Origin of the sequence: Prevotella sp. P4-51 (genome assembly GCF_002251455.1) — a bacterium.
Classification (GTDB): domain Bacteria; phylum Bacteroidota; class Bacteroidia; order Bacteroidales; family Bacteroidaceae; genus Prevotella.
This window is the reverse complement of sequence record NZ_NPJM01000044.1, coordinates 1-57,671: the sequence shown is the minus strand read 5'-3', so window position 1 is coordinate 57,671 and position 57,671 is coordinate 1. Positions and strand designations below refer to the sequence as shown.

Annotated in this window: 47 protein-coding genes and 1 rRNA gene (1 of these 48 running past the window's edge); 17 read left to right on the top strand and 31 right to left on the bottom strand. The window is 56.0% G+C overall.

What is annotated here, in order from left to right; translation table 11 throughout:
* The 7 genes from mreC to CIK94_RS06065 all read right to left on the bottom strand — a co-directional run.
* Positions 1-731, bottom strand: the 5' portion of a protein-coding gene (gene mreC / locus CIK94_RS06095) for a rod shape-determining protein MreC (RefSeq protein WP_022310402.1). 136 nt of this gene lie to the left of the window's left edge; 731 of the gene's 867 nt are visible here — the first part of the coding sequence; its start codon is at positions 729-731; the stop codon falls past the left edge of the window.
* 5 nt (positions 732-736) lie between these two features.
* Positions 737-1,759 carry a rod shape-determining protein gene (locus CIK94_RS06090; RefSeq protein ID WP_022310401.1) on the bottom strand — a complete coding sequence of 341 codons (1,023 nt, stop codon included), beginning with the start codon at positions 1,757-1,759 and terminating at the stop codon, positions 737-739.
* 38 nt (positions 1,760-1,797) lie between these two features.
* Positions 1,798-2,391 carry an IMP cyclohydrolase gene (locus CIK94_RS06085; RefSeq protein WP_094385592.1) on the bottom strand — a complete coding sequence of 198 codons (594 nt, stop codon included), beginning with the start codon at positions 2,389-2,391 and terminating at the stop codon, positions 1,798-1,800.
* 120 nt (positions 2,392-2,511) lie between these two features.
* Positions 2,512-5,025 carry a glycoside hydrolase family 31 protein gene (locus tag CIK94_RS06080; protein WP_094421927.1) on the bottom strand — a complete coding sequence of 838 codons (2,514 nt, stop codon included), beginning with the start codon at positions 5,023-5,025 and terminating at the stop codon, positions 2,512-2,514.
* A 99-nt stretch (positions 5,026-5,124) separates the two neighbouring features.
* Positions 5,125-6,324, bottom strand: coding sequence for a MalY/PatB family protein (locus tag CIK94_RS06075; protein ID WP_094421925.1), 1,200 nt, complete (start codon positions 6,322-6,324; stop codon positions 5,125-5,127).
* A gap of 7 nt (positions 6,325-6,331) precedes the next feature.
* On the bottom strand, positions 6,332-7,180 hold the full coding sequence (locus tag CIK94_RS06070; RefSeq protein ID WP_094385599.1) for a DUF3737 family protein: 849 nt from the start codon (positions 7,178-7,180) through the stop codon (positions 6,332-6,334).
* Between the two features lie 644 nt (positions 7,181-7,824).
* Entirely contained in the window at positions 7,825-8,835 is a 1,011-nt protein-coding gene (locus CIK94_RS06065; RefSeq protein WP_094421923.1) for a malate dehydrogenase, read from the bottom strand.
* Between the two features lie 246 nt (positions 8,836-9,081).
* Between CIK94_RS06065 and CIK94_RS06060 the strand changes: the two genes are divergently transcribed.
* Positions 9,082-10,875 (top strand): aminopeptidase P family protein, encoded by a 1,794-nt coding sequence (locus CIK94_RS06060; RefSeq protein WP_094385603.1) that lies wholly within the window; start codon positions 9,082-9,084, stop codon positions 10,873-10,875.
* Positions 10,876-11,019: 144 nt separating this feature from the next.
* Here the strand turns inward: CIK94_RS06060 and CIK94_RS06055 are convergent, their stop codons facing one another.
* From CIK94_RS06055 to gltX, 15 genes are all read right to left on the bottom strand, one after another.
* The gene (locus tag CIK94_RS06055) at positions 11,020-11,634 is read right to left on the bottom strand and encodes a porin family protein (RefSeq protein ID WP_022310393.1); all 615 of its coding nucleotides are present in this window, start codon (positions 11,632-11,634) and stop codon (positions 11,020-11,022) included.
* 139 nt (positions 11,635-11,773) lie between these two features.
* On the bottom strand, positions 11,774-12,715 hold the full coding sequence (locus CIK94_RS06050; protein WP_094385680.1) for an ORF6N domain-containing protein: 942 nt from the start codon (positions 12,713-12,715) through the stop codon (positions 11,774-11,776).
* 429 nt (positions 12,716-13,144) lie between these two features.
* Positions 13,145-14,179: a gliding motility protein GldN gene (gldN, locus tag CIK94_RS06045; protein WP_094385605.1), complete on the bottom strand. Its 1,035-nt coding sequence runs from the start codon at positions 14,177-14,179 to the stop codon at positions 13,145-13,147.
* A 15-nt stretch (positions 14,180-14,194) separates the two neighbouring features.
* The gene (gene gldM / locus CIK94_RS06040; RefSeq protein ID WP_094421921.1) at positions 14,195-15,739 is read right to left on the bottom strand and encodes a gliding motility protein GldM; all 1,545 of its coding nucleotides are present in this window, start codon (positions 15,737-15,739) and stop codon (positions 14,195-14,197) included.
* Between the two features lie 18 nt (positions 15,740-15,757).
* A complete protein-coding gene (gene gldL, locus CIK94_RS06035; protein WP_094421918.1) occupies positions 15,758-16,606 on the bottom strand; it encodes a gliding motility protein GldL in 849 nt (282 codons plus the stop codon).
* Positions 16,607-16,618: 12 nt separating this feature from the next.
* Positions 16,619-18,070, bottom strand: a complete 1,452-nt coding sequence (locus CIK94_RS06030) for an SUMF1/EgtB/PvdO family nonheme iron enzyme (RefSeq protein WP_094385612.1) — start codon at positions 18,068-18,070, stop codon at positions 16,619-16,621.
* A gap of 7 nt (positions 18,071-18,077) precedes the next feature.
* A complete protein-coding gene (locus tag CIK94_RS06025; protein ID WP_094388081.1) occupies positions 18,078-19,016 on the bottom strand; it encodes a type IX secretion system membrane protein PorP/SprF in 939 nt (312 codons plus the stop codon).
* Positions 19,017-19,053: 37 nt separating this feature from the next.
* A complete protein-coding gene (locus CIK94_RS06020) occupies positions 19,054-20,346 on the bottom strand; it encodes a S9 family peptidase (RefSeq protein WP_254046149.1) in 1,293 nt (430 codons plus the stop codon).
* A gap of 400 nt (positions 20,347-20,746) precedes the next feature.
* A complete protein-coding gene (locus CIK94_RS06015; RefSeq protein WP_158216524.1) occupies positions 20,747-24,034 on the bottom strand; it encodes a glycoside hydrolase family 2 TIM barrel-domain containing protein in 3,288 nt (1,095 codons plus the stop codon).
* 93 nt (positions 24,035-24,127) lie between these two features.
* Positions 24,128-25,444 (bottom strand): ATP-binding protein, encoded by a 1,317-nt coding sequence (locus tag CIK94_RS06010; RefSeq protein ID WP_094421912.1) that lies wholly within the window; start codon positions 25,442-25,444, stop codon positions 24,128-24,130.
* 219 nt (positions 25,445-25,663) lie between these two features.
* Entirely contained in the window at positions 25,664-25,885 is a 222-nt protein-coding gene (locus tag CIK94_RS06005; RefSeq protein WP_022310382.1) for a DUF2795 domain-containing protein, read from the bottom strand.
* A gap of 137 nt (positions 25,886-26,022) precedes the next feature.
* Positions 26,023-26,622 carry a hypothetical protein gene (locus CIK94_RS06000; protein ID WP_144008315.1) on the bottom strand — a complete coding sequence of 200 codons (600 nt, stop codon included), beginning with the start codon at positions 26,620-26,622 and terminating at the stop codon, positions 26,023-26,025.
* Between the two features lie 385 nt (positions 26,623-27,007).
* Positions 27,008-27,202, bottom strand: a complete 195-nt coding sequence (locus CIK94_RS05990; protein ID WP_094421906.1) for a hypothetical protein — start codon at positions 27,200-27,202, stop codon at positions 27,008-27,010.
* A 75-nt stretch (positions 27,203-27,277) separates the two neighbouring features.
* The gene (locus tag CIK94_RS05985; RefSeq protein ID WP_094421904.1) at positions 27,278-28,510 is read right to left on the bottom strand and encodes a 3-deoxy-D-manno-octulosonic acid transferase; all 1,233 of its coding nucleotides are present in this window, start codon (positions 28,508-28,510) and stop codon (positions 27,278-27,280) included.
* A gap of 57 nt (positions 28,511-28,567) precedes the next feature.
* Positions 28,568-30,085, bottom strand: coding sequence for a glutamate--tRNA ligase (gene gltX / locus CIK94_RS05980; protein WP_094421902.1), 1,518 nt, complete (start codon positions 30,083-30,085; stop codon positions 28,568-28,570).
* Between the two features lie 108 nt (positions 30,086-30,193).
* On the opposite strand from gltX, the gene CIK94_RS05975 reads away from it, so the two are divergent.
* Together CIK94_RS05975 and CIK94_RS05970 are read left to right on the top strand one after the other, a co-directional pair.
* Positions 30,194-32,239, top strand: a complete 2,046-nt coding sequence (locus CIK94_RS05975; protein WP_094421900.1) for an HD family phosphohydrolase — start codon at positions 30,194-30,196, stop codon at positions 32,237-32,239.
* 203 nt (positions 32,240-32,442) lie between these two features.
* On the top strand, positions 32,443-33,951 hold the full coding sequence (locus CIK94_RS05970) for an OmpP1/FadL family transporter (protein WP_094421898.1): 1,509 nt from the start codon (positions 32,443-32,445) through the stop codon (positions 33,949-33,951).
* Positions 33,952-34,009: 58 nt separating this feature from the next.
* On the opposite strand, the gene priA is transcribed toward CIK94_RS05970, so the two are convergent.
* Positions 34,010-36,277 (bottom strand): primosomal protein N', encoded by a 2,268-nt coding sequence (priA, locus tag CIK94_RS05965; protein ID WP_094421896.1) that lies wholly within the window; start codon positions 36,275-36,277, stop codon positions 34,010-34,012.
* Positions 36,278-36,693: 416 nt separating this feature from the next.
* Between priA and CIK94_RS05955 the strand changes: the two genes are divergently transcribed.
* The 10 genes from CIK94_RS05955 to CIK94_RS05910 all read left to right on the top strand — a co-directional run bounded on the left by CIK94_RS05955 (position 36,694) and on the right by CIK94_RS05910 (position 45,651).
* Positions 36,694-38,052, top strand: coding sequence for an ATP-binding protein (locus CIK94_RS05955; RefSeq protein ID WP_094421894.1), 1,359 nt, complete (start codon positions 36,694-36,696; stop codon positions 38,050-38,052).
* An 18-nt stretch (positions 38,053-38,070) separates the two neighbouring features.
* Positions 38,071-38,505: a hypothetical protein gene (locus CIK94_RS05950; RefSeq protein WP_094421891.1), complete on the top strand. Its 435-nt coding sequence runs from the start codon at positions 38,071-38,073 to the stop codon at positions 38,503-38,505.
* Between the two features lie 94 nt (positions 38,506-38,599).
* Positions 38,600-38,968: a LytTR family DNA-binding domain-containing protein gene (locus CIK94_RS05945; protein WP_022310374.1), complete on the top strand. Its 369-nt coding sequence runs from the start codon at positions 38,600-38,602 to the stop codon at positions 38,966-38,968.
* Positions 38,959-39,570, top strand: coding sequence for an FHA domain-containing protein (locus CIK94_RS05940; RefSeq protein ID WP_022310373.1), 612 nt, complete (start codon positions 38,959-38,961; stop codon positions 39,568-39,570). Before CIK94_RS05945 ends, CIK94_RS05940 begins: the two co-directional genes overlap by 10 nt.
* The gene (locus CIK94_RS05935; protein WP_158214690.1) at positions 39,551-40,453 is read left to right on the top strand and encodes an SUMF1/EgtB/PvdO family nonheme iron enzyme; all 903 of its coding nucleotides are present in this window, start codon (positions 39,551-39,553) and stop codon (positions 40,451-40,453) included. Before CIK94_RS05940 ends, CIK94_RS05935 begins: the two co-directional genes overlap by 20 nt.
* Positions 40,454-40,488: 35 nt before the next feature.
* Positions 40,489-41,241 carry a caspase family protein gene (locus CIK94_RS05930; RefSeq protein WP_158216521.1) on the top strand — a complete coding sequence of 251 codons (753 nt, stop codon included), beginning with the start codon at positions 40,489-40,491 and terminating at the stop codon, positions 41,239-41,241.
* Between the two features lie 238 nt (positions 41,242-41,479).
* Positions 41,480-42,421: a hypothetical protein gene (locus tag CIK94_RS05925; RefSeq protein WP_094421887.1), complete on the top strand. Its 942-nt coding sequence runs from the start codon at positions 41,480-41,482 to the stop codon at positions 42,419-42,421.
* A gap of 12 nt (positions 42,422-42,433) precedes the next feature.
* Positions 42,434-42,874, top strand: coding sequence for an FHA domain-containing protein (locus tag CIK94_RS05920; protein ID WP_094385654.1), 441 nt, complete (start codon positions 42,434-42,436; stop codon positions 42,872-42,874).
* Positions 42,867-43,892: a PP2C family serine/threonine-protein phosphatase gene (locus tag CIK94_RS05915; protein WP_144008314.1), complete on the top strand. Its 1,026-nt coding sequence runs from the start codon at positions 42,867-42,869 to the stop codon at positions 43,890-43,892. Before CIK94_RS05920 ends, CIK94_RS05915 begins: the two co-directional genes overlap by 8 nt.
* A gap of 97 nt (positions 43,893-43,989) precedes the next feature.
* Positions 43,990-45,651 carry a protein kinase gene (locus CIK94_RS05910; RefSeq protein ID WP_094421883.1) on the top strand — a complete coding sequence of 554 codons (1,662 nt, stop codon included), beginning with the start codon at positions 43,990-43,992 and terminating at the stop codon, positions 45,649-45,651.
* Positions 45,652-45,743: 92 nt separating this feature from the next.
* Here CIK94_RS05910 and CIK94_RS05905 read toward each other — a convergent pair whose 3' ends face one another.
* The gene (locus tag CIK94_RS05905; RefSeq protein WP_094387744.1) at positions 45,744-46,037 is read right to left on the bottom strand and encodes a RyR domain-containing protein; all 294 of its coding nucleotides are present in this window, start codon (positions 46,035-46,037) and stop codon (positions 45,744-45,746) included.
* Positions 46,018-48,549 carry a hypothetical protein gene (locus CIK94_RS05900; RefSeq protein WP_144008313.1) on the bottom strand — a complete coding sequence of 844 codons (2,532 nt, stop codon included), beginning with the start codon at positions 48,547-48,549 and terminating at the stop codon, positions 46,018-46,020. The genes CIK94_RS05905 and CIK94_RS05900 overlap by 20 nt, the downstream gene beginning before the upstream one ends.
* Positions 48,550-48,554: 5 nt before the next feature.
* On the opposite strand from CIK94_RS05900, the gene CIK94_RS14365 reads away from it, so the two are divergent.
* A complete protein-coding gene (locus tag CIK94_RS14365; protein WP_158216520.1) occupies positions 48,555-48,704 on the top strand; it encodes a hypothetical protein in 150 nt (49 codons plus the stop codon).
* A 42-nt stretch (positions 48,705-48,746) separates the two neighbouring features.
* Here CIK94_RS14365 and CIK94_RS05895 read toward each other — a convergent pair whose 3' ends face one another.
* From CIK94_RS05895 to CIK94_RS05880, 4 genes are all read right to left on the bottom strand, one after another.
* Positions 48,747-50,195 (bottom strand): MFS transporter, encoded by a 1,449-nt coding sequence (locus CIK94_RS05895; RefSeq protein WP_094421879.1) that lies wholly within the window; start codon positions 50,193-50,195, stop codon positions 48,747-48,749.
* A gap of 460 nt (positions 50,196-50,655) precedes the next feature.
* Entirely contained in the window at positions 50,656-53,133 is a 2,478-nt protein-coding gene (locus CIK94_RS05890) for a bifunctional UDP-N-acetylmuramoyl-tripeptide:D-alanyl-D-alanine ligase/alanine racemase (protein ID WP_094421877.1), read from the bottom strand.
* Positions 53,117-53,974: a GSCFA domain-containing protein gene (locus CIK94_RS05885; protein WP_371591643.1), complete on the bottom strand. Its 858-nt coding sequence runs from the start codon at positions 53,972-53,974 to the stop codon at positions 53,117-53,119. Before CIK94_RS05885 ends, CIK94_RS05890 begins: the two co-directional genes overlap by 17 nt.
* A 13-nt stretch (positions 53,975-53,987) precedes the next feature.
* The gene (locus tag CIK94_RS05880; RefSeq protein WP_022309730.1) at positions 53,988-54,884 is read right to left on the bottom strand and encodes an SUMF1/EgtB/PvdO family nonheme iron enzyme; all 897 of its coding nucleotides are present in this window, start codon (positions 54,882-54,884) and stop codon (positions 53,988-53,990) included.
* Positions 54,885-55,696: 812 nt separating this feature from the next.
* Between CIK94_RS05880 and CIK94_RS05870 the strand changes: the two genes are divergently transcribed.
* The 3 genes from CIK94_RS05870 to CIK94_RS14555 all read left to right on the top strand — a co-directional run bounded on the left by CIK94_RS05870 (position 55,697) and on the right by CIK94_RS14555 (position 56,987).
* Positions 55,697-56,323 carry a hypothetical protein gene (locus CIK94_RS05870; RefSeq protein WP_094421875.1) on the top strand — a complete coding sequence of 209 codons (627 nt, stop codon included), beginning with the start codon at positions 55,697-55,699 and terminating at the stop codon, positions 56,321-56,323.
* 11 nt (positions 56,324-56,334) lie between these two features.
* Positions 56,335-56,631: a transcriptional regulator gene (locus CIK94_RS05865; protein ID WP_094421873.1), complete on the top strand. Its 297-nt coding sequence runs from the start codon at positions 56,335-56,337 to the stop codon at positions 56,629-56,631.
* 68 nt (positions 56,632-56,699) lie between these two features.
* A complete protein-coding gene (locus CIK94_RS14555) occupies positions 56,700-56,987 on the top strand; it encodes a hypothetical protein (RefSeq protein ID WP_173845677.1) in 288 nt (95 codons plus the stop codon).
* Here the strand turns inward: CIK94_RS14555 and tnpB are convergent.
* Entirely contained in the window at positions 56,926-57,219 is a 294-nt protein-coding gene (gene tnpB, locus CIK94_RS14930) for an IS66 family insertion sequence element accessory protein TnpB (RefSeq protein ID WP_216821929.1), read from the bottom strand. The genes CIK94_RS14555 and tnpB overlap by 62 nt on opposite strands.
* Before the next feature lie 295 nt (positions 57,220-57,514).
* Positions 57,515-57,627: ribosomal RNA gene (gene rrf, locus CIK94_RS05855) — 5S ribosomal RNA — on the bottom strand.
* Positions 57,628-57,671: the final 44 nt, after the last annotated feature.

Below are 57,671 nucleotides of genomic sequence, written 5' to 3'. Positions count from 1 at the left end.
AAGGAAAGTCCGTCGGCCGAGTTGAACACGTACTTGACCTGCCCCACCATGATACCGGCAGGGAATACCTCTGAGTAACCGCTGGTTACCACGTAGTCGCCCTTGCGGAAACGGGCGTGGCGAGGCACGTCGTCGACATACGCCATATCGGTATAGCCGCCATCCCAGTGGAGGTAGCCGAAGTAGCCGCGGTCCTTGATGGTACAACTGATGTTTGACTGGCGGTTGAGCACGGGGATGATGACGGCGTAGTGGGCCGATGCGAGATAGACGATGCCTACCACGCCGTGGCCGCTTACCACGCCCATATCCTTCTTCACCCCGTCGGCCTCACCCTTGTCGATGGTGATGAGATTGTCTTTCTCTGAGATGGTGTTCGAGATTACCTTGGCCGGAATGAGTCTGTAGCCCTCCAGCGACTGAGCCTTGACCTGAGCCAACAGCGTACTGTCGGCCGAAGTCTGTTCCAGCCGGTCGGAGAGCACCTTGACCTGGCTCTCCAGATATACGTTGCGGGCAGTGAGCTGCTCATTGATATCCCCCAGGGAGAAATAAGCCGTCACCTTAGAGTCCCATTCATAGAGCTTTCCCGCCACCACATTGGCCGAGGAGAACCACACGCTCCCCTGGTAAGTGTGACCGCGGAAAAGCCATACCAGTCCGATAATCTCGAATAGGACGAAGAGAAACCAATGGTTATGCTTGCCGAGAAACTCTAACAGGTTTCGCATTGGCACTATCTCATCAGGAACGAGAACTTGTCAACATTCTTCAGCGCGATGCCAGCTCCGCGTGCCACACTGTGCAACGGGTCTTCGGCGATATGGAAAGGAATGTTGATTTTCTCCTGAAGACGACGGTCGAGACCACGCAGCAGGGCGCCGCCACCGCTCAGATAGATACCGTTCTTCACGATATCGGCATAGAGCTCGGGGGGAGTGTTCTCAAGAGCCGAGAGCACGGCGTTCTCAATCTTTGCCACGGTCTTGTCGAGACAGTGGGCAATCTCCTGATAGCATACAGGCACCTCCATAGGCAGTGCGGTGATGCGGTTAGGACCATGTACCACATAGTCTTCCGGAGCCTCGTCGCCCAGGTCGGTCAATGCCGAGCCCACATGTATCTTGATGCGCTCTGCCATACGTTCCGACACCTTCACATTGTGCTGACGGCTCATGTACTCCTGAATGTCGGAAGTAAGGTCATCGCCAGCCACGCGGATAGAGTTGTTGGAGACGATGCCACCGAGAGAGATAACGGCAATCTCGGTGCTACCACCGCCGATGTCGACAATCATGTTGCCCTCGGGAGCCTCAACGTCGATACCGATACCGATGGCGGCTGCCATAGGCTCAAAGATAAGATAGACATCGCGGCCATCGGCATGCTCGGCACTGTCGCGGACAGCACGGAGTTCAACCTCGGTAGAGCCCGAAGGCACACCGATTACCATACGCAGTGAGGGCGAGAAGAGGCGGCTGCCAGAGTGTACCATCTTGATAAGACCACGCATCATCTGCTCACAGGCAGAGAAGTCGGCAATCACACCGTCGCGCAGGGGGCGCACCGTACGGATGTTGTCGTGAGTCTTCTCGTACATCATCTTGGCCTTCTGGCCCACGGCAATCATCTTGCCGTCAATGCGGTTGAGAGCGACTACCGATGGTTCGTCCACCACAATCTTATCATCACTGATAATGATGGTGTTGGCCGTTCCCAGGTCCATCGCAATCTCCTGAATGAATGAAAAAAATCCCATTTATAAAAATCGTTTATAGCTATAAATAATCGTTGTTGTTACTTGACAAACCACTCATGGATGGCGGTGTCGTAGTGGCTGCTTACGCCGAAGGCGCGGGCTGCCAGCATCTTGCGGTCTTCGATGTCGGTCTGGGCACCCTTCTTGTTGAGGATATCGAGCAGCACGCTATACTCGGCCTTGCTGGGCACGATGACCACGTCATTGAAGTTCTTGGCTCCGGCACGGATGAGCGAGATGCCGCCGATGTCTATCTTCTCGATGATGTCGGCATCCGATGCGCCGCTTGCCACGGTCTGCTCAAAGGGATAGAGGTCTACTACAACCAGGTCTATGGCGGGGATGTCATATTCCTTCATCTGTGCCTGGTCGCCCTCATTGGCGCGACGGGCCAGTATACCTCCGAACACCTTGGGATGGAGGGTCTTCACACGGCCACCGAGGATAGAGGGATAGGAGGTCACGTTCTCTACCTTCTCACACTCGTAACCCAGCGATTCGATGAACTGCTGAGTGCCGCCAGTCGACAAGAATTTCACACCTTCTTCATTGAGTTTCTTCAACAGTTCATCCAGGCCGTCTTTGTGGAACACTGAGATGAGGGCTGTCTTGATTTGTCTTGTTTCTGCCATAATTGTTTGTTGCTTTAGATACTACGTGCAAAATTACGAAAATATCCTCTATTACTTAAATAAACAAGGTGGAAATTGTAGTTTCCACCTTGAAAATTATGATAAATCAAACGCTCACTCCTAATAAGTGGCGCGAAGATAGATTTCACGTTGTTTCTCAGTCACACCATTGGCGTCGAGCAGCTGGGGCAGCCGCTGATAGTTGGCACGGAAGGCAGCCACGAGTTCTTTCATCCTGTCGGGATAGTAACTGATGGCTCGACCGGTCGACTCCATCGTGCCGAGTCCCTCGCCGAAGACGATGCCGGCCTTCTGGCGCTTCAGCCTGTAGTTGTTCTGCCCTATACGGCGCATCTGGCCCATCAGTCCGTCGGCCACATCGATGGCGTCGGGGGCATAGGTCACCTCTACTGTCTTCTCGATGTTGGGGTCGCTGTCGGCTATGGCTATGGTGGCGGTAAGCGTGTTGCCGTCATAGTCGAACGCCGCGGGCTTGCCGTTGACCACAACCAGCTCTGGCACAGCCCGTGCCACTATCTTCACACTGTACTTGCGTGCCTCGGGCATGCCCTCATAGCTGCCCTCGCGACGACCTATCTTCACGGTGAGCTTGTTGCCCTCGACCTCCTGGGTCATGCGGGTGCGGGCAAAGGCGGTGGCATAAGCCTTGTCGTTGCCGTTGTCCTCATACATCGAGAACTCGCCGTTGCCGCCGGGGTAGACGGTCACCACGATGGGCTCGTCGTTGGATTTCAGGTTCTTCACCTTGTCATACATGGGGATGACGGCGCCCGCCTTGACATACATGGGGTACTCGTCGAGGTGGAAGTTGCGCTCCACGCGCTGTCCGCCCTTGAGCAGCGTGCCCGTAGCCACCTCATACCAGTCGTTGCCGCCGGGGAGCCACACCTTGTGGCGGGACACACCGTCTGCCATAGGCTGGGTGATGGGGCTGACCAGGATTTGGTCGCCAAACATATAGCTGTTGCGCTCCTGGTAGGCTTCCTCGTTCTCGGGCCACTCATAGTAGAGCGGACGGCAGAGCGAGAGACCCTCGTCGTAGGCACGGCGTGCCATGGTGTAGATGTAGGGAGCCATGCGATAGCGCTCGAGGATGGTGTTGCGGATGATGCTGAAGTGCTGGTGGTCAAAGGCCCACGGTTCCTTGTCGAGCGCGGAGCTCTTGGTCGAGTGGGTACGCAGGATGGGACTCAGCGCACCAAACTGGAGCCAGCGTATATAGAGTTCGGGGTCTATGCGGTTGGCGTTCATGTGGCCGCCGATGTCGTGGCTCCAGTAGCCATAGAGCACGTTGGAGGCGGTGGCGTTGAAGTAGGGCTGGAAGTCGAGCGATTTCCAGCTGATGACGGCGTCGCCCGAGAAGCCTATCTGGTAGCGGTGGTTACCCAGCCCGCCCCAGCGGTGGTAGAGCATCGGGCGCTCCTGGCGATGGCGCTCCATGTCGGTGAAGGTGGTATAGTTTATCCACCAGGTGTTGCCGAGCCGTGGGAACTCCTTGTCGTTGAGTCCCTGCTGCCAGTCTAACCACCAGAAGCTCACTCCGTCGCGCTCCATAGGGCGCAACACGGTGTTGTACCATCCCTCCATAAACCGTTTATCCGACGCTGCCCAGTCTATGTCCTTCTTCTCGTCGGGGTTCATGCCCATCCAGCGCGCCATAGCGGGATATTGTTCCTCGTAGGGTTTGATGCCGTCGGCGGGATGCAGGTTGATAGTCACGTTGAGCTGCTTCGAGCCAGCCCACTGCAGGAAGCCCTTGGGGTCGGGGAAGAGGCGGCGGTTCCAGGTATAGCCTGTCCATGCGCCCTTGCCCTTCTCGGTGTAGTGCCAGTCCATGTCGACCACCAGCACATCGAGGGGAATGCTGTAGGTGTCAAAGTTGTCTACCAGCTGGCGCAGTTCGTTGTCGGTGTAGCACCAGTAGCGCGACCACCAGTAACCGAAGGCATAGCGCGGAGGCAGCGCCATCTTTCCCGAGACCACGGTAAAGTCGCGCAGAGCCTTGCGATAGTCGTGGCCATAGGCCATGAAGTACCAGTCCTGGGCTTTGCCTTCCTCGCGGCGGTGGCTTACCCACTGCCAGTCGCTATGGTCGAAGAGATAGTTCTGCGAGTCGTCGATGAAGGTCCATCCGCTGCGCGAGAGCAGACCGTCCTCGATGGGCATGGGCTGGTCGCCGCGCATATTGCCGTCATATCCGTCGAGGGTGCGATAGGTACCCTTGAGATTGAGGGTGTCTTTCTGCCCGGGGCGCCAGGCAAAGGGCTTGACTCCCTTGCGTTTGGGCGAGGTTATGAGCAGGTTGCCATTGCCGAGCGGGCCCTGGCTCTTGGTATACTTGATGACCATGCAGCGGGTGGTTATCTCGACGGTCTTGCCACGGTCGCGGGTGGTATAGTCTACGGCGGGGTAGTCGCGGTTGATGGCCATGAGCGACTGTCCGTCCTCAAATCGGCCGTCGGGCGAGTACTCCATACGTGCCATGCCGTCGGTGACGAGCGATATGCGTACATGGCTGTCCTGGTAAGCCACGTTCTTCTGGGCGGTGGCGGGCAAGGCGATGAGGGCGGCTATCACTGCCGCTGCCGCCTTAGCAGTTTTGCTTATGTTCATAATAGTGTTGCAGATTGTTTATTGTACTATATATAATAAGGTATAGGTTGCGGCAGCCTATGACGACTGCCGCACCCCAGAGAGGGCGTGCGCCGCGGCTCAGGAGGGGCACCCCATGTCGCAGTCGTCTTCCATATAGGGCGCGAGCACCTTGGCCATACGCGTGAGACCGTCTATCATGCGGCTGCGCGGACAGGCAATGTTGATACGCATATAGCCCTGACCGGCGCGACGGCCGTACATGGTGCCGCTGTTGAGATAGACCTTGCCCTCGTCGCGGAGTTTGGCTTCGAGTTCATCTGAAGTAAACTCGAGGGCAGAGATATCTACCCACACGAGGTAGGTGCCTTCGAGCTTGAGCACTTCTATCTTGGGCATATACTCGGCAAAGAAGCGCTTCAGCTCCAGGTAGTTGTCGTAGAGGTAGCGGTTGAGCTCGTCGAGCCACTCCTCGCTCTCGTTGTAGGCTGCCACGAGCGCGTCGGGACCGAAGGGGTTGACCTCGCACACCTCGAAGATGTTGATGACGCGGTCTACGCGGCGGCGCATCTCCGTGTCGCTGCAGATGACGTTGGACTGCATCAGTCCGGCGGTGTTGAACGACTTGGAGGGCGAGTTGAGGGTCACGGTGATGGCCGATGTCTCGTCAGAGAGCGACGCAAAGGGCGTATACTCATAGCCGGGCATCACGAGCTCGCAGTGTATCTCGTCGGCGATGACGCGCACATGATGGCGGCGACAGATGTCGCTCACGCGCTCAAGCTCGTCGCGGCGCCACACGCGGCCGGCGGGGTTGTGGGGGTTGCAGAAGAGCAGCACGGCGGCGCGCTCGTCGGCACAGCGACGCTCCAGGTCGTCGTAGTCGATAACATAGCTGTCGGCCTCGCGCTTGAGCTCACACTCGGAGGCCTCGCAACCGCAGTTGCGTATCGACGAGAAGAAGCAGTTGTAGACGGGGGTGAGGATAACCACCTGCTGACCGGGCAGGGTGAGCGCCTTGATAGCACAGCTCATAGCTGCCACCACACCGGGGGTGTGGAGTATCCAGCTACGGTCGATGTGCCACTGGTGGCGGCGGTCAAACCAGTTGATGACGGCGTCGTAGTAGCTGTCATCGGTGAAGGTGTAGCCATAGACGGGATGGGCGGCGCGGCGCTCCACAGCCTGGCGTATGGCGGGAGCCACCTCGAAGTCCATATCGGCCACCCACATGGGCAGCTCGCCCTCGCCTATGCTGTCCCACTTCACACAGCGGGTACCGAGACGCTCGGGGGCATGGTCAAAATCAAATGTTGCCATTGTATCTTTATTGTTTGGTTGTTTCTATACGGCAGTCGTGGCCACGGGCATAGTCGTCGTAGGTGATGCGGTCTATGCGGTCGGCGACGATGTGTCCGCTCACGGGGTTCTTGACCTCGGTGATGGCGCCGCTGATGCGGGCGTCGATGTGGGAGCTGTCTTCAAAGGCACGGTCGCAGGCGGCATCGAAGGTACAGTCTTCGAGGGTCACGTGGTCCATGTAGCAGAGGGGCTGCTCGCCACTGATGTGGCAGCGCACCAGACGCACATTGCTGCTGTGCCAACCCAGATACTCGCCGTCGAGCTCGGAGTCGTAGACGGTCACATTGTCGCACTCCCAGAAACTGTCCTTGGTCGTAATGCGGGCATGGTGTATCTCCACGTTGTGGCAGTACTGGAAGACATACTTGGAGTCGCTCTTCAGACCGTCGACGTAGATGTCTTCGGAGAACATGAAGGGATAGGTACCATCGTGGAGCTCGACATTGTAGAGCTTCAGACCGCGCACGCGCCAAAAGGTCTCGTCGGCATCGGTGAGGATGACGTTGCGCAGGGTGAGGTTGTTCATCTCGCGGAAGAACTTGGGCGCGTCGATGACCGTGTCTTCCATCACCATGTTGTCGGAGTACCAGATGGCACTGCGGCTCTCGGGCGCGAAATAGCAGTTGGTGATATGGCTGCCGTCGACGTGCCACCAGGGGTATTTGCCATAGAAGCGGGAGTCATCGCACTCGATATTGCGACAGAACTTGATGCCCGACTCGCCATCGGTGATGGTGATATGCTCGAGCCGCGTGTCGCTCAGACCAAACAGCGGACGCTCGCCGCCAAATTCTTTATCCTTAATCAGATTCATAGTGGATATTATTATTTACCTACAAAAATACTAACTTTCGTACACTTATGCCACGATTGTCGGGAGTTTCTTCATCGGTTTTAATAAATATTAGAGAAGACACCCCGGTGGCACCGCCTTCAGCGGCGGAGCCACGCCCGCCACTCTCGCGCGGACAGGCATCGGCCAGACGCTGGCACCGACCTGTCGGACAGCGACAAAGGTACGCACAATCATCGTCCTGTGCCCTACCCCGAATACGGAACTTGTTACCGCTACTCCCGAAATAGCTGCCGCGGTGCCCCTGACCACCTCTGCCGGCTCGTATCAACAGGCACGTGGGCTCGTGACTTACGAAACGAGCCTTCGTATCAATAGGCACGAGGGCTCGTAACTATTGATACGAGCCAGCAAGGGCGTTCTCTACCGCCACAGACACCTGATACACAACAGCTATCGATACGCTCCACACCACCAGCGCGCGCAGCCTCGGCACAGGAGGTCATCGCCATACTCTTCACAGCGCTCACGCCGATGCCGATTAGCCTCTGGCGGGCGCTCGGGCAGACAGCCACCGTGGCGACCGCACGCAGGGGCAAAATAAAGGCTCCAGCCTCGGGAACAAACCCGGACTGGAGCCATGTATTAATAACTATAAAACCGTATTAAAGGTTGGGGTTGATCTCAGACCACTTCTCTACTGGAGGCAGAGCACCGAGAGCAATCACCTGGTCGCGCATACCGGCGAGGTGGTTGTAAGAAGCGTCGAGAGCAGCAATCTCGTCGGCTGTACCCATAACTGGCTTGGTGTAGACACCGTCGCTTGTGATGCGGGTAGGCATAGCCATCATCACGTGGTTGTAACGGGCTGTGTCGGCATAAGTACCGGCGGGATAAGTGAACTCTTCGCCACCCATAGCAGCCTCGATCATCTTGACAGCGAGGTAAGAGGGGCTCTGGAATGAGCTGCGGCGACGGAGCTCGATAATCTTGGCACCACCCTGGGTAACTTCCTTCTGCATGGTAGCCCACTCCTCAGCGGTAAGACCCTTACCGTTGACAGTAGCCTTGCCAGCAATCACGTCGAGCAGCTTGACGCCGTCGATAGTGGTAGGAGAAGCGAAGACAGCCATCTTCTCGCCGTGGCCACCATAGGTGTAGGCGTTCTCGATGACAGCCTGGCTTACGCCGAAGTGCTTGGCCAGCGCACCCTTGAGACGAGTAGAGTCGAGGGCAGCAAGTGTAGCAACCTGGTTGGGCTTCAGACCAGAGTGAACGAGAGTTACGAGGCCGGTGATGTCGGCGGGGTTGAAGATAACCACGCAGAACTTGGCGTCGGGGCAGAACTTCTTGATGTTCTGGCCAAGCTCCTCGGCAGCCTTAGAGTTGCCTACGAGCAGGTCTTCACGTGTCATGCCCTCCTTACGGGGTGCGCCACCTGAAGAGATGATATACTTAGCGCCAGTGAAGGCTTCCTTGGGGTCAGTGGTAGATACGATGTTGGCATCGTCAAATCCGCACTGACGCATTTCCTCGGCTACGCCTTCAGCTGAGAATACGTCGTAAAGACAAATGTTGGGAGTAAGTCTGAGCATGAGTGCTGTCTGCACCATGTTGGAGCCAATCATGCCGGCTGCGCCGACGATGACGAGTTTGTCATTAGTTAAAAATTCCATAACTATAATATTAATTATAAGTGATTCGTTCTGTCTTTTATCCTGCAGCTTGACGGAGCCAATCGTCACTCCCGGCTACCCAAATGCAACCTGGAGATGCATCGGAGTAAGGGCAGCGGTCGCCTCGGGCTGCTATCATCTGCAAAATTACGAAAAAAAGAATGACAAATGTCATTTAATCGCAATTTCTTTTGTGATTAATTCTTAAAACTTTTACCTTTGTCATGTCCAATTAGCAAAATAGAGATGAAAGAGATGATAGAAAACAGAATAGAGCGGCTGCGCGAGCTGATGGAGCGAGAAAAGATAGACGCATTCATCATCCCGAGCAGCGACGCGCACAACGGAGAATATATAGCAGACCACTGGAAGAGCCGCGAGTGGATAAGCGGGTTTACGGGGTCGGCGGGCACCGCCGTGGTCACCATGAAGAGTGCCGCGCTATGGACCGACTCGCGCTACTTCCTGCAAGCCGAAGAGCAGCTCGATGGCACCGAGTACCAGTTGATGCGGCTGCGCATGGAGGGAACTCCGTCGATAACCGAGTGGCTGGGCGCCGAACTGGCTGAGAAGAGCGGTGCCACGGTGGCCATAGACGGCTCGACAAGCACATACAACACGGTGCAGGCGATGACGATGGCGCTGCGCAAGCAGGGTGGCATCACACTGCGCACCAACCTCGACCCGATGAGCCGGATATGGACAGACCGACCCGCGCTGCCGCAGAAACCGATAAGGAAGCACCCTATGGAATGGGCAGGGACAACGGCTGCTGACAAGTTGACGGCGATAAGGCGCAGGCTGGCAGCGGTACACGCCGACGGCATGCTGGTATCGGCGCTCGACGACATAGCCTGGACGCTCAATCTGCGCGGGGCCGATATAGAGTGCAACCCGGTGTTCATAGCCTATCTGCTCATCGCATCGAGGGGCGCCACCCTGTTTACGGAGTGCAGCCGCGTGAGCGACGAGGTCAAGGAGTATCTCAACGACAATGGCGTGGAGCTGCGCCCATATAATAAGATAGGTGAAGGACTGGCACACTACTTCGAATACTCGATACTGATGGACGGCAACGAGACGGCTGCGCTCATGCCGCGCTACGTGCCCAGCCGCACACAGGTAATCTATGCGCCATCGCCCATTCCGCTGATGAAGGCGGTGAAGAACGAGGCTGAGACAGCGGGCTTCCGCCAGGCTATGGTGAGCGACGGCGTGGCGATGGTGAGGCTGCTCAAGTGGATAAAGCCGGCAGTAGCAAAGGGCGGAGTGACCGAAATGGGCGTGGACGACAAGCTCACGGCGCTGCGCAGCGAAGACCCTGCGTATGTGGAGAAGAGCTTTGAGACCATAGCTGCCTATGAGAGTCACGGCGCCATCGTACACTATGAGCCGACAGCCGACAGCGACGTCGAACTACGTCCCGAGGGGTTGCTGCTGCTCGACTGTGGCGCCCAATACGACTGCGGTACCACCGACATTACCCGCACCATACCGCTGGGACCCGTGAGCGAGGAGCAGAGACTGGTATACACGCTGGTACTCAAGGCTCACATACGACTGGAGATGGCTCAGTTTCCGGCAGGTGCCAACGGCACGCAGATAGACGCCATAGCGCGCAGCGTGCTGTGGAGCCGCGGCTACAACTACCTGCATGGTACGGGCCACGGCGTGGGTGCGCATCTCTGTGTGCATGAAGGCCCGCAGCAGATACGTATGGAATATGTGCCCACGGCGCTCAAGGCGGGCATGACCATCACCGACGAGCCGGGCGTCTATCTCGCCGGCCGCTTTGGAGTGCGCATCGAGAACGTGCTGCTCATCGTCGGTGGAGACAGCACCGAGTGTGGCAATTTCCTGCGTATGAAGCCGCTCACGCTCTGCCCCATCGACACCACGGTGATAGACCGTTGGCTGCTCGACGACTATGAGGTGGAATGGCTCAACGACTACCACCGCCGCGTGTATGAAGAGCTGGCACCACATCTGGCCGACGACGAGCGCCAGTGGCTCGCAGAGGCTACGGCGGCGATAGACTAATCGCGCAGAGATAGAAACAGAAAGCCCGAAGACCGTAGATGACGGACTTCGGGCTATATCATTTGTCGTAACCGACGGCGCGGACGCCCCGAGGCAAACCTCGGCAGGAGCAGAGGGTTATGGGGCTGTCGTGCGGGCGTGGACTTAGAAGTAATAAGTCATGCCCAGCTGCCAGGCGCTGCTCTTGGCGTTGAAGGCGCTGCGCACCACATCGCCGGCACCGGTCTCACCCGACTTGCCGCAACCGAAGTTGTAGTTGAGGTTGAACGCGAGATGGCTCATCAGCGACACGCCGGCTCCGATGTTGAAGCTCATGTACGTATTCTTCCACTTCCAGTCGATACTCTGGATGTCGTCGGCCATATTGAAGGCAAACTGTGGACCTGCAAAGGCATAGATGCTGGCCAGACTGCCCAAGCCTATTCCATAACGCAGGTTGATAGGGATGGCAATCTGCTTGACAGTGAGCGTAGCCTGGTCGCGGACAATCTGCTCGTTGCCACGTTCTACGGTAACATCGGCAGAATACTGGTTGTAGAGGGCTGAGACGTCGATGCCGAGGCCCGTGAGGGGCAGAGAGACCTTAGCGGTGGGGCCAAGATAGAAGCCGATATTGTTGGACTTGTCGAGTACATTGCCCTTGACGGAGAACTCGGACATATTGATACCGCCCTTGACACCGAACTTAATCTGTGCATTGGCGCTGCCTATAGCCACAAAGGCCAAGAGCATCAGGGTTGCAAATAGTTTCTTTTTCATTGTCGTTTGTATTTAATTGGTTATTGTATCTCTTATTAAACTGCATTACGGATAACTCAAGTGTACAACCACGCAAGCAATAAACTTTTAATCCTCAAATCTATCATATCATAGATTTGGCTTTACACATAGCAGAGTCTTACTCTCTATTGATTTTTTCTACCAATTCATCTGGTGTAAGTATCTCCATTTTAGAGAAACCAAACCACTTTTTGCCCAAGTCCTTGATAGAGGCTCCTATATGATATACATCATCGTCTATACAAAGGAAGCGGTCGTGCGATAAACGGAACACTTCAACATCAATCGGTACATATTGAGCATTATGACGGTCTATGTCAAGCTGGAACTGACGACTAATCTGCTGGGTATAGATGACCGCAGATACACCTTCATCTCTTTTATCGAGCAATGTAAGTACAGTCTCGTCAACATAGTTGTCGACAAGGACTATACGCTTCTTCGCACTCTTAATCAAGTCGGACACGAATGTATAGGCATCATAAATCTGTCCGTTGTAGAACACTCCTTGCTTCGGCTTCGCATTGCCCTCATCCAATCGGCGAAATACCTCGTCTATGCGTTTGTCCGCTTCTTGCTGATGTTGCTGCATTTCCAATTGATGGTACTCAATCGTTTCCAAGCGACTGAACACAGAAGCGTTGGTTGTCATGAAATGGCGCATGGAGACAAAGGCCCGCATGATTTGGATATTGACCTCAATGGCTGTTTTGGAACGGAGAACACTGCTAAGCATCGCCACGCCCTGCTCTGTAAAGGCAAAAGGTAATTTCTTTATATTCTGTCCTCGTCCAGCGTTCAAAGTCACAATTTGTGATTTTGAACATTCCTCCATTGACAACTGAAACCTAAAATCAGAAGGGAACCTCTGAATATTACGTTTGACTGCTTGGTTCAAAGTTCTTGTCTCCACACCATATAGCATTGCTATATCTTTGTCAAGCATAACCTGTTGTCCTCTAATCACCTTTATTAGAGACTCTATATTATCCACGACAACCATCTGGTCACAATTTGTGACCAGTTCGCCGTCCTCTATCTTTTCTTTTATATCTGTCATATCTTCAAAATCACAATTTGTGATCTCAAACGTAGTGCTTAATAGTGCAAGCATAGCTTTTACCCCTTAAACGACTATCACAAAACCTTTACTTTGAAAAGAACGTAAAGTCAAGTCTATTGCGGTAATTGCCCGTGTAGTAATCGCTTCGCTCGCTGCACTGTATGTACAACCCTGTTTCGCCACATCACGAAAGGAATATCCCTTGCGGCGCGAACCTATCACTTCCCTATCTTCGGCAGTCATCTGTTCTGCCGTTTTATGCGCCTGGGGCTTACAACTTATTATATATACCGTTTCCGTAGTGACTGCAATCGGGATGATATTTAATCACGTTCCAATTGCGCACAAATAGATGGCGTGGCTATCATTATCGGAGCAGAGAGGGACGAATGTCCTTCTTCGTCCAATAACAAGTGCTGGCTACAATCAGTGACGCTGACGACGCACGGTGACACGCGCTGCCGAGGATGACGAACGCGAAGAGGTGGAGCGGGTCTTGGACTTTACGGTCTTGTTGCGCACGGAAGTCGAAGACGATGCGCGGCGGCCCTTCTTGACGGGCTTGACATCCTTGTTGGCCTTGGCGATGCTGTCGAGCGAGTCTTTGCGGGCCTTGTCGCCCCAGAGGTTCTGCTCGAAGTCCACGATCTCCTTCTCTATACGCTTCTGCTCCTTGGAGAGGGCTGAGTCGGTGGGACAGTACTGAGCCAGAGTCTTGCCGAGCATATTGTTGGTCTTGTAAATCTTGCCGCGGTACATGTTTTTGGCAAAGTAATCGTCCATGCTCATCACGGCGGCGTTGTTGAGATTGCTCGTCATCACGGTCTGCTTGACCAGGAAAGGTGCCAGGTCGTCGTACTTGACCCAGAAGAGGGGATAGGACGTGGCATTGTCGCCGAAATCGTCTTCACGCTTCATGATGGGGCACAGCGCCAGCACTTGGGTGTGGAAGGAGGCTGTGGTCTGGTCGTAGTAGACGCACTCCTTGAGATAGTAAGCGGTGACCTCGCGCGAGGGGATATCGCTGTTGTCGATATAGATGCCCCGGTTGGTCTTCTCGTAGAATATATGGTAATTGTCGAGGAATGCCTTGAGCTTGACCTGGGCAGCCTCGTTGAAGACCTCGTTTCCGTCAAGCCGGTACTCGTAGGCCTTGATGTTGCCGGTCATCATGAGCTTGAAGATGTAGGTGAAGAGGTTGACCTGGTTGCCCATAGGCTCTACAGGGTAGTAGAGGCTGGCGTTGGCGTCGTCGTGGAGGTCGAGCTCGCGATAGATATCGCGGCGCCACACGACATCTTCTGCCATGCGAGTCTGCACAGGGAAGGAAATCTGGGCTCGGGTAGAGATGGCGCCGCTTGTGGTGGCAGCAGCCTTCTGCTCGGCTTTGCGTTTGGCGGGCTGGGCGGTCGCATGGACAGCCATCATTCCGACGAGAAGGATAAATAATATTTTCTTCATTGTTGCATTGTTTTCTTATTTGACGATGACCTCCATGGGGTAAGACAGCGTGCGCGTGATGCCATCGGGGCCCACGGCCTTGACGCCTCGGATGTAGAAGCGGCGGTTGCGGGGGAGGCGGCGGAAGGTTTCGCGCTGACGCTCGGAGAACCGGGCTCCGTTGGGGGCTATTGGCACGGCGTTGCCCATATTGTCGAAGAAGACGGTCTCGAAACTTACCACGCGGAAGGGGATGTCGAGCAGTCCGTCGTCGATGGCGGCATGGATGCGGTCGATGCCCATCAGCGCAGACTTGGACAGGCCGCCACCCTTGTAGCGGTCGGTGCCGATGACGAGGTAGGCCATCGGGTCGGGGAGCTTGCGCACGTGGAAGGTGAACTTGCCCATCTGGCGGATGGCATTGCCCTTGCGCGCACTGACGGTGATGGTCACATCGCTGCCCACGGCTGAGGGTTTGGCGATATATCGACCCATGCCCACGGAATGGAAGGCGCCGCCAGTCATGGATGCCTGGACCTCGTTGAGGGCTACGCCGGGGATGCTGATACTGATGGGGTTTTCATAGCCGGCATAGAGCACGTTCATGAGGTCGGCAGAGACGGTGGCACTGGGCGCCACCACGTTGTACTTCTGCGTAAAGTCGCGGCGGATAAGGCCGCCGTTGCCATTGCGCATGGTGATGTATCCGGCGAAGGAGTGCTCGCCCACGCCACTGGCTGTGAAGCGGTAGTTGTTGCCAGTAATGCGGCGGCCGCCCACATATATCTCGGGTGTCATGGTGGTATCTACCGCCGCCATCACGATGCGGGCATTGAAGGCGTCGCCGCTGATGACGGTCTTGGACTCGGGGATGACAAAAGCCTCAAGCCTGTTGACGCGGATATCCTTGAGGTCGATGTTGGAAACGAGCGTATGGAGCACCTCGCCCTCGGCGTAGCGCACGTCGCTCTGCAACTTGGAGAGCATGGTGACGGCTGCCGCCACGGGCATATTCTCAAACATATACTGCTGCCAGTTCTTGCCCATAGCGTGGGCGCCACGGGGGAGCTGGGTGGTAAGGTTGCTGCTGATAATCTTGCGCTGGCGCTCGTCGGTCACCATCGTAAGGATGCGCTCCCGGTAATGGTTGATGGCAGCAAACAGGGCGCCGCCCTTACCGGTGATGGGCGCAAGCATCACATGGCTTGCAGCCTCGAGATTGTCCTTGTTCTTGATGTTGGCCAGGTCGGCGTCCTTGCCGTCGGCCTCGGTCACAATCTGCTCCTTGAGCTGCTGGGAGAAAGCATAGAGCGAGTCGCTCATCTGCTTGACCGCCATGGCTTTGGCAAACCACTGGCTCACCTTCTCCGGGTTGGTCTTCATCTGCTGCTCAAAGCGCGCATAGAGGGCACTGTTTTCCTCGGCCGAATTGGCGGTGGTGCGGTTGATGCTCTCCTCGACGATGGAGAAACCGTTGAGCACCTCGGTGGAGATATTGAGTGCCAGCATGGCCATGAGGATGACATACATCAGATTGATCATCTTCTGGCGCGGGGTTATCTGTTTCTTCTTGATTGCCATCAGTGGTGTATCGTTAGATTACTGACCGGGGTTGCGGGTCTGCATATTTAGGGTCATGGCCTCTATCATGCGGCTGTAAATCTGGTTGAGCTGCTTTATCTGCTGGGCCATCTTCTTGCTTTGCTCGTTAATCTGGTCGATGGTGCTAATCTGCTGGCTGGCGCTCTTGAGCTGCATCTCATAGACTCGGCTGATGCCAGTGAGGGTGCGGTTGAGGTTCTCCATCTCCAGGCTGTCGGTGGCAAGGCGGGAACTCTGCTCGTTGACCTTGCCCAGGGTCTCAACGAGACGCTTGAGCTCGTCTACGTAGTCGCTCTGGGCCTGAACCATCTCTTCGTTTTCGGCGGTGCCGGTGACTACCGGTGTCACCACGCCCTGCCCTACTACGCCTGCAGCCGAGCCGCCCACTATCTGTACGCTGCCTGAGGGTTGCAGACCGTCAGCAGCAGCTGCGGGTTGGTTGGCAGCGCCACCGGGTTGACCCACAGCCACGTCTCCACCCGCATGAATCACTCCCGAGCCACCGATAATCACGGCCTGGGGAGCCTGCATCGTCACATGGTCGGTCGCCTCAGCACCATCCTCATCCTCCTCGGCGTCTTCGACATGGGTGGGAAGGTCGCGGCCATCGGCGGTCTTGTCAAAGGGCCGGTCGAAAGCAGAGATGAAGAACACGAACACCTCGGTACCCATACCCAAGAACAGCCAGAAGTTGGCTCCAGGAAGGTGGGTGAGCTTACAGAGGGTACCAAAGATAACGATAGACGCTCCCCAGCTATAGGCATAGTTGAGGAAGGTCTGTCCGGGAACGCTATCCATCCACTTCTGCAGACGGTAGACGATATTGTATTTGCTATATTCAGCCATAATGAATGTGTGTTATTTCTTGTTCTTTTTCTGTTTGGTGCTGGTCGAGTTGGCGAGGCTTCTCACGCATCGGAAACCGATATAGGAGCGTGGCTGGTTTTGATATTCCCATGTACGCCACGCCGAACGGACAAAGGATTCGGGGTCTTTCCACGAACCGCCACGCACACTCTTCTTCTTAAGACGGTAAGGGTCTTCCTTGGCAGCCTTGTACTCGAGCTGGGGGTTAAGGTCGTTCATGGCCTCAACACCTGCTTCGGTGTAGATGGTACTGGTCCACTCGGCTACATTACCAGCCATGTCGTAGAGGCCATTGCTGTTGGCGGTATAGATACCCACACGGCTGGTGATGAGGTTGCCATCCTTGGTATAGTTGCCACGGTCGGGCTTGAAGTTGGCATAGAAACAGCCATCGCCGTTCTTGACATCCTTGTTCTCCCAGGGGAATTCGTTGCCGGCCTTGCCGCGTGCGGCATACTCCCACTCGGCTTCGGTGGGCAGGCGGTAACGCTGGATGAAGCGGGCTTCACCGCCCAGGCCCTTGAGCAGATAGTCGGTGCGCCAGGCACAGAAGGCGTTGGCCTGCTCCCAGGTGACACCAACGACGGGGTAATCGTTGTAGGCGGGATTACTGAAGTAGTTGCGGAGATACATCTCGTTGTCAGAGTTCTGGAAGTCGTTGACCCAGACGGTGGTGTCGGGATAGACGTTGACGATATAGGTATTGAGGAAATCCCAAGGACCGCTGAGCGGGCGGTTGATGGTCTCGCGCACGATATTGCCGTTGTCGTCGATATACGCCGTGTCCTTGGAAATCATCACCACCTCGTCGGGATTGACGGTGACATCGGTGTTCAGGTTGCGCTCGTTGGGCATGAGGCGGTTACGGCGCAGGGCGGCAGTGGTATAGTCGTAAATCTCATACTTATAGTTGAGCTGGCGGTAGTCGAGCAGCTTCTCGCCGGTCACGGGGTTGGTGACGTACATGCTCTCGATGGCGCGCTGCTCGTCCTCATTGGGCTTGCGCGGCAGAGGCTTGCGCCAGTTGATATGGGGAGTGACAGGCTCGCCATACTTGTCCTCGGTAATCATGTAGGTCTCGTCGCCGGCATAGGCGGGGTCGGCAAGACGCGTACGGAGGATAGAGTCCTTGACATACTGCACAAACTGCTTGTACTTGGAGTTGGTAACCTCGGTTTCGTCCATCCAGAACCCGTCGACAGAGATATCCTTGACGGGAGTCTTCATACCCCAGAGCGAGTCCTGACGGTCGAGGCCCATGTGCAGCGAGCCACGCTCTACCTTGGTCATACCGTAAGGCGTGGGCTCGGCAAAGGAGCGGCCACCAACGCCAACCACCTCGCCGCCGCGGCCGCCCGAGATGGCACTCTTGCTACCGAAACAGCCTGTCAGCGCCACAGAGAACGCTACAAGGCCGAGGGTTATAATGCTTTTATTCTTCATCTTTATGTTATAATATTCTCACGCTTTTATGCAGGTTTCTACCTTTCTTGGTCAGGTTGATATCGTGCTGGTATCCCACAAAGAGACCATGACTGCCGTTGCCTGGGATGGAGGCCGAGGTATACAGCTCGTAACTATAGCCCAGCACGACGCCATGGAAACTGCCGCCGATGAGGACGGTCACCGAGTTGGACGGACTGTAGGTCACGCCGCCATAGAGCATGCGCTTGTCGTGGGTATAGACCACGCGCGATGTGATGTCGGCCCTGAACGCCGAGCCATCCGAGCGCAGCAACACCGTGGGCTTTATTGTAATAAACGGATTTCTTAGTTTAATATTGTATCCACCGGTCAAATAATATGTACGGTCGATGTCGAGCAGGTAACTGTCGCCCAGCGTAACTTGGGGTGCGGTGGCGTGGGCTACCGACGCGCCGGCATACCAGTCGCCGTGGACGTAGTAGAGACCGACGCCCACATCGAGACCCGAGCCGCTCACATCGGTCGTGGGGATGGCGGGGTCGTTGCCTTCCTCGGTATCGGTCTGCGAGCCATTGAACTTCTCACTCAGCATACCCACTTGGACGCCGATGCCGAGCATACCTCCCAGCAGCTTGGTTTTGAGTGCATACTGCACGGCAAAACGCTGGTGGTCAAAGAGACCCAGTTTGTCGCTCGTCATTTGCACGCCCACACCATGGTAATGCTTGAGCATGAACAGGGGCATATCGGCAGCGACAATCATGGTACGGGGGTTGTGCTCGAAACCGGCAAAGTCGAGGGCGTAACTGCCTGTGACATTCAGCTTGGACTCTTTGCCCACGGCGGCGGGGTTGAACACCGGCTCCTGGGCAAAGTAGTGGCTGAGCGACATATCATATTGCGCAGAGGCGGCCAGCGCCCCGACGACAGAGATGACGAGGGTAAATAAATATCTTTTCAACACACTTACATAACGGATAAGCGTAGCTTTTATTGTCTTTCTACAGGTTTTTTATCCACGACGTTATGGTTTCCATCACCGTCGGGTCGATGGTCTCCTCTATCTGCTGATACTCCACGACCAGTCCTGTGTGGCAAGTCTGGAAGAGATGGTTCAGTCCGTCGAAGGTTTTGAGGGTATGGCGACTGTTGACGAGCCCCTTCTCCAGCGCTCCGAGATTGGCGACACAGTCCACCTGGGTGTCGCGGTTGCCGTTGAGTGCCAGCACGGGACAGACGATTTCGCCGAGCACGCCTCTCACATCGACATTGAGCAGATGGCGGATATAGGGACTGTCGCCCTGCTTCAGGGCTTTGTCGAAGACGCTGCGGAAGAGCACGGGGACGCCCGTGGGCTTGATGTCAGCGGTCTTCTTGCCCTGAGCCAACTGGTCCAGAGCGCATCCGATGGCCATACAGTAGGCTTCGGTCATCTCGGGAGTCGTTCCGGCGGCGGTAAGTACCGAGCGGTTTTGCGCTATCATCGTCTCCTTGCCCGACACAGCCATGGCTGCCAGCGTCACGATGAAGTCTGTCTTGCCCTCGGCAGCCGCCATCAGGGCTATGGTGCCACCCTCGCTGTGGCCGAGCATACCCACGCGGTCAAACTGCTTGCGCAGGTGGGCAAGGCCGCTGAGTGCGTCGGCGTAGAAGTCGGCGGTGGTAAATTCATAGAACCTCACAGAGGCGTCGCCCCATCCTCGGTCGTCGTAGCGCAACGAGGCGATGCCCTGGCGTGCCAAGGCGTCGGCAAGAACGGCAAAGGGCTTGTGTCCGAATAGCTCTTCATCGCGGTTCTGCTGTCCGCTGCCACTCACCATCAGCACCACAGGAGTCTGGCGGCTACAGCCACGGGGCTTGGTGAGGGTGCCGCGCAGGGTGAAGCTGCCGTTGGTAAACGACACCTCCTCGGTGAGATAATCGAAGGGGGGCTTGGGCGTCTGCGGACGGTTAAGGGTGACCTCGCCCGGCGTGAGCGTGAGCGGGAAGGCTATGCCCTGCTGGGTGAAGGTGCCTACTATCTCCGTGCCCTTGTTCACGCCCTCAAAGCGGGCGCCAATCATGGCGATTTCCACCGTCACGCTGTCGCCTTTGACCACAGTCTGCGTAGGTATTCCCCTGACGTTCTGCGCCGGAGAGTCCATGGTGCATCCCTTGTCGGTGAAGTGAAACACAAGGGGCAGCTTGATGCCCTGCACGTCGAGCTCGCCCTTCCACGAGCCGCGCTGTGCCTGCGCCGTAGTCACCATGAGCAGCAGCGCCAGCACTAAGATAGTCCGTATAGCTTTCATCATATCAAGTGTTAGAGGTAAGACATTCATCATCCATCATCTTCATAAAATTCCAAGATACTTCTGCGGCAAACAGTTGCGACAGACATTGAGTTTATCCTACTCTATCTGAGCATGCAGTCTATCTTGCATCTCATTTACAGTATCTCCTTGATGCAAAGATATAGATTTGGGACGAAGCACACAACTTATAAGTTGCATTTTTCTCATCAATAGTTCTTTTTTCGTTATCTCCTGCTCATAAACGACGGTCATGGGATGCTTTTTTTATGCCATAAACCCCAAAAATGGTCATTAGCCCGTTTTGGATTTATAAGTAAGAATGGTGGGCGGCAAAGGAAAAGGGTGGATATTACGACAAACGTGCGTAATATCCACCCTCCGGTATAGGGTTATTCCATCTTTATTTGGCCATTGGCGTAAAGCGCAAGGTAAACTCATGGCTTCCCGTTGGCGCCATGTATTGTGGCAGACACGAGTCGCCTCCGCAACTATGGTTTCCGATGCCTCGCTGCCAGAAGTCGAAGTGGGCGAAAATCTGGGGGGAGCGCACCAGGTCGTAGGGGTGCTTGCCGCCATAGAACACGTCGTAGTTGAACTGGGCGTCGTCGAAATGCGACAGCGAGAAGGCCACCATGCCCTCAGTGGTGATTTGCAACTGGGTGGCGTCGTTGTCGAGCGTGAGCTGGCGCAGGCCCTGGCGGTCGCCCATAGTTTGTGGCGCGCTCTGCTCTTCAAACATGCCATCCACGGTGGTGGTGTAGCGGCCGAGGAGCGAACCGCGCTGGCGGTCTATGTAGTTGCTCCACGGACCCTTGGCATAATATTCTACGTTCTCGAAGCCGGGCGCAAACTGCATGGTGATGCCGATGCGTCGGGTTTCTGCCGACGAGTTGTTGGTGGTGACCTTCATGTCCAAGGTTCCGTTGGGATAGATGGTGTAAACTATCTGGTGGGTGTCGGTACCATTGGTTACGGCCGTTTCCACCATCACGTTCTTATCCTGCTTCTTGGGCGCACTCACCATTGTCTTCTTGCCAGTGAGGACACCTTCCTCCTTGTTCTCGTTCTCGGCCACACCACCTGGGGCGCCGAGGTTAATGTTGTCGTTGGCTATGCGGCGGAAGCCGTTGAAGTCAGGTCCGGCGTTGGGCTGCACGAGCTGCGTGTCGCCATAGGTCCACTGGGCGATGGTTCCATCCTCTGCGAAAGCAATACTGAAATTGTTGCCGGTGACGGTGTTGCCCTTCACCTTGAGCTTACCCTTCTCCTGGATGGCGGGCAGCTGACCGTGGCTTTGCTGCACGAAGGTGGGGTCGGCAACCGATACGCCAGCAGCGTTGTCGGCGGAGAGCTTAAACTGCTGCTGGGCCATGGCGTAGCCCTGCTTACCCCAAGAGGTGGCTTTCTTCAGTACGAGGTTGAAGGTAATGACATACTCGGCCTTGGTGTCCACTACGGTGGTGTAAGGAATGTTGATTTGGCAGGTGTTTCCGGGCTGCACCGATGGGACGGCCACCTGGTTCTTCTCCACCGAAACGCCATTGCGGAGCACCTCATAGCTGAGGTCGTAGCTGTCGGCCAGGTCGGTGAATGCGCGCTTGTTCTTCAGGGTGAGCACGTGGTTGGCGAACGACTCGAAGTCGACGTCTCTATAAACATACTTCACCTCGGTGAGCTTGGCGGTCCACTCACGGCCCGGGGTGATGATGCCGTTGCTCATGAAGTCGCCCTGGAAGCCTCTGTCGCCACGGTTCATCTTGGTGTAGTCGTAACCCGATGTGTAATAGTGGAGCCCGGTCTTGGCATCCGTCAGCGGAAGACCCTCGCGTATGCGGCGCGTGTCGTAGATGCCCTGGTCTACCCAGTCCCAGATGCAGCCGCCAATAATGCCAGTGCTTGTCTCGATGAGATTCCAGTATTCTTGCAGATTTCCCACAGCCTGACCCATGGCGTGCGCATACTCGCAGATGAAGTAGGGCTTGTTGTTGAGACCGTCCATATGCGTTTTCATCACCTCGACTTTAGGATACATGTCGGAGCCGAAGTCGGAGTATTTGGCGCCGTTCTTATAGCCCTCATAGTGCACCCATGCGTCGCGGCCGGGGAGCAGTTCCTTCACCTTGTCATAGGTAGCCTGGAAGTTGTCGCCACCGCCCGACTCGTTGCCGAGCGACCAGAACACTACGCTGGGATGGTTGCGGTCTCTCAGCACCATGCGCTCCGTGCGGTCTACGTAGGCGTCGCGCCAGGTGGGGTTGTTGGAGAGCGAATGGTTGTTGTGGCACTCCACATCGGCCTCGTTCATGCAGTAGAGTCCGTAATAGTCGAACATGGCATACATCTTGGCCTGACGGGGATAGTGGCTGGTGCGGACAGTGTTTACATTGGCCTGCTTCATCAGCACCACATCGCGGAGCATGGTCTCCACATCGATGGCGTGGCCATAGAGCGGGTGGATATCCTGTGTGTTGACACCCTTGAAGAACACGCGCTTGCCGTTTACATACACCAGGTGGCCCTTGATGGCCACATCTCTGAAACCGTATTTGGTAGAGAACACCATCTCCTCCTTGCCACCTACCTTCTGGCGCACGATGACGGTATAGAGATTGGGCTGCTCGGCCGACCAGGCCTTCAGGCCGGTGAGGTTGTCGAGAGTGAGGCGAATGTGCTTCTGCGCGTCGTTGGCGGTCATAGCCACCTGCGCCTCCTGCTTGCCCACCAGTTTGCCCTGGGGGTCGAGGAGCTCTATTTCGAGCGTCTTCTCCGAGCGCTCCTTGGCGGCGTTGTCGAGGGTGAGGTCTACATTGAGGTTACCCGAAGCATAGTCGTCCTTGAGGGCCGATGTGATGTAATGGTCGGCCACGAAGGTCTTGGGCGTAGCCACGAGATAGACATCGCGGTGGATGCCTCCGAGGTGCCACATGTCCTGACCCTCAAGGTAAGAACCGTCGCACCAGCGGTAGACGCGCACCGACACGTTATTGTCGCCCTTGCGCACAAAGTGGGTCACATCAAATTCGGCGTCGGTATTGGCGCCTTGCGAATAGCCAGCATACTTGCCGTTTACCCACACCACAATGGCGCTGCAGGCTCCGTCGAAGTGGAGAAAGACGCGCTTGTCCTGGTCCCAACCGTCAGGCAGATTGAAATTGCGGCGATAGGAACCTACGGGGTTCTTGTCGAAATTGTCGTTGAACGCCGTGATGAAAGGGGGCTTGTTCTCGAAGGGATAGCCCACATTATTATATACGGGCACATCATATCCGGCCATCTCCCAGTTGAGGGGGACCTGGAGCTCTTTCCAAGAAGAAACATCGGCATTATCGGCCCAGAAATCGTCTTTCTCGGGCTTGCCCTGCTTCCAGTCGGCGGTGTAGCGGAACTTCCATTTGCCGTTGAGCAGCAGGTAGTTGGCACGCTTAGGCGTGAGCCATGGATACTTGTAGCAGTCGTCCTGCTGCATCGAGGTTGTAGAGGCATAGGGCACAAACGTGGCGTGGGCCTTCTCCTTGCGGTCCTCAAACTTGGTCTCGTCTTCTACCCATTTATCCATAAAGGGGCATACGTCGGCCTTCGTCTCCACCACCTTTTTCTTCTTGGCGGGACGGGGGTGAGCCAGAGCCGATGCGCTGAAAAGAAAGGTCAACGCTGCCGCAGCTCCCCAAATTAGATGTTTTTGTTTCATTGTCATGTTGTATGGTTAATAATTGTTTTGTCTATGCCTGTCTGCTACTTGCCCTATCCGAAAAGAGCGCGGCACACCATCGCTATAGGACATTTACTTGTCCAGCCATTTCATAGCCCATTCAGTCAGAGGCGAAGGGCACGCGAGCATACCACTGTTACGCTGCAAGTTGAGGAAAGAGAAACGTATGCGGTTCTTGGGGTGGTAACGTTCGTTGTACACAACGATACTTCTGCCACTGATGCAGTTCTCTGCCTTTACCTCTACAGGTATTATCTCGTCCTCCCGCTGCAACAGGAACTCTATTTCTGCTTTCCCCTCCGAAGACCAATAGTAAGGCACAGAGCCATAGGATGGCAACAGACTTTGCAACACCGCATTCTCTGCCATGGCGCCTTTGAATTCGGTGTAGTTGGCTGTCGGGTCAATGACTATGCTTCCCGGCAGGTCGGCCAAGCGCCTCAACAGGCCACAGTCACTGGCATATACCTTGAATATGTCTGGTTCTTCGTAGGCGCTCAATGGCATTCCAGGTTTCGAGACGGCGTTCACACAATATATCATGCCTACATCTTCAAGCCAGAGCAAAGCATCCTCGTAGTCACGGCTCCTTGCGCCCTTTTTTACAACCTTATAGATGAACTTCCTGTTCTCCTTGGCAAGCTGGGACGGAAGTGAGCGCCAAAGGGCATGTATGCGAGGTATCTCGCGAGGGTCTGCATACTTGGCGAAGTCAAGTTCATACAAGTCCAATATGCCTTGCAGTATGTCGTCGACTGCCTGCATTCCCTGGTTTTCAAGCATGCTGACAGCGGCTTCAGGCATACCGCCAGAGACCATATATCTGCGATACTCCGACTTCAACTTGTCAAGAATAATAAGCGGTAGCTTCTCCGGTTCCTCTATCTGCTCAACATAATTGAAGATCTGGATGTCGCTGGCCCGCAGATACTCCTTGAACGTAATAGGATACATGCGCATAACCTGTACCTTACCAACAGGTACGGTCATCCTCCGCCTCTTAACAGCCACACCCAACAGCGAGCCAGCCGCTATGATGTGCCATTCGGGGGCTTCCTCACAAAAATACTTTAACGAGTTGAGCGCTTCCTCGCACTCCTGTATCTCATCAAATATGAGCAGCGTCTTGCCCGGCACAAGGGGAACTGGGCTATAAAGAGACAGTTCCTTTATGATGCGGGCGGGGTCCTTTGACACCGTGAAGGCTGACAATAACTCCTTCTGGCGGTCAAAGTCAAATTTCGCCGTGTAGTCAAAGCATTCCTTTCCAAACTCTTCCATGGCCCACGTCTTGCCAATCTGGCGGGCGCCTTTCAATAGGATTGGCTTGTGCTTTGCCGCATCTTTCCACTCCTTGAATTTGTTGACTATGTCTCTTTTTATCTTCATAATTACACTAACAACTTCCGATTTGTGTCATTTTTGACATTTTTCCGAACTTGTCGTGTGCAAATATACGATATAAAGAGGAAAGGAACAAGTTTTCGGAGGGTTATTTTGGCCCACTGGCGGGAAAAGACGGAAAAAAGCGGCATAGGAACCCTGTTGTGGAATTCCTATACCGCTTATATTCTACGCCTACGGCTGAGAAAGTCAGTCCGTCAGCGATTAGTATTCATCATCGTTCCAGAGGAAATCTTCCTTGGAGGGATAGTCGGGCCAAATGTCTTCAATGCTTTCATACACTTCACCTTCATCCTCTATTTCCTGCAAGTTCTCGAGCACCTCGAGAGGAGCACCTGAACGGGTGGCATAGTCTATAAGTTCGTCCTTGGTTGCGGGCCAAGGTGCATCTTCCAATTTTGAAGCTAATTCAAGAGTCCAATACATAGTCTTTAGTTTTGGTCGTTAATTTTATTGGATGCAAAAGTAGCACTTTATATTCAATTATACGACTGTTTACGACCATTTTTGCTGTTAAATAATCATTAATAATAAAAAAAAGCAAAAATATAGGGACGATTGGATTAAAAATTGATTGTGTAGCAACGCTTGTGCTTGCTCTGGTCCAGCATCACGATGCCGGTGTAGTATAAATCATAACAGACGGCGGCATGGCTGTTGCCGACGATGCGTTGCCAAGTCTCGCGCGAGCGGGCGTCGCGGTGTATGCCGTGGACCATGACCAAGCTGGCGCTGTCTATGCGCGGCAACAGGCTGAGCAGAGCATCCACATGCTGCACATCGGTGCGTATCACCACGCGCTCGCCGTCGATGACAGCGGGCACCTCGTCGCCTTCAGCCACCGGGAGGATGCAGGCACGGCGCGCGCCGGCAGAGAAATACTCCCAGCGCTCAGCGCTCAAGCCGTCTATGAAGTCGAGGATATAGCGGGGCTGGACCTCGTTGGCCACGCGCAGACAGAGACGCAGCAGGCGCAGCGCCACACGGCTCTCCACGGGCACCCGCTTCTGCAGGTCGGCGTAGGCATAATAGGGGTAATGCTCGTTGATGACATAGCGCACAAAGCGGTAAGCCGACGGCGACTGGATGCCAAATCCCCTGCAATAGGCGATGCGGCTAAGCCATACTCCCACGGTCTGCAACCATTCTGTCACGTTGTTCATCTTACACCTTATTATATTTATAGCCTCGTACATTATATTTATAGCCTCGTATGCTCGCACATATAGCCACGAAGGCCACTGCAAAGGTAAACTTTTTCTGCCAATTTATCCCCCTATCCCGTCACTTTTATCCTTTTTTCAAGCACCCTGACCCACGAGCGAGCCACCGTGACCATCTCCACAACTCTGCTGACCAACTCTGCGAAGCTGCTGACCAACTCTGCGAAGCTGCTGACCGACTCTGCGAAGCTGCTGACCAACTCTGCGAAGCTGCTGACCAACTCTGCGAAGCTGCTGACCAACCTGGCTGGCTCGTATCGTAAGGCACGAGGCCACGTAACATATGATACGAAAGCTCGTGACTTACGATACGTAGGCTCGTGACTTACGATACGAGCCGCCCAAGGTCATCAGCCGCCCCATCATACGTGGCCAGCCGCCTCATTATCAGCAACAGCCCGGCCGTCGCTGCCCCCACAGCCATGCCCACGCTCCCCCAGCCCGCCGCCAAACAAAACTCCCCTGCCTCCACGATGACGGGAAACAGGGGAATATACTGATTTTCTATTACTATGGTCATGGTTGTCGGCCTATGGCGCCAGACGGTGGAGCCTTGAAGGTCGAGCAGCGAGCCAAGCGGGATGGAAAGCGCTGCTCAGAACTTCACCTTGCCGAGTATCTTGGTGGTGGCGCCAGTCATCTGGGCCACAAATGCGCCAGCCCTATCGCCGCAGCACTTGCGGTATTCGGCGTCGTCGGTAAAGCGGGTTATCAGTTCTTCAAAGTCTTCCGGGGTGTGTATCTCAAAGCCTCCCTCGGCACGCTTCAAGCCCTGCGCCTCACTGAAGCGCTGGTTGTTGGGACCGAAGATGACGGGCATATCCCACACGGCTGCCTCGAGCACATTGTGGATGCCCACGCCGAAGCCGCCACCGACATAGGCCACGTCGCCGTAGTGGTAGGCGCTCGACAGCAGACCGAAACAGTCGATGATGAGACAGTCGGCCTCTGCGGCTTCCTGCTCGTTGGTCTGGGTGTAGCGCACGGTCTTCATCTGGAGCATGTCGGTAATCTGGCGCAGATGGTCCTCGCCTATCACGTGGGGCGCGATGATGAGTTTCCACTGTCTATGCTCGTTGAAATAGGGAATGAAAATCTCCTCGTCGGGCTGCCAGGAAGAGCCAGCCACAAAGACGGGCGCCTTGACATCGGCATCGCCACCCACAAAGGCGTCGATAATGGGCAGACGACGGGCTGCCTCCTTAATCTGGAGCACGCGGTCGAAGCGGGTGTCGCCCACCACGTCGACATCGGTGATGCCGATAGAGGCAAGCAGGCGCTGCGACTCCTCGTTCTGCACGAAGAAGCGGGTGAAGCAAGTAAGCACACGGCTGTAGCGCCATCCGTACCACTTGAAGAAGATTTGCTCGGGACGGAAGATGCTCGACACGCTGTAAGTGGGTATGCCGCGGTGCTTGAGCACATGCAGGAAGTTGTACCAGAACTCGTACTTGATGAAGAATGCCATCACGGGGCGCACGATGCGCAGAAACTTGCGCGCATTGCCTATGGTGTCGATGGGCAGATAGCAGATGACGTCGGCTCCCTTGTAGTCCTTGCGCACCTCATAGCCCGAGGGCGAGAAGAAGGTAAGCAGTATCTTGTACTTGGGGTGCTGGCGGCGCACCTCTTCCATCAGCGGGCGGCCCTGTTCAAACTCGCCCAACGACGCAGCATGAAACCAGATGTAGCGGTCGGCTGGGTTAATCTTCTCACGCAATATACGGAACGACTCCTGCTCTCCGCGCCACATCTTGCGCACCTTGTCTGAAAACAGGCTGGCTATGGCTACGCCCACCTGTATCAGGTAGATAATGACATTGTACATAATCTAACGAAAAAAGGGTGCCGCCCCCGTGGGCACGACACCTTATTATATATATAGTTATTTCAGAACCTCAACGGCACGGCGCAGACGGCGCAGAGTCTCCTCCTTGCCCAGGAAGGCAGAGATGTCGAACATGCCGGGACCCTTGCCTATGCCCACGAGGGCCAGACGGAAGGCGTTCATGATGTCGCCCAGCTTGTAGCCCTTGTCCTCGACCCACTTCATGACCACAGGCTCCTGGCCCTCGATGCTGAAGTCGTCGATGCCCTCGAGCACCTCGGCCAACTCGGTCATCTGCTGGGCTGAATATTCCTTCCAGCGCTTGCGCACTGTCTTCTCGTCGTACTCCGTGGGTGGCAGGAAGAAGAAAGAGCACAAATCCCAGAGCTCGCGTACAAAGCTGACGCGGTCTTTCATCAGGCTGACTACCGTGCGGATACGCTCCATCGACTCATCCACGCCATTGTTGGCCACGATGGGTGCAAAGAGGTCGGCTATCTCTTCGTTGCTCTTGCGCAGAATGTACTCATGGTTGAACCAGATGCCCTTCTGGTAGTCGAACTTGGCACCGCTCTTCGAGCATTTGCTGATGTCGAAGGCCTCAACCAGCTCTTCGAGACTGAAGAGCTCCTGCTCGGTGCCTGGGTTCCAGCCCAGCAGCGCCAGGAAGTTGACCACTGCCTCGGGGAAATAGCCGCTCTCGCGGTATCCGCTTGACACTTCGCCGGTCTTGGGGTCATGCCATTCGAGCGGGAATACGGGGAAGCCCAGACGGTCGCCATCGCGCTTGGACAGTTTGCCCTTGCCCTCGGGCTTGAGGAGCAATGGCAGGTGGGCAAAGCGGGGCATGGTGTCTTCCCAACCAAACGCGCGGTAGAGCAACACGTGCAGCGGTGCCGATGGCAACCACTCCTCGCCACGGATAACGTGGCTTATCTCCATCAGATGGTCGTCTACGATGTTGGCAAGATGGTAAGTGGGCAGCTCGTCAGCACTCTTATAGAGCACCTTGTCGTCGAGGATGTCGCTCTTGATGACCACATCGCCGCGTATCATATCGTTGACATGCACCTCGATACCGGGGGTGATGAGGAAGCGCACCACATACTGCTCGCCGTCGGCTATCATCTGGCGCCACTCTGCCTCGGGGAGAGACAGCGAGTTGCGCATCTGCATGCGGGTGCGTGCATCATATTGGAAATTCTGTATCTCGGCGCGCTTGGCGTCAAGCTCCTCGGGCGTGTCGAAGGCATAATAAGCCTTGCCGTCGGCCAAGAGCTGGTCTACATACTTCTTGTAGATGTCGCGACGCTCACTCTGGCGGTAGGGACCATGGTCACCACCGAAGCTGACGCCCTCGTCAAACTTGATACCGAGCCACTTGAATGACTCTATAATGTATTCCTCTGCTCCTGGAACAAAACGATGGGAGTCTGTATCTTCGATACGGAACACGAAATCACCACCATGCTGGCGGGCAAAGAGGTAATTGAAAAGGGCGGTACGAACACCACCGATGTGCAAAGGTCCTGTAGGACTCGGCGCAAAGCGCACTCTGACTCTTCTTTCGGTCATTATATTTATAGAAATTATTATTTTTTTGCAAAATTACGGTATTTTTCTGAGTATTGACCATTATTTTTCGTATTTTCGCAAAATAAAAGCATTACAGATACAATAAACATGAAAATAGGGTTTACCAACAACCGAATCAACAGAGCGCTCACGCGTCTGACACTTATCATTGCCAGCACGGCCATCATCGTGTGGTTTCTGCCCCACAACGAGAGCCAGCGCATAAGATACGATATCGGCAAGCCATGGATGTACGGCTCGTTCATCGCCAAGTTTGACTTCCCCATCTACAAGACCGACGAAGCCATCAAGCTGGAGCAGGACTCGCTGATGGAGTCCTTTCAGCCCTACTACCGCTACGACACTCAGGTGGAACAGCAGCAGATAGAGCACTTGCGCCAGGACCTCGCCGCCAATAGCCACCCTATTTCCCACGACCTGGAGGCGGCCGTCATAAAGCGCCTGCACCGCCTCTATGCCACAGGTATCATGGGCATGGCAGAATATCAGGATATGGCAAGAGACTCTGCCACGACCATACGCATAGTCAACGAGAAAGAGGCTGTGCCTCTGGAGGTGGGGCAGGTCTACTCGACCATGAGTGCCTACGAACAGCTGCTCGCCGATGAGCGTCTGGCCGACCAGAAGTCGACCCTGCAGAAGCTCAACCTCAATGAGTACATCGAGCCCAACCTCATCTACGACAAAGACCGCAGCCAGGCCGAGCTCAACGACCTGCTCAGCGGCATCTCGCCAGCCAGCGGCATGGTGCTTACGGGTCAGAAGATTATAGACCGTGGCGAGATAGTCGACGACTACGACTACCGCGTGCTCTCTTCGTTTGAGCGGGAGATGCAGCGACGCAGCTCAGACTCTACCGAGATTACCTCGACCATCATGGGCCAGCTGCTGTTTGTGATCATCCTCATCTCGCTCTTCTCGACCTACCTGGCGCTCTTCCGCAAGGACTACTTTGCCAAGCCCCGCAACATACTGATGCTCTACGTGATGGTGACGCTCTTCCCCGTGCTGGTGTCGTTCATGATGACCCACAACGTGTTCAGCGTCTACATCCTGCCGCTGGTGATGGCGCCCATCTTCGTGCGCGTCTTCCTTGACTCGCGCACCGCCTTTGCCACCCACGTCACGATGGTCATCATCTGTGCCGCCGCCGTAAAATACCAGTACGAGTTCATCATCGTCCAGATAGTGGGCGGCATGGTGGCCATCTACTCGCTGCGCGAACTGTCGCGCCGTGCCCAGGTGTTCCGCACCGCTCTGCTGGTGACGCTGTCGAGTTGCGTGGTCTACTTCGCCCTGCAACTCATGCAGGACAGCGACTTCACCGACCTCGACCACAGCATGTACTCCTACTTCATCGTCAACGGCGTATTCCTGCTGCTTGCCTACCCGCTCATGTATCTCATCGAGAAGACCTTCGGATTTATCTCCGATGTGACGCTCATCGAACTGTCTGACACCAACAAGGGACTGCTGCGCGAGCTGAGCGAGGTGGCTCCCGGCACCTTCCAGCACTCCATCACCGTGGCCAACTTGGCAGCCGAGATAGCCAACAAGATAGGCGCCAAGAGTCTGCTTGTGCGTACCGGAGCGCTCTATCATGACATCGGAAAGAAAGACGACCCCGTCTTCTTCACCGAGAACCAGTCGGGCGTGAACCCTCACAGCGAGATTTCCTGCCGCGAGAGCGCGCGCATCATCATCAGCCATGTCACCAAGGGCGTCAAAGAGGCCGAGCGCGCCAATCTGCCCGCCTTCATCAAGGACTTCATCCTCACCCACCACGGCAAGGGCATCACCAAGTACTTCTATATTAAATATAAGAATGAGCATCCCGACGAGGATGTCGACATCCAGGAATTTGCCTATCCCGGCCCCAATCCTTTCACCCGCGAACAGGCCATCCTCATGATGGCCGATACCGTCGAGGCGGCTTCTCGCTCGCTACCCGAATATACCGAAGACAGCATCTGCGACCTCGTCAACCGCCTCATCGACCAGCAGGTGGCCGACGGCTTCTTCAAGGAGTGCCCCATCACCTTCCGCGACATCGCTCAGGCCAAACTGGTGCTCATCGAGCGCCTCAAGGCCATTTATCATACACGTATACAATATCCGGAACTGAAGAAATAGGAAACCGAGAACAACCTGGGTGCCCTCGAGACCAATCTGGGTGCTCACAGAGTCCAATTTAAGGCCCAAAAACCGCACAAAAAGCCCGATTTGTGCGGTTTTTGGGCTTCTAAATGTTAACAAGAGATAAAATAACGATGAACATAGTGGATATATAGAACAATATTAATACCTTTGCATCCAATATTTTTAGTTTTTTTAAGATGAATAAGACAAAACTGATTTGCACAGCGTTAGCAATCGTTATTTTTTCGACCACCGCACAGGCCGGTGGATTACTCACCAACACCAACCAGAACATTAACTTCCTCCGCAATCCCGCGCGCGATGCTGCCATAGCCATCGATGGCGTCTACAGCAACCCCGCCGGTGTAGTCTTCCTGGGCGAGGGCATACACCTGTCTATAGGATTGCAGAATGTACACCAGACCCGTACCATCAAGACGGGCTTCCCACTCTTCCCCAACAACGTGAACATGAGTGGCAGCGTACACGAGTTTGAGGGCAAGGCCAACGCGCCCGTTCTCCCCACCCTGCAAGCTGCCTACAACAAGGGAAACTGGAGCTTCCAGTTCGGATTTGCCCTTACCGGCGGCGGTGGCAAATGTGAATTCCCCTACGGCCTCGGCTCTTTTGAGCAGGTGGTTGCCGGCGTCACCACCTATGCCCCCGCAGTCAACCAGCTTTACCAGACTCTCGGCCAGCTGGGCATCCCCGGCATGGCAGGTCACGGCATGGGCAGTAAGTATAGCTACGACTCATTTATGCGTGGCCGCCAGTATTATTATGGTTTCACCTTCGGTACCGCTTACCGCATCAACGACCACCTCTCTGTCTATGGCGGTCTGAAGATGCTCTACGGTTCGGCCAACTACTATGGTTATGTCAAGAACATCTCCATCGAGCATCTCGACAACGGCCAGTCATCTATGGTAGGTGCCGCCGCCCACTTCAGCGAGTTGGGAGACCAACTCAACCGATATGCCGGTGCTATGGAGCAGGCTGGCAACATGCAGGCAGCACAGGCTCTGGAAGCAGCAGCAGCCAAAGCCAACATGCTGAGCCAGTCCACCCAGGACATCGAGCTCAACTGCGACCAGACAGGATGGGGCGTGGCTCCCATCATCGGTATCGACTACAAGACAGGACGCCTGAACCTTGCTGCCAAGTATGAGTTCAAGACCCGTATGCGTCTGAAGAACAAGTCGGCCAACAGCCTCAGCGCCGAGGGCATCCCCATGCTCAGCAAATTCAAGGACGGTAACGAGGTGGCAGAAGACACTCCCGGCTTGCTCACCGTAGGTGCACAGTACTCGCTGCTGCCCTCGCTCCGCATTTCGGCCGGTTGGCACCACTACTTCGATGTCGACACCAAGCAGTACACCAAGGATATGTTGAGCGACACCAATGAGTATCTCGTCGGTGCTGAATACGACATCAACAAGTGCTGGCAGGTAAGCGCCGGAGCGCAGAAGACCCAGTACGGATTCAAGGATGCGGGTATGAACGACATCAGTTTCAATGTCAACTCCTACTCTATCGGCTTCGGAGTCGGTGTCCAGGTAAGCGAGAAGGTAAAGATCAATGCCGCTTACTTCCAGACCATCTACAGCGACTACGACAAGAAGGAGGCCGTCGGTCAGGCCACCGTTACCAACTCGTTCACACGTACCAACCGTGTCTTCGGTCTCGGTGTAGACCTCACTCTCTAAGAGAGACCTTAATTATAAGTAAATATATCAATAATCTGTGTGTGATGTGGGCTTGCTGTCATAGCGGGTCCACATCATAGTATATCTGCAGGGTAGCATATTGCTTGTCCTGCATTATTTTTTGCTGCACCTGACGCAGGTATTGTCTCACCTGACGCCCGTCGAGACTGTTCTCGAGCTTGAGCACAATCTTGCGGATGCTCATCGTCTTGACGCGGGCTATCGACGGTTTGTCGGGGCCCAGCACCCGCTCGCCCAAGCCTTGCCTGAGCCATCCCGCCATGAGCAGGGCAGCACTCTCTGCCACGTGCTCCTGCCTGTGCTTGATGTACACGTATATCAGACGGGCAAACGGCGGATAGCGGAACAGTCGTCGCTCGTCCATCAGGTCGCCGAAGAAGCCCTTGAAGTCATGCCCCACTATCTGGTGTATCACCGGCAGCTCGGGAGCTTTAGTCTGGAGTATCACCAGACCGCGTTCGCCCTTGCGGCCAGCCCTTCCGCTCACCTGGCCCATCATCATGAAGGCGTGTTCGTAGGCGCGGAAGTCGGGATAGTTGAGCATCGAGTCGGCATCGAGTATGCCCACCACGCCCACATTGTCGAAGTCGAGTCCCTTGGTCACCATCTGCGTACCGATGAGCACATTGGTCTTGCCCTGAGAGAAGTCGGCGATAAGGCGCTCATAGGCGTTGCGCGTGCGGGTGGTGTCGAGGTCCATGCGAGCCACCCTGGCATCGGGAAACTCGGTGCGCACGGCGTCCTCTATCTTCTCTGTGCCATAGCCTTGCCCTCTCAGGTCGCGCCCACCACAGTTGGGGCACTCTGTGGGCACGGTATAGGTGTAGCCGCAGTAGTGGCAGGTGAGCCTGTTGGTCACCTTGTGGAGCGTGAGCGACACGTCGCAGTTCTCGCAGCGCGGCACCCATCCGCAGTCGTGACACTCTATCATCGGCGCAAAGCCGCGGCGGTTTTGGAAGAGTATGGCCTGCTTGCCGCGGCTGAGCTGGTCGCGCACGGCAACCAGCAGGTCGGGCGAGAAGAGACCGTTCATCATCTTGCGACGACGCAGGTCCTTGACATCGACCACCCGTATCTCGGGGAGCTGGATGTCCTGATAGCGGGTGGTGAGGGTTACCAGTCCATACTTGCCGCTCTGCGCGTTGTGATACGACTCTGCCGACGGCGTGGCGGTGCCCAGCACCACACGGGCTCCGGTGGCACGGGCGAGCATAATCGCCACCGACCGCGCATGGTATCGCGGCGACGGGTCCTGCTGCTTGAAGCTGGTCTCGTGTTCCTCATCAATGATGACCATGCCCAGCCGGGTAAAGGGCAGGAAGACGGCACTGCGCGCGCCGAGGATTACATCGTAGGGATGGTCGGAGAGCTGCTTGCGCCATATCTCCACGCGCTCGGCATCGCTGTACTTGGAGTGGTAGATGCCCAACCGCGAACCGAAGACGCGGCGCAGACGCTCCATCATCTGCACCGTGAGTGCAATCTCGGGCACCAGATAGAGCACCTGCTTCTTCTCTTCCAGCGCGCGGGCTATCAGATGGATGTACACTTCGGTCTTGCCGCTCGAGGTCACTCCGTGGAGCAGCGTCACCTCGCGCTCCTTCATGCTCGCCACCACGGCGTCATAGGCATGGGCTTGCGCGGGGCTCAGTGTCTTGGGCTGGGCCAGAGGCTCGCCCACTCCGTCGTTGAGCCTGCCCACTTCCACCTTATATATATATAATAGGTGGCGGTCTACGAGCGCCTTGATGATGGCTTCGGTAGCATTGGACTCGTTGCGCAGCTCTTCGCGGGTAATCTCGCGCACCTCTACCTTCTCGCCATCGGCCCTCATGTCCCAGTGGCTCATCTGCAGATAGGTGGCAAACACCTGCTGCTGCTTGCGGGCCCTTGCGAGCGACTCCATAGCCACGTGCAGCGCGCGCTGGTCGTGCAACTGCGGGCTGAGGGCTATATAGTCCTCTGTCTTGGGTCTGAACCCGTCCTCGGCCTTCAGCCCCGACGGCATCGCGGCGGTATATACATCACCGATAGGCGCCAGATAGTAGTAGGATATCCACTGCCACAGCGAGAGCTGATGGGGCAGCAGCATGGGATGGTCGTCGAGCACGTCGACGATGTCCTTTACCTCAAAGTCGGGTTGGATGTCATGCGTGTTGAGCGCCACCGCCGTGTAGGTCTTGCTCCGTCCGAGCGGCACCAGTATACGTACGCCTGGCACTACCCTTGACTCCAGAGCAGCGGGCACGCTGTAAGTGAAAAGGCCGTCTAACGGCAGCGGAAGTATAGCCTCAACATATTTCATGCAGGCAAAGTTATATAAAAATACGAAGAAACCCACGCTTCCTCCCATTTCTTTTCGCGCGCACGCCACAAAACTTCCTCCCGCCCCATTTCCTCTTGCTGCGAATGACATCATCTACCGAGGCTGCCTATCCACCCTGCTGAGTGGTGGGCCTACGGTGGCGGCGCGGACTATGGCCATGCCGCCCAAGGGCCATATCGCAGCGGTATGTATGACCACCACCCGCCGCGAAATATGGGAAAATGTGAAAATCGAGCCTATTTCGGTGCGGATTATGTGAAAAATTGCGCCAAATCTGATGAGATTGTGTGAAAATATAGCTATTTTCGGGGCGGATTATGTGAAAAACAGTGCCATTTATGATGCGGATAACGTGAAAATCACTATCTTTGCACATGTAATTAATGTTTCGCGATATGGAAAGACTACTCAGAAGAAAGGTGGACAGCTACTTGACGGCCTGGAAGAACAACCCAGACAGAAAACCGCTTATCATCAAAGGCGCCCGGCAGATTGGCAAGACCCGTTCCATCGAATGGTTTGCCTCGCAGAACTACCAGAGCGTCATTGAAATCAACTTTGTAGAGCAAACGAGGTACAAGGCCATCTTTGACGATGGCTTCGAGGTAGACACCATCCTCAAGAACATCTCTCTGCTCAATCCCGAGCTGAGGTTCATCCCCGGCGCCACCCTGTTCTTCTTTGACGAACTGCAGGCATGCCCCAACTGTGCCACCGCGTTGAAGTTCTTCAAGCTCGACGGCCGCTTCGACGTCATCTGCTCTGGCTCGCTGATGGGTATCAACTACCGTGAGATAGAGTCCAACAGCGTGGGCTACAAGGAAGATTACGAGATGCACTCCATGGATTTCGAGGAATTTCTGTGGGCCAAGGGCTATACCGAGGAATTCGTAGACGACCTGTACCAGCACATGCTTGAGGTCAAGCCCATCAGCAATCTGCAGATGGATATCCTCTTCGGTCTTTTCCGCGACTATGTCACGATAGGCGGCATGCCCGAGGTGGTCAACACCTACATCCAGAACAAGAATTTCAGTGGCACCCTGGGCATACAGAGGCAGTTGCTGAAAGACTATGAGGAAGATATCACCAAGTATGTCGACGGGTTGGACAAGGCAAAGGTCAAGGCCGTCTACAACCATATCTCCACATTCCTGGCCAAGGAGAACAAGCGTTTCCAGATAACCAAGATTGCACGCAATGCACGCAACAGAGACTATGTGGGATGCGTAGAATGGCTTGCTGATGCGGGTGTCATCAACATCTGTTACTGTCTGAACCAGCCGGAACTGCCGCTGAAGGGCAACTATGACCCCAAACTCTACAAGATATACTACAAGGACACCGGGCTGCTTATCGCGTCGCTCGACGAAGAGGCACAGGAGGACTTGAGAGCCAACAAGAACCTCGGCACCTACAAGGGGGCTATCTATGAGAACGCCGTGGGAGACATGCTCGTGAAGCAAGGCTACCGTCTCTATTACTACAGCAACGACAGGCCCGCCCTGGAGATGGACTTCTTTATCAGAGACGCCGACTCGTTGATTCCGGTCGAGGTGAAGGCCAACGACAACGCGACCGCCTCGCTCAACAATCTGCTCAAGGCCGACAAGTACCCCGACGTAAGGTACGGCATCAAGTTGGGGTATAAGAACATAGGATTCAATGGCAGGTTCTACACCTTCCCCTATTTCCTCACGTTTCTGCTCAAGCGGTTTGTGGAAGAGCGAGGCCGCCACATCGCGACGGAATAGCCTCCACGCCCATGCACCATGACCGCCAACCCGCCCGAGGCCGCCTTTATCCTCATTTCAAGTCACGAAATGGAGGATGCGTGGCGTGATTTACTCCTTTCCAGCCTTGCAATGGTCATTTCATGGTTTGAAACCAACTTTCCGTTAGTCTATGCCCGCTTTCGCTGCATCGGCGGGGGCGGCGCCGTGGTCACAGGGCTGTTGTCGGCATGCGCCTTGCCTGGCAGAGGAGGCTTGGCAGCAGCCGAATTTACTCTGGTGGCAGCAGAGGTCACCCTGGTGGCTGCAGAGATTACCCTGGCAGCAGCCGAGGTTACCCTGGTGGTGACAGAGGTTACCCTGGCAGCGACAGGGCGTCGCTCCGACCTTCGGTTACGGGCAGATGATGGTGGCAGAGAGCGTCATTTTTGCCCCATATCTTATAATAAGGTAAAAAAAATGGGCAAATTGTAAAGTTTATTCCGATAATTATGTTTACCTTTGCTATTGCTACCACTCCCGCGCACAGCCAGAGTGTTACGGCATGACTGATTAACTCCAAGGAAAGATGAAACAGATAGTCTTCAACCGCCGCAACGAACTGCTTCGGGTCCCCCTCACCCGTGCCATGTTCTACGAAGCCTTCGGCAATTACTGCTATGGCGTGTTCCCTAACAAGCAGAAAATCATGCTGCCCGTGAGCCTCGGTGAGGTCGAACAGCTGATACGCGTCAAGCCCGAACCCGACCAGCCGGTATTCATCCGCATCGGCAAGCGGTACATCGTCAACACCGAGATGATAGTCCAGGTCAACCTTAGCACCCAGCGACTCATCCTCTCTGACTTCGACCACCCCGACCACTTCGCCCTGCCCATCTCCAAGGAGGCCCTCAAGGAAATCAAGAAACTCTACGAACAGCAAAAGATATGGAAATAGGACAAACCATCACCATAGGCCGCATGGGCCAGCAGCCCATGCACATCGCCGACACCAGCGTGGACCCGCAGCACGCCAAACTGACCCGCACGGGTACCGACACCTACCAGATAGAAGACCTCGACTCTACCCGAGGCACTTTCGTCTTCGGCATGCGCATCAAGCGCAAGACCGTCAAGACCGACACGCCCTTCTTCCTGGGTCAGCACAAGACCTCGGTAAGACAGTTGCTCACCGACCTGTCCACTATTGACCTCGGGCAGATATGGGCCAACTACGAGAACGAAAAGAAGAAGTGGGACCGATATTCCACGATGGTCAACTCCATACGTATGCTCACTCCCATCATCACCATGCTGCTCGCGCAGACCGTGGGCCAGGACTGGATGATATCCATCATCGTGCTGGCGGTGGTCATTGCGATAGCCGTCGTGGCAGGCGAGAAAGTGCTCGAAAAGAAGACTCTCGCCATATCGGCACTCAACGCCTCTATGCAGACCACCTACGTATGCCCCCACTGCCACAAGTTTCTGGGACTTACCCCCTATGAGGTGCTCAAGGCCAACCGCTACTGTCCCGGTTGTGGCGTGCCCCTCAAGTAACATCGCCCGCCCGGGCATCACCCAAACCCTTACCACCATGCGCATCACATCTCTGCTCATCGCCATTATGCTCACAGCCCTGGCCACCGAAGCCGGAGCGCAGGGCATCATACGCCCCAAGACATCCACTACCACCAAGCCCACCACCAAGCCGCAGCCCCGTGCGCAGGCGAAGAGACCTGCAGCGGTGGCCAACCCGCTGAAGAAACTGGCTGCCGACATGGTCTATGTCGAAGGCGGCACCTTCACCATGGGTGCCGCTGCCGCCGAAGACTACTGGAATGCCGAGAATGCCAAGCCCGCCCATCAGGTGACCGTGCGCAGCTTCTACATCTGCCGCTACGAGACCACCCAGGCGCTCTGGCAGAAGGTGATGGGGCACAACCCGTCGGAGCAGAAGCTCGGCGGCAACCACCCCGTCGAAAATATCACGTGGAACGACATCCAGGCGTTTATCCAGAAGCTCAACGCCCTCACCGGCAAGCACTACCGGCTGCCCACCGAGGCCGAATGGGAGTATGCAGCCCGTGGCGGACGCAAGAGCGGCGGCTACCGCTACAGCGGCAGCAACCAGATAGACGACGTGGCATGGTATAGCGACAACACCCACGACCGCCACAAGCCCGTAGGCACCAAGCGCCCCAACGAACTGGGCCTCTACGACATGTCGGGCAATGTCTTTGAGTTCTGCGGCGACGGCTATCAGCCCTACTCTGCCGCCCCGCAAAACAACCCTGTACAGGAATCTCCCAAAGGCGACCACCCACTGCGCGGCGGCAGCTATGTCACACACGAAAAAGACTGCCGATGCAGTTACCGCTTCGGCCAGTCATCTACCTACTCCCATACCCACTTCGGTTTCCGTCTGGCCATGTCAGAATGATACGCTCCCTCACGCCAACCTCCATCCTCAAGCCTATGAAGAAGATACACCTGCTGCTCCTCGTGATGGCCCTTGCCATCAGCACCGCCACCTACGCCCGCGACATCTACGTGGTGTCGGTAGGCATAGCCAAATACAAGCATATCAAGCCCCTCCGCAAGACCGAGAACGATGCCGCCACGATGGCAAAGCTCTACAAGACCCACACGCGCCATGTCACCACGCTCACCGGCAGCGACGCCACCCACGACCGGGTACTCGCCACGCTGAAAGAGGTATTCGGCAAGGCGGGCAAGGACGATATCGTGGTCTTCTTCTTCAGCGGTCATGGCAGCAAGGGCGGACTCTGCGCCTACGATACCCACAACGAGCAGACACTCATCAGCTATGGTGAAATCAAGGCCGTGCTGCGCCAGTGTGACGCCAACAACAAGCAGCTCTTCATCGACGCCTGCTTCTCGGGCGGTCTGCGCGGTGGCGGCAAGAGCTCGAGCGCCAGCCAGACTTTCGGCAACAGCCAGGGCGTGATGCTCTTCCTCTCGTCGCGCAGCAGCGAGACATCGCGAGAGAACCCCTACGGCCCCAACGGATACTTCACCCAGTATCTGGAGAAGGGCATGAAGGGCGCCGCCGACACCGACCGCAACCGCATCGTCGAAGCCAAGGAGATATTCACCTATGTCGCGCAGAAGGTGGCCCAAGCCACGCACGACAAGCAGCACCCCGTGATGTGGGGCAAGTTCAGCGACACGATGCACATACTCAACTGGAATCCCAAGCGCAAATAGGCCGTCCCTCCGTGCATCGCGCCAGCAGCCGGGCAGTCCTCCAGCTCGACCACAGCCCTCTCGGCGCTTCCCGGGCTAATCCCCACAGCCGCATCGGGGCACAATTCTGCCGCTTTCAGCCATTTCGTCACGCCAGATGGGCATTTCATCCACTAAGGGGGAAATCGTTTGGAGGCCATGGATTATCTCCTTATCTTTGCAGCAGAAATCAATAATAACCCTATAAAACATTACCACTATGTTTGACAACAATGACACCATCCGCAACAAGCAGAAGACTGGCAACAATGCCAAGGAAGAGAAGCGTAATAACGACAAGACTACTGCCAAGGCAGCTGCCGCAGCCATATTGGGTGCAGCGCTGGGTGTAGGCGGTGCCAACGCCGTGCAGGCTGCCACCACCGAAGAGCCCGAGGCTCAGCCCCAACCCCAGCAGACCCAGCCTCAGCCTGAAGCCAAGCCCGAACCCAAGCCAGAGCCCAAGCCCGTGGAGGAAGAGCATCACGAGGAAGATGAGCACGTAGAGCCCGTCAAGGTGGAACAGCCCGAGCAGCATGAGCCGAAGCCCACTCCCGCCACAGACAACGACGAGAGCATCATCATCCACTCGGTAGAGACCGGTCAGGACGAAGACGGAAACCAGTATATGTTGGCACACGCCACAGTCAACGGCAACAACGCCGTGCTGCTCGCCGACGAGAACGGACACATACAGACAGCAGCCATCGACATCAATGGCAACGGCGAGGTGGAAGAGGGAGAGATAGGCAACGTGAGCGAAGCCAACCTCTACATCAACGGCAACTCCGTAGAGGTGCACCAGCCCGAGGTACAGGTAAGCGCCGCCGAGAACGAGCCCGAAGTGCGCGTCATCTCGGTAGAAAACGATGTCGACCTCAACGGCCAGACCGTAGACGTGGCTGCCGTAACCATCAACGACCAGAACGTCATCTTCGTAGACAGCGACCAGAACGGCGAGGTCAACGTGATGGTTACTGATGCCAACGGCAACGGCGAGATAGAGAATGACGAAATGGCAGACGTGACCGAACACCACATCGCCATGCCTACCGCCGACGACGTGATGCAGCCCGGTGTGACAGAGGTAAGCGACCCCATGGGCGGCGACGACCTGCCCGACTACTCCAACAATGCCGACATCACCATGTACGACGTATAATAAGCAGAGACAATGAATATAGCACTCAAATGCCCACACTGCAAGGGCGTAATCAATGTGGTTGCCGCTGCCGGTCTGGAGGCGAAGAACGCAGAGTGTCCCCACTGCCACAAGAAGATGAAGATAGGCGACTTTCTGCCCTGTCTCTCGCTCCAGGTCGACGACAAGCGCTACCAGTTGCACTTCGGCAGGCAGTGGGTGGGACGCCAGACCAGCAACAATACCGCCGAGATACAGATACCCGACCCCAGCAACTACATGAGCCGGCGCCACGCCGTCATCGAGCTCACCTGCCAGCCCACGGGCATACGCTGCACCTTCGAGGAGCATGGCACCAACCCCACCTCGCTGCAGGGCGTGGAGCTCATCGAAGACGACATCGTCTACCTCAATGTCAACGACTGTATGATGCTCGGCGACAGGAGGATGTTCCTCGCCAACCAATTTGAATAAAACCACTACGCTTATGGACAAGCAGACCAACCCTACCGCATCTATCCGCCTGGGCGAGATAGCGTGCTACAGTGAAATAGGACAGAAGGCCAACCAGGAAGACTCCATCTTCCCGGCCATAGGTGAAGCCACCGCCAGCCAGCGCGTGTTCTTGGTGTGCGACGGCATGGGCGGCCACGAGCACGGCGAGGTGGCAAGCGCCTGCGTGGCCAAGACGGTGGGCGAGAAGACGGCAGTCTTGCCGCTCTGCACCACCGCCGAGATGCGCACCGTGTTTGAGACGGCGCTCGAAGCAGCCTACGACGAGCTCGACGCGATAGACACTCCCCCATCCACGGGCCGCACCATGGGTACCACCCTCACCTTTGCAGCCTGCTGCAGCGACGGCGTGCTGGTGGCTCACATCGGCGACAGCCGAGTCTATCAGCTGCGTCCGGGAGCAGGCGTTGTCTTCCGCACCCGCGACCACTCGCTGGTGTTCGACCTCATCGCCGCCGGCGAACTCACCGAGGAAGAGGCGCGCGACTTCCCGCAGAAGAATGTCATCACGCGCGCCGTGCAGCCTCATCAGGAGCGGCGCGACCGGGCTTCGTTCAACGTCATCACCGACATACGCCCCGACGACGTGTTTGTGCTCTGCAGCGACGGCGTGGTCGAACAGCTCACCGACGATGACCTCTGCCGCCTCATGCTCAACCACGACACGCTCGACAACCGCATACGCTCGGTGGCAGAAGCCTGCCGGCTGCAGCAGACGCGCGACAACAACACCGCCTATGCCTTCAGCATCGAGGGCGGAAGCGTGACCGCACAGCCCGAGGTCAAGGTAGAGGCGGTCAAGCCCAAGGGCAAGAAGAAAGGGCATACCTGGGTGTGGCTGCTGTTGCTCGCCATCATCGCAGCTCTGGCGCTGTTTGTCATCAAGACCCAAGGCGGCGACGACAAGGGCGACAAGCAACCAGCCAAGACCGAACAGCACGACAACAACGCACCCCTGCGCACCATCAAGCACAAGTGACGCTGGTGCAGAGCGCCATGCGGCGGCGGGGGCGACACCCACTGGCGGCGCATGGAAGGAAAAGAAATCAAGGAAATAACCAATAACAAAACTACAAATGGCAGTTAACAACAACGAACGCGAAGGGCTGCTCGCCATCGGTACCTTGCTCTCCAACGGCAAGTACCGCATCGAGCAGTATCTGTCGTCGGGCGGATTTGGCAACACCTATGTAGCCACCGACCTGGCCTTCGACGAGAAGGTGGCTATCAAGGAGCTGTATATCAAGGGCGTCTGCGGACGCAACGAGGCCACCAACGAGGTGGCTATCACCCTGACAGAAAACCAACGCACCTTTGAGGCTCAGCGGGAGAAGTTCCGCAAGGAGGCGCGACGGTTGCGCCGACTGAGCAATGCACACATCGTGAAGGTACACGACCTCTTCGACGAGAACGGCACATCCTACTATGTCATGGACTTCATCGAAGGCGAAAGCCTCGGAGCCCGCATCAAGCGGATGGGGCACCCCATGTCGCCCGCCGACATCATGCTGACCCTCCCCCAAATACTCAACGCGCTCGAGACGGTACACAACGACGGCATCTGGCATCTCGACATGAAGCCGGGCAACATCATGATAGACCGCAAGGGCAACATACAACTCATAGACTTCGGTGCGAGCAAGCAGTTGCGCAACTCCGACGGCCAGTCGCTGGCTACATCGTCGGCGATGGCATACACGCCGGGCTACGCACCGTCTGAACAGATGGAGCAGAACATCGAGAAGTTTGGCCCATGGACCGACCTCTACGCGCTGGGCGCCACGCTGTTCAATCTGCTTACCGAGCAGACTCCGCCGTCGCCCTCCGACATCGACGACGATGTCAACGAGGCCATCATCCAGTATCTCCCCGCCACGGTGAGTACCAAACTGAGAGACCTCATCGTATGGCTGATGAAGCCCAACCGCAAGATGCGTCCGCAGAGTGTGGCCGACGTGCGCCAGTATCTCGCCGAGACCATCACGCAGAATCCCCAAGCCAAGCCGAAGCCCACGCCCAAACCCGCTCCGGCACCTACGCCCGAGCCGACACCAGCTCCCGAGCCAGCACCGGAGCCCAGCACCAGACTGCGGCGCAAGAAGGGCGAGCCCGAGACGCCAACGCCAGCCCCCGAGCCGACTGACAACGACGACACCGGCAATAGCAGTTCCCGCCGAAAGATCATCATGATAGCGGTTGGCGTGGCTGTCCTGCTGTTGGGTTACTGGATGCTGTCCAAGGGTAACGGCGGCACGACTGCCGGAGCACCCGGGGGCATGGTGACCGACGCGACCATCAGGATAAGCAACGGCCCTGAGAACCTGAGAATCTTCACCTATACAGGAGAGGCATCGATAACCATCGATGACCAAGGCGACACGCTGTCGGTCATCCCCCAAGGTTCTGGCCATGCCACCTATATGGGCACCACAGACATTCCCTCGTGTGAATATACCGGCCAGTTCAAAGACGGTCTCCCCGACGACGTTTCCGATGATGCCAAGATGGTCTTCAGCAACAACGACACGTATGTAGGTTCCTTCAGCAAGGGCAACTATTATCGCGGTACTTACACCATAGGCGAAACGGGCGCCGTCTATCGTGGCACCTTCAGCCAGGGAGTCCCCCACGACGGCTACTGGTATGACAAGAACCATAACCCCACAAGCCGCGTCAACGGTGGCCAAGAGGTGGCTGACACAGCAGGCATACCGCCATACGACAAGGCTCTGCAGTAACTATAGCACTACAGGATAGCATAATCCCCACCCTCATGACAACCATGAGAGTGGGGATTTCTGTTTTCTATACATCCTCCAGCAGAGCCTGATCAGCCCTTGTTGATTTTGAAGCCGAGCTTGAGGATGAGCTTGATGGTTTCGAGCGACGTATTACGGTCGAACTCACGCTCCTCGTCGGTCAGGTCGTCGTAGGGGACAAGGCAGGGATGGTGCTTGGCGGCATCGTCGCGGCGGGCGCCATAGGTCCAGCCTTGCGCGATACGGGTGGCAGCCCACACTTCATGCACGTTGCGACACATGTCGTCGATGAGCGGAGTGAGTTCGGCGGGCAGACTGATGTCCGACGTGTCTACGGGATGGGGTTCATACTTGGTTTTGGTCATGACTATGGAAATAATTGTTGATGGTAGTGGTGACTACGACGAAATCGTAGAGCTTGTAGTCGGGATAAGCGCGGCCGTCGGGCTTGGTAGCGTCGTCCCATCCCGCAAGCAGACTCTCGGCGTCGAGAGCCTCCCAGGGCATGAGGCAGTTGTGCAGCCGGTAACGCTCATTGCAACTGTGCCAAGTGCCGAAGGGCAACTGCTGCGAGAGCGTGGGATGGTCGCCGTAGTATCTATATCCCAGCGCCTCGTGAGAACCATTCCAGCGCAGATGCTCAAGACGGGCAAGATTGCGGAACAGCAGCTGGTCGGCAGCGTTATAGCCGACCGCGCCGGAGAGATGGTCGCCGCGGTCGGAGGGATGGACGCCGCGGTCGGGGGCTGAGTAATCGCCCTGCGCCTCGACTATGCCCTCAAGCAGATGCTCATGGGCAGAAATGCGACCGAACTTAGGCACACGCCCATCGGCAAACCACGATGAGAGAGCGCTGTTGTCGGCGCAGACACGCTCGATGATGTAGAGCTTGGTGAAGGCGTGATAGGCGTTTTCGACATCCTGCATCTCCTTACGCCTCAGCTCGCCATAGGCTTCGAGGGTGTGGCGCCCGAGCAGTATCTCGCGGCGGAGCGCCCACTCGTCCTTGGTGCCGAGCCGGTTGTTGACGGTGCAGTAGGCGCGGTTGTAGAGACGGCCCTCGGCCTCGAAACGGCTCTCCACGATATTGCCGAAGGTATAGATGCTGGCAGCCGAGCCGAAGATGACGATATGCTCGGCAAAGGCTGGGGTGCCCACCTGGTTGTAGTGGTCGGCGATGTCGCGCATGTGGGGCTCATAGTAGCTGGAATAAGAGCGCACGAATATCTTGAAGCGGGAGATGTCGACGCGGTTGCGGCGCACGTAGTTGAAGATGTTGACAGCGGCAGAGATAGACTGCTCGCTGTCGCCGAGAGCCACCACGACATAGTTGACCGTAGCAGCCACCTGGTCGAGCAGACTGTAGAAGTCGGGCGAAGAGATGTCGCAGTCGTGGAAAGAGTAGAGGTCGCGGCTGCCCTCGCCGTCGAGAGCGGGAGCCGAGGAGAGGAAACGGCCCTTGAGCTGGTCCATGCCGGCATCGACGACATGGCAATGATACTCCGACCGCATGACCTGGCGGTTGGCGTTGTCACTGCCGGGCTGGTCGTCATCGACCGAAGAGAGGCTGGAGACAAAGGCGCCAAACTCGTGGAGATAGCGCACGGCATCCTGACCGCTCTCGCCAAAGCCTACGACCAGCGAGGTGAAAGGCGAGGTGACGGTGCCCACATTGTGGGTGGTGTCGAGTTCGACAAAGCGTATGGGGTGATAGTCGGGCGTGCTCTTGAGCTGGTCGATGCTGGCATGCGACGAGTCGACTATCTTGACGTCGAGGTTGCTGGACGAATAGGCGTCTTCGACCACGCGGCTGGCACTGTCGTAGCGGGCGTGGCTGTAGATGGTGACCTTGTGACCCTCGACTTCGGCAAAGCGGCGTATGTCGCTGTCGGCACAGATGTTGGCGGTGGCGCGGAGATTGCTCTCCTGGTCGTCGCCGAGCATGAAGAAGTGGAGCTCGCCACGGGTCTTGCCGATGAGGCGTGCCACCTGGCCCAGCGCCAGTTTGCCGGCAAGCACCTGTGTGCCGTCATTGCGCTCGGCAGCGGTGAGCTCGCAACGGCTCAGACGGGCAAAGGCAGTGGCGGTAAGGCAGTTGAGCTCCTTGAGATGGTCGAGCTCGCGGTTCTTGAGCGACAGGAAGTCGAAGAGTCGGTCGAGCCCGGTGGGAGCACTGGTCTCGTCGCCGTCGTCGGCAGTCTTGACAAAGACCAGACGGTAGGTGCCGGCCTTGAGGGTACGGCGTATGTCGGCGGCGAGCAGATAGGAGGGCTCGTTGATACCCCAGAAGATGAACAGGCGCTCGCGCATGGCACCGCTACAACCTGTGGCCCAGAGCTGCACACGCGCCATGAGGTTATAGCCGAAGTGCTTGATGACAAAGAGCATGCTGACGGCTGCCGCCATGAAGTGGGCGAGCGAGAAGAGCGTCATGAAGAGCAGATTGGAGTGGAACTCCTCGTGCACGGCACTGATGTCGCTGTCCATTACAAACATGCCGAACGCGTGGACAACGCCCATTGGCGTCTGTCGCAGCAGACGCAGGAAGGAGTCGACAGTGAAACCGGCGGCATCGTCGCTGACGATAAACATGCCGACGGTATAGATACAGAAACCGAAAGTCCACGTAAGGAGGAAAAGCAGGGTGAGATGGCGTTCTACAAAGCGCCAGAAGCGGCTCCATCGCCCGTTCTCCATGCGGTAGAAGACGGCTGCCACCACAAAGGCTACAAGGATAATGCCCACAGCCATCAGTGCCGAGAGCGACATGAGGCTGCCCACATCGGCATTGCCTGCGGCGCCATCGCCATTGGCCGAACTACACGAACTCATCACTGCGCCAAGCGCCAAAAGGGGTAAGGATAACAGCTTCTTCATTGACTATGATAGTTATTACGGTAAGAGACACCGGTACCCGGACCGATGACATCGATGTGCAAATATACATATTATTATTGATAACAGACGCCATAGGTAGCAAAAAAATGGCGGTCAGCCCCACCAAAAAGGCCCAAAGCCTCATCCCGCTTTAGGGATTGGGCTTTGGGCCTCTATGGTTTGGGGGTGTAAAGCCGTCAGGCCTTGACGGGCATATAGCGGGGCACAAGCAGCTTCATGACGAGCCAACCGGCGATGTAGGCCACAGAGCAGTAGCAGAAGATGATGAAGTAGCCAGCCTCCTTGCCCTGGAAACCGCAGAAGACGGTCTGTGCAGCCTCGACATGGTCGAGCAGACGGCCAGAGACAAAGTTGATGAGGAACGAGCTGAGTCCGCCAGCCATACCGTTGATACCGGTGATGGTGGCCACAGCCTTCTTGGGGAAGAGGTCGCTGCCCACAGAGAAGAGGTTGGCCGACCATGACTGGTGGGCGGCGCCCACGATACCGATGATGCAGATGGTGAGCCAGCACGAGATGGCGCCCAGCGTCTGGGCCACAAGTCCCAGCAGGGGGAAGAGGGCAAAGATGAACATGGCCTTCATGCGGCAGTTGTAGGCGTTGCCTCCGGTACGGTTGATGAATATGGTGGGCAGCTTGCCGCCGTAGAGCGACAGCATCGTGATGGCATAGAGGGTGAACATGAGCATCTGGGCCATGGTGCTGTCTGACGTATAGCCATAGACATCACTGATATAGGCGGGCGTCCAGAAGAGGAAGAACCACCACACACCATCGGTGAGGAACTTGCCCATAAGGATGGCCCAGGTCTGGCGCAGGCGCAGACACTCGAGGATAGAGAGCTTGCGGCCGCTGTCGGCGTCGGCAGCAGCATCGTCCTGGCTGTCCTGGAGTATGTACTCGCGCTCGGCGGCATTGACGCGCTTGTTGGTCTGCATGGGCTGATAGATGAAAATCCAGATGCCCATCCACACGAAGCCCAGCATACCGATGACCACAAAGGCCATCTCCCATCCGTTGCCCACGCCCATATCCTTGAAGTAGCGTGCCAGGGTGGGGATGCACAGGGGCGCGACGAGGGCGCCGATGGTGGCTCCGGCATTGAAGATGGCGGTGGCGAAGGCGCGGTCTTTCTTGGGGAAATATTCGGCGGTGACCTTGACGGCGGCGGGGAAGTTGCCGCTCTCACCAGCAGCCAGCACCACGCGGGCAGCCAGGAAGAACCACACGCTGACCATAGACACCGTGGCTGCCACGTCGCCGGCAGCGCCCACGAGCTGGGCTGCATCGTCGAGACCTACCCACTGCTCGGTGGCCCAGCCACACAGGGCATGGAGACAGGCACCGGCAGACCACACGCCGATAGCCCAGAGGTAGCCGCGACGGGTGCCCAGCCAGTCGATGATGCGACCGGAGAAGAAATTGGCGATGGCGTACATGATGGAGAAGGCGGCGGCTATGTTGCCATAGTCGGTATTGGTCCAATGAAACTCGGGAGCGATGAAGTCTTTCCACGTGAGCGAGAGGGCCTGGCGGTCCAGATAATTGACAGTGGTGGCGAAGAAGAGCATCGCGCAAATTACCCAACGGAAGTTGGTCTTTCTGGTAGTCTGAATATTATTCATGTTTTAAGGTAATTATACTTGTAGGGGCAAAGGTAATCAAAAAAGTTGATACCATGACGGCTATGGCGTTTTTTCTTGCAAAAATCGACCGATGCCACCGTCCCGGGGTTGCAGCCATGCCGTTTTGCGCCCGCCGTGGAGGGCTTCGGCCATAGCCCAGCCGCATCGACGGGCGTGGGCACGAGGGCCACGGCCCTTGCCATCATCGGCAGCGGCGAGGCCATGACCCCTGCCGGCTCGTAACGGAAGGTACGTAGGCTCGTATCAAATGTCACGAGGGCACGTATCAATAGGCACGAAGGCTCGTAACATACGATACGAGCCAGCCAAGCGGCTCCCGGCGCTGCCGAAGCGGCTCACACAGAGCCCCTACCCCATCGCCAAGGCGCAAAAAAGCTCCGCCTGCAAGGGGAAGACCATTGCAGGCGGAGCCATGTATAGGGTAACGGGTGAGGAGGCGTCAATCCTGATAGTAGACGCGCTTCACACGGTTGGAGATGCCGGTGAGTATCTCGTAGGGGATGGTGTCGATGGCGTCGCTGAGCACGGTAACGGGCAGATGCTCGCCGAAAATCTCGACGCTGTCGCCCTCGGCACAGTCGATGTCGGTGACGTCAATCATGCAGACATCCATACAGATATTGCCCACATACTCGGCGCGCTTGCCGTTGACGAGGCAGTAGCAGTGGCGGTTGCCGAGATGGCGGTTCAGACCGTCGGCATAGCCTATGGGGATGGCGGCTATCACGCTGTCGCGGGTGAGCACTCCCTTGCGGCTGTAGCCCACCGTATCGCCAGCCGGCACGTGGCGCAACTGCAGGATGGTGGTCTTGAGCGTAGACACGGTGTTGATGATGGCATTGTTGCGCGAGTTGATGCCATAGAGTCCCAGACCTAAACGGCACATATCGAGCTGGTGTTCGGGGAAGTGTTCGATGCCGGCAGAGTTGTCTATGTGGCGGAGGATATGGTGGGAGAAGGCAGACTGGAGCCGGCGGCTGCCCTCGTCGAAGAGAGCAAACTGGCGGGCACTGAAATCGTCGAAGCTGTCGCTGTCGGAACCCACAAAGTGGGAGAAGACCGAGCGGGGGATGACAGCGTTCTGATGCTGCAGGCGGTCGATGAGCCTGTCCATGTCCTCGCGGGGATTGAAGCCCAATCGGTGCATGCCGGTGTCGAGCTTGATGTGTACGGGATAGTCGGTGATGCCCTCCTTCTCGGCTGCCTTGATGAGGGCCTCGAGCAGACGGAACGAATAGACCTCGGGCTCGAGGTCGTAGTCGAACATGGTCTTGAAGGCGGTCATCTCGGGGTTCATCACCATGATGTTGGCGGTGATGCCGTTCTTGCGCAGGGTGACACCCTCGTCGGCCACAGCCACAGCCAGATAGTCTACGCGGTGATCTTGCAGGGTCTTGGCTATCTCGACAGACCCGGCGCCATAGGCGTCGGCCTTAATCATGCAGACGAGCTTGGTTTCGGGCTTCATGAAGGACCGGTACCAGTTGAGGTTCTCGACCACGGCAGAGAGGTTGACCTCGAGGATGGTCTCGTGGACCTTGCGCACGAGGAGCTCGGTGAGGCGGTCGAAGCCGAACTTGCGGGCGCCCTTGAGCAGGATGACCTCGTCGCGGAGGGTGTGGAAGACGGGGCTGGCGACGAAGGCGTCGACGCTCTCGAAGAACGACTTGTCGGCGATGGTTATCTCGGCGGCGGCGGCACAGAGCTGGGGGCCGATGCCGATAAATCGCTCTACACCACGCTGCTGGCAGAGCTGCGCCACCTCGCCATAGAGCGACTGCGGGGTGAGTCCGCTCTGCTCGATGTCGCTGAGGATGAGCGTGCGGCGGCGTCCCTGATGGTCGGGGCGACGGCGCATGAAGTCGAGGGCTATGTCGAGCGAGTTGACGTCGGAGTTGTAAGAGTCATTGATAAGCGTACAGCCGTGCTGTCCCTCCTTGACCTCGAGGCGCATGGCTATGGGCTCGAGCTGCTGCATGCGCAGGGCAAGGGCGGCGGCAGAGACGCCCAGGTGGAGGGCTACGGTGGCGCAGATGATGGAGTTGGAGATAGAGGCGTCGTCGATAAACGGCAGCTGGTAGTGCTGCTCGGCGCCACCCTGGTAACTGTAGGTCACGACCGTATGGGCGTCGCCCTTGTCGATACGGCTGATGTACATGGGGGCATGGGCATCGGTAAGAGACCAGCAGAGGCGCTCGCCGGGATAACCGGAGGCTTCGACCTCGGCGGCTATCACGCTGTCGTCGGCATCGTAGACCACGGTCTGGGCGTCGTGGAAGAGCTGAATCTTCTCCTTACACTTGGCCTGCATGGACTCAAAGTTCTCCTGATGGGCTGCGCCGAGATTGGTGAGCACGGCGATGGTGGGCTGGATGATGCCACGCAGGGCGCGCATCTCTCCGGGCTGGCTGATGCCTGCCTCGAAGATGCCCAGCTGGGTATGCTCGTTGAGCAACCACACCGAGAGGGGCACACCTATCTGTGAGTTGTAGCTGCGGGGACTGCGGGTGACGCAGACGTCGGGCGACATGATCTGGTAGAGCCACTCCTTGACCATGGTCTTGCCATTGCTGCCGGTGATGCCCACCACGGGAATGTCGAACTCATCGCGATGGCGCTCGGCAAGCCGCTGCAGCGCCTCCAACGAGTCGGTGACTTTCAGGAAGTTGGCATGGGGATAAAGGGTGGCATAGTCCGTGGGGACGTGCTCGACCACAAAGTTGTTGACTCCACGGCGATACAGGTCGGAGATGTATTGCGTACCGTCATTGCGCTGAGTTTTCAGGGCAAAGAAAAGCGTTTCCTCTGGGAAACATAACGAACGGCTGTCAGTAAGGATGAAACCTACGCGGGCTTCACCGTTGCCGTATCTACGCGCACCGATGAGTGTGGTAACCTTCTCAATAGTATAGGTCATTTCTCTCTATCTTAAAATTTAATGCAAAGTTATTATATTTTTTTGAAAGTGCGTCGACTCTCGCCATGGTTTTATTCATAAAGTCTTTATATCCGGCACTCTCGGGGTCGAAGGGGCGGTGGTTGAGGGCGGCCTTGACGGGCAGCCACTCGGCGAGGAACCGGGTCATGGCGCTGCCGAAGTAGACGCGACCCATGCACTCGTGGATGTAGGCCACGGCCTGGGTGCTGGGGTGTATCATGTCTTCGGCATAGAAACGGTAGTCGCGCAGCTCGTCGTTCATAATCTCGTAGGAGGGGAAATAGCTGACATGCGGATGGCGACGTTCTATCTCGGCAGTGGCAAGCAGGAGCACCGACTTGGACAACTGGCTGCCGTGGAGCCCATATTTGCGATAGCGGATGGGGCTCACGGTGAGTATCACGTGGGCATCGGGCCAGCGGCGGGTTATCAGGGCGATGGTCTGCTCAAGGCTCTCAACCGTATCGTCGACCGTCATCTCGCGCTCCTCAAAGAGCTGCTGCGGCCGCTTCTGACAATTGTCGACCACTTCGCCCGTGGCGCGGAGTATATAGATGTGGTTGGTGCCGAGGGTAATCACGACGGTATCGACCCTATCGTCGGGAGGCAGCTCGTCGGAGAGTCGGGCGATGGTGTGGCCCACGCTGATGGGGTTGTACATCACGCCGTAGGGGTTGACCGTCACGCGGAAGCAGTCGTCGGCAAAGAGTCGGCCCATATTGTCGGCAAAGCAGCTGCCCACAAAGAGCATGCGCGAGCAGGGCTCTATCTCGAAGTCAGCACGCGGCAGGTCGACTGGTGTCTGTAGTTGCAGTGGCATAGGCGTGTTCCTGTTATTCATGCATTACCAATCGAAGCCCCGTAGCCTCGTCATTATAGTCGGGGGATTGACCATAACGAATAGAGATGTGGCATGCCTCAACAGTATGGCCTATTCCGCCATCACGATACACGCGTAGCTCACCGCTATCTGGGCCGGTGGGGTCAGACTGGGCCTGGGCTGAGTATGGGGCGAGCCAGTCGCTGCACCATTCGCTGACGTTGCCTGTCATATCATAAAGTCCGAGTTCGTTCGGGGCCTTCCGGCCCACTGGCTGGACAGTAGATGTATTATAACAATGCCAAGCCACTTTCCCTATAGTATTACTACCGCTATATTGATAGCCCTTGCTCATATTGCCACCACGGGCGGCAAACTCCCATTGTGCCTCTGTGGGCAAGCAAAAACTTATCCCAGAGTAGCCCGACTTAGCCTGGGCAAGCGCGGTAAGGCGTGAAAGGAATGTCTGGCAGTCTGTCCAAGAGACATTGGTCACAGGAAGATTTCGGCCCTTCACCTTAGAGGGGTTGGAGCCCATCACAGCCTCCCACAGGGCCTGGGTAACCTCGTACTTGGAAATAAAAAAGCCATCGACGGTAACAGTATGCACCGGGAGCTCATCTGGATAGGGATTTTTCATCTGCGGGGTGGCTCCCATCTGGAACGTACCGCCCCGAACGTAGACAAAACTATAATAGAGGCTCTTCCATTCGGAGGCGAAAGTGGGCTTGGCACTGGTCTGCTTATTCCGCGCCGTAGCAGGTTTGGTCTTGGACCTGGCGGCTTCGGTTTTACCTGTCCTCGCATTACGATTAATGGTCGGATTGTGCTTAATGATGCCCTGCCCATCGGCCTCGGCCGCAAGCGCGAGGCACAAGAGAAACAGGAAAGCTCTACATAAATGCTTCATATATGTACGTTTTAAGAAATAATCAATAAGCAAAAGTAAGAAAAATATATATTTTGCAGGCTACAAGTGACGATTTTTTTCGGTAGAGGGTAAAAAAAACAGATACGAGTGGGTGGCTGGCCAAGCATAGATAAATGCCAAAACTGTTGGACGATGTCGCATAAAAGGCAATGCCATCGACCAGAGTATCGGGGGTATCAGGGGCTCTGTGGAGGTCATGACAGGCGGCCATCTCGCACACATTAAAGCTGTCCACAGTGTCGGCAAACATGACACATACAAGAGTAACAATTGATAACTTTGGGGCAAAAGTACGCAAGATATAAATAACAACAACAGCTACAGGCTGTTTTTGGGGGTGGCGGCAGTGAAGTTGACACAAAACAGGGGACAATATGGCTGTAGCCCCCAAAGAACTGATAGGATGAAATCAGAAATTGCTGCCATTTTGATGGCAGTTGGTATGTATATATAAATAATGTGAACACAAGCCTCCTCTGCGAAACTATAGATTGACGGAAACAAGAGAAAGAAGGCTACACGCTCGCGGCAGGGAGGCCTCCTGGTCTTGCAAATATGGCGAAAAATCTCGCGAATTGGGTGACAGATTGTCTCATTTCGGATGGGAAATGTTAAAAAAACCATCTCCGCGCAAAGAAGTTTGCACAATAACTTGGTTTATATCATAAACATTATTATCTTTGCCATGCAATCCGGAACTGCGATGCCTTTGTCAGACCTTTCTGCAGGAGGAACGACGGGCATGAGTGAACAAAACAAGTCGTTTAACATCCAAGAAAACTCAAGAAATCATGGAAGAAACAACAAACATGACTGCCGAGCGCAGTCTGGAAATCATCCGAGAATCGATAGAACGCAGCCAGCGCACAATCAACAAGAATTCTGCACTGCCATTAATCTGGTGGGGCGCTTGTGTAGTAGCCTTTTCATTGCTCATTGCCTATTTGTGGAATAATCACGGTGGGCCTGTGTGGAATTTCTTATGGGCAGCGATGTCGCTGGTAGGTTACGCAGGCAATAGGTTGATTGACAAAAAGCGGGAAACCATCCCAACAACATTCGTGGGCAAAGCCATCGGATATGTATGGGCTACATTTGGTGTATTCTGCTGTAGCATGGGCATGATTCTCGGCTTGGTCGGAAGCGGAGTCCTGCCGATAGAACTGGTTTTACCTAAGGTGTATGCCTTCGGATGCCTTACAAGTATCATCTCCTTGTGCTTCGGAATGGGTACAACTATCATGGGACTGATACTGAGAAACCGCATCATCCAGGCTTGTGGCCTGATTGCTGGCATCGGAGGCTTTTTCGGCGCATTGCATTTCCCAGACCACATGCAGCTCTATGTGATGGCAGTTGTGGCAACGGTCGGGCTGATTGTTCCTGGCGTAATTATTCATTTGCATAATAAGAGATAAGGAGGAGATACATGTTCCAACCATTAGACCCGCTGTTGCACGCAGAGTTGCGATTGGCTGTCATGTCGCTGCTCATCAGCGCCGACGAGGCCGAGTTCCCATACATCAAGGAACAGACGGGAGCCACGGCGGGCAATCTGAGCGTACAGATTAACAAACTCTCAACGGCAGGCTATATTGAGATAGAGAAAACCTACAAGGGCAAAAGGCCTTGCACCATCTGCCGGATTACCCCAAAAGGAAGACAGGCTTTCGAACAATATGTTGAAGCCTTGAGGGACTATCTTGAAGTGGCAAACAAAGGCTGAAAGGACAGCTCTACCAGCCTCTCTCGTACCGACATTGTACCACTGCCGTGATAAATGGTTATGGCACAATGTCGGTTATCAATTATATCGACCCATTCATAGGTAACTCATGGACATTCGCGCCCAAAGAAAACCATAACAGCATCACCCCATGGGAACATATGTTGCAGAAAGTAAACAGTAAAAACGAAATGGAAAAGGCGGCTTTTTCGGATGGTTACGCAGAAAGAGAGGGTATCTGCCAGCATCGTCATTTTACAGCAAATGGTATCGCCTTGCGGATTTATAGCCGTGTTACCCCCAATATTTCGGATGGTTACCTTGTTTCGGATGGTTGCGTTCATACCAGCGCATAGATCTGAAGCCTATGCCCTGACGAAGAAAGATGCGAGGAGGGAAACGGCCCTGCTCCAAACGCTTGTAGTACATCACATAACCTCCACGTTCGCAATGGAGCAACTTCATGCTCGTGCGAGACTTGCCCACAAATACATACACATCACCATTACTCGGTTCCAGCCCCACTTTTTGGACCTGTCTACACATACCATTCACTCCCATACGCATATCAGTCGGATGCTGCGCCATAACTATACGGTTGTCCTCATTCAAATTGAACAAAACTTTTTTTGAGGACAAAGGTAAACAGTATCGATGAAATGGAAAAGGCGGCTTGTTTCGGATGGTTACGCAGAAAGAGGGCATCTGCCAACTTCGTCATTTTACAGCAAATGGTATCGCCCTGCGGACTTAATGCCGTGTTCCCCCAAATATTTCGGATGGATACCCTGTTTCACATGGTTACCGGCGTTTCTCCACCTTATTATATATGTACCAACGAAAAAAGCCTCAGTCACTGTCGTGACCAAGGCTCTTCGTGAAAAAAGGGCGGCTACCTACTCTCCCGCATTGTATTGCAGTACCATCGGCGCAAGTGGGCTTAACTTCTCTGTTCGGAATGGGAAGAGGTGGGACCCCACCGCAATAACCGCCTGATTGATATCGTTCCTGACTCTACTGCCATCATACGCGGCACGCAT

What these genes read in the sequence shown, in the direction of transcription:
- CIK94_RS06090 (WP_022310401.1), bottom strand. Translation starts at nt 1,759, where the DNA reads ATGGGATTTTTTTCATTCATTCAGGAGATTGCGATGGACCTGGGAACG.
- CIK94_RS06085 (WP_094385592.1), bottom strand. Translation starts at nt 2,391, where the DNA reads ATGGCAGAAACAAGACAAATCAAGACAGCCCTCATCTCAGTGTTCCAC.
- CIK94_RS06080 (WP_094421927.1), bottom strand. Translation starts at nt 5,025, where the DNA reads ATGAACATAAGCAAAACTGCTAAGGCGGCAGCGGCAGTGATAGCCGCC.
- CIK94_RS06075 (WP_094421925.1), bottom strand. Translation starts at nt 6,324, where the DNA reads ATGGCAACATTTGATTTTGACCATGCCCCCGAGCGTCTCGGTACCCGC.
- CIK94_RS06070 (WP_094385599.1), bottom strand. Translation starts at nt 7,180, where the DNA reads ATGAATCTGATTAAGGATAAAGAATTTGGCGGCGAGCGTCCGCTGTTT.
- CIK94_RS06065 (WP_094421923.1), bottom strand. Translation starts at nt 8,835, where the DNA reads ATGGAATTTTTAACTAATGACAAACTCGTCATCGTCGGCGCAGCCGGC.
- CIK94_RS06060 (WP_094385603.1), top strand. Translation starts at nt 9,082, where the DNA reads ATGAAAGAGATGATAGAAAACAGAATAGAGCGGCTGCGCGAGCTGATG.
- CIK94_RS06055 (WP_022310393.1), bottom strand. Translation starts at nt 11,634, where the DNA reads ATGAAAAAGAAACTATTTGCAACCCTGATGCTCTTGGCCTTTGTGGCT.
- CIK94_RS06050 (WP_094385680.1), bottom strand. Translation starts at nt 12,715, where the DNA reads ATGACAGATATAAAAGAAAAGATAGAGGACGGCGAACTGGTCACAAAT.
- gldN (WP_094385605.1), bottom strand. Translation starts at nt 14,179, where the DNA reads ATGAAGAAAATATTATTTATCCTTCTCGTCGGAATGATGGCTGTCCAT.
- gldM (WP_094421921.1), bottom strand. Translation starts at nt 15,739, where the DNA reads ATGGCAATCAAGAAGAAACAGATAACCCCGCGCCAGAAGATGATCAAT.
- gldL (WP_094421918.1), bottom strand. Translation starts at nt 16,606, where the DNA reads ATGGCTGAATATAGCAAATACAATATCGTCTACCGTCTGCAGAAGTGG.
- CIK94_RS06030 (WP_094385612.1), bottom strand. Translation starts at nt 18,070, where the DNA reads ATGAAGAATAAAAGCATTATAACCCTCGGCCTTGTAGCGTTCTCTGTG.
- CIK94_RS06020 (WP_254046149.1), bottom strand. Translation starts at nt 20,346, where the DNA reads ATGATGAAAGCTATACGGACTATCTTAGTGCTGGCGCTGCTGCTCATG.
- CIK94_RS06015 (WP_158216524.1), bottom strand. Translation starts at nt 24,034, where the DNA reads ATGAAACAAAAACATCTAATTTGGGGAGCTGCGGCAGCGTTGACCTTT.
- CIK94_RS06010 (WP_094421912.1), bottom strand. Translation starts at nt 25,444, where the DNA reads ATGAAGATAAAAAGAGACATAGTCAACAAATTCAAGGAGTGGAAAGAT.
- CIK94_RS06005 (WP_022310382.1), bottom strand. Translation starts at nt 25,885, where the DNA reads ATGTATTGGACTCTTGAATTAGCTTCAAAATTGGAAGATGCACCTTGG.
- CIK94_RS06000 (WP_144008315.1), bottom strand. Translation starts at nt 26,622, where the DNA reads ATGAACAACGTGACAGAATGGTTGCAGACCGTGGGAGTATGGCTTAGC.
- CIK94_RS05990 (WP_094421906.1), bottom strand. Translation starts at nt 27,202, where the DNA reads ATGACCATAGTAATAGAAAATCAGTATATTCCCCTGTTTCCCGTCATC.
- CIK94_RS05985 (WP_094421904.1), bottom strand. Translation starts at nt 28,510, where the DNA reads ATGTACAATGTCATTATCTACCTGATACAGGTGGGCGTAGCCATAGCC.
- gltX (WP_094421902.1), bottom strand. Translation starts at nt 30,085, where the DNA reads ATGACCGAAAGAAGAGTCAGAGTGCGCTTTGCGCCGAGTCCTACAGGA.
- CIK94_RS05975 (WP_094421900.1), top strand. Translation starts at nt 30,194, where the DNA reads ATGAAAATAGGGTTTACCAACAACCGAATCAACAGAGCGCTCACGCGT.
- CIK94_RS05970 (WP_094421898.1), top strand. Translation starts at nt 32,443, where the DNA reads ATGAATAAGACAAAACTGATTTGCACAGCGTTAGCAATCGTTATTTTT.
- priA (WP_094421896.1), bottom strand. Translation starts at nt 36,277, where the DNA reads ATGAAATATGTTGAGGCTATACTTCCGCTGCCGTTAGACGGCCTTTTC.
- CIK94_RS05955 (WP_094421894.1), top strand. Translation starts at nt 36,694, where the DNA reads ATGGAAAGACTACTCAGAAGAAAGGTGGACAGCTACTTGACGGCCTGG.
- CIK94_RS05950 (WP_094421891.1), top strand. Translation starts at nt 38,071, where the DNA reads ATGACCGCCAACCCGCCCGAGGCCGCCTTTATCCTCATTTCAAGTCAC.
- CIK94_RS05945 (WP_022310374.1), top strand. Translation starts at nt 38,600, where the DNA reads ATGAAACAGATAGTCTTCAACCGCCGCAACGAACTGCTTCGGGTCCCC.
- CIK94_RS05940 (WP_022310373.1), top strand. Translation starts at nt 38,959, where the DNA reads ATGGAAATAGGACAAACCATCACCATAGGCCGCATGGGCCAGCAGCCC.
- CIK94_RS05930 (WP_158216521.1), top strand. Translation starts at nt 40,489, where the DNA reads ATGAAGAAGATACACCTGCTGCTCCTCGTGATGGCCCTTGCCATCAGC.
- CIK94_RS05925 (WP_094421887.1), top strand. Translation starts at nt 41,480, where the DNA reads ATGTTTGACAACAATGACACCATCCGCAACAAGCAGAAGACTGGCAAC.
- CIK94_RS05920 (WP_094385654.1), top strand. Translation starts at nt 42,434, where the DNA reads ATGAATATAGCACTCAAATGCCCACACTGCAAGGGCGTAATCAATGTG.
- CIK94_RS05910 (WP_094421883.1), top strand. Translation starts at nt 43,990, where the DNA reads ATGGCAGTTAACAACAACGAACGCGAAGGGCTGCTCGCCATCGGTACC.
- CIK94_RS05905 (WP_094387744.1), bottom strand. Translation starts at nt 46,037, where the DNA reads ATGACCAAAACCAAGTATGAACCCCATCCCGTAGACACGTCGGACATC.
- CIK94_RS05900 (WP_144008313.1), bottom strand. Translation starts at nt 48,549, where the DNA reads ATGAAGAAGCTGTTATCCTTACCCCTTTTGGCGCTTGGCGCAGTGATG.
- CIK94_RS14365 (WP_158216520.1), top strand. Translation starts at nt 48,555, where the DNA reads ATGATAGTTATTACGGTAAGAGACACCGGTACCCGGACCGATGACATC.
- CIK94_RS05895 (WP_094421879.1), bottom strand. Translation starts at nt 50,195, where the DNA reads ATGAATAATATTCAGACTACCAGAAAGACCAACTTCCGTTGGGTAATT.
- CIK94_RS05890 (WP_094421877.1), bottom strand. Translation starts at nt 53,133, where the DNA reads ATGACCTATACTATTGAGAAGGTTACCACACTCATCGGTGCGCGTAGA.
- CIK94_RS05885 (WP_371591643.1), bottom strand. Translation starts at nt 53,974, where the DNA reads ATGCCACTGCAACTACAGACACCAGTCGACCTGCCGCGTGCTGACTTC.
- CIK94_RS05880 (WP_022309730.1), bottom strand. Translation starts at nt 54,884, where the DNA reads ATGAAGCATTTATGTAGAGCTTTCCTGTTTCTCTTGTGCCTCGCGCTT.
- CIK94_RS05870 (WP_094421875.1), top strand. Translation starts at nt 55,697, where the DNA reads ATGGAAGAAACAACAAACATGACTGCCGAGCGCAGTCTGGAAATCATC.
- CIK94_RS05865 (WP_094421873.1), top strand. Translation starts at nt 56,335, where the DNA reads ATGTTCCAACCATTAGACCCGCTGTTGCACGCAGAGTTGCGATTGGCT.
- CIK94_RS14555 (WP_173845677.1), top strand. Translation starts at nt 56,700, where the DNA reads ATGTCGGTTATCAATTATATCGACCCATTCATAGGTAACTCATGGACA.
- tnpB (WP_216821929.1), bottom strand. Translation starts at nt 57,219, where the DNA reads ATGGCGCAGCATCCGACTGATATGCGTATGGGAGTGAATGGTATGTGT.